Raw genomic sequence first — 57,671 nt, 5'->3', positions numbered from 1 at the left:
TTTAAGTATCAAAGTGCCTTATAACCAAGAAGGTGAACTCCCCGCGATTATTGGCTTTTCATCAGACGTTACGGAATTATATCAACTAAAAGAACAATTTAAAAAACAAGCCAATACGGACCCTTTAACTGAACTGTATAATCGTCGATTTTTTATAGAACAAGCTGAAAAAGAATTTAACCGTACAAGAAGGCACAACAATTCACTTTCATTAATCTCTTTTGATATCGATCATTTTAAAAATATTAATGACCAATTTGGCCACCCTGCAGGTGATCAAGTACTGATAAAACTAGCTAAAGCTTTACAGCCAGTAATTAGAAACGAAGATACTTTAGCGCGTATTGGTGGTGAGGAGTTTAGTTTATTATTGCCTGAAACCCCGGTAGATGTTGCGAATCAAGTTGCAGAACGTATTAGACAAACACTGGCTAAACTGATTATTAAAGGTGATTTCCAAGGTGAAATTACTATGACGGTGAGTTTAGGAGTAACCAGCTTAAAAGCAGAAGATGATTCTTTTGAACAGTTATTTAAACGCGCAGACAAAGCACTTTATAACGCTAAAAATAATGGCCGAGATCAAGTCTCACAATTCATCTAATTAAATTGAACAATACATCACATGTATAAAAAAACCCACAGAATGCGGGTTTGTATTGAATCAATAAAAATAATTAGCTTATCAACTCTGTTTCGGCTTCCTTAACATTTTTACTGCTTTGGTAGCGTCGCCAAGATAACATAACGCCAGTATAAACCAATAAACAAGCTAGTAATGAGGCGATACCTGCAATCGTTTGGCCTAATATGCCAAACACTTCACCTGTATGACCAAATCTAATATAGCTACGTAGTTTGCTATAAGTTGATTTTTGTTCAAATTTCATTTCTTCGATTAACTCACCATTAAAGCCATCTATTAATACAGAAACACGCTTTTGTGGCTCACCACCATTGCCATTATCAACATTATAAATTTTACTACTGGTTTGCACATTACCTAACGAAAATTGAATATTTTGCCATTGTGGATAATGCGTTTTGACCGTGACCAACTGCTTATCAATAGGTAATAAAAGTGACTTTTGTTCCATTGCAAGCGCTACTGGTTTAGTCATCTCAGTTGATTGTGTTGATACATATTGTTTGAGTGTTTGACCTGGCCATTTAAATGAAAAGAATATCGCTGTAAAAGCCAAAATAAATAACACTGGTGCCATATAAAAACCAAAAACATTATGCCATTGGTAATTTCTTGCACTTTTATTTTTATAGTTTCCGCTTAAAGTCAGTCTTTGTTTTAGTGCGCGAGATTTAAGTTTTTTAGGTAGCCATAAATAAAGACCAGATAAAATCAAACCAATAAAAATGACATTAGAGATGCCATTTACCCAGCGACCATTTTCACTGAATTTACCATCTAAAGTTAACCAACGATGAAACGCACGTAATTTACGAAGAAAAGTTTTAGTGCCCTGCCCCGGAACTGCCATTTCTTTACCTGTATAAGGGTTTAAATAAGCCACTTTTATTCTACCATCTTTAATGATAACAGGTGCATTAGGCCGATTTTCTATGACGATTTGAGGCGTCTTTTTAGTTTCATAGCCTTGTGCGATCACTAAAATTTCTGACAAAGGCAAAGGCTGATTTATATTTTCAGGCTTACTTGGATAATCACTACGCTCTGCTGATTTAATCATTTGGCGCTCATAAGTTAACGCGACACCTGTAATTGACATTAAAAATATAAAAATTGCCACACTACAGCCAATAATCAAATGCAGCCAAAAAAAGGTCTTTCTGATAGTCATGTATTTACCTATTGCCAATACCTTAGGTAACGGCATTTATACATCCTTGTGCTTAAAATAAGACAAGCGCCCCGCAAGTCTAAATAATAATTATTGTGAATCACGTTATTAAAGTACGATTTATATCACCATGCAAGTAATTAAGACGAGATAAATAATTTAAGCTCGATATAGGAAAGTATTTCAAAAACAGGCTAGTAGAGTATTAATTACTGGAACTAAATGATTACAATGACGTTGATATAGTGATAGAAACACACGTGCCCTCTCCATGTTTACTCAACATTTCTACGTGCCAGTTTTGGCTTTCACTTAAGCGTTTTACAATTGATAAACCAACACCTGATTTTTTAAGAACATTAACTTGTTGAACTTGTTTTTCATTCTTATCAACACCATCACCGGTATCTTCAACAAAAATTTTATTACCATCTGCGTATACTAATACATAACCATCATTTGTATGTTGTAGTGCGTTGCGCACCAAGTTATCAATCACGATTGCTAAGTACTGCTCAGCCTCACGTATAATACAATTAGGTTCGATTTTATTAATGCATTGGATATGAGATGTTCGTTTCAAGTAAGCATGTTTAGTAAAAGAGCGATTAACTAACTCATGTAAATTAAACTCAATAGTACTTAAATTTGATGATTCTTCTCGGCCTAATAACAAAAAAGTTTCAATTAAATGTGTCATATCCTTATTTGCACGAAACATACGTTGCAAAAATTTATTCATCACACCTTGTTGACCTTCATCAGTAGACATAGCTAACTCAAGTGCTGCTTGGCTACTTGCAAGAGGTGTTCTTAGTTCATGACTGACATCACGTGAAAATGCTTTTTCTCTTTTAATAAAGTCATTTGTTCTAACGACAAAAGAATCAATTCTGTTGGCTAGAAAGCCAATTTCATCATTAAAATAGGTTTCTTTAGATTTTTTCAGTTGTCTATAATCAATTGAATCTACCGACTTTGCCAACCGTGTCAGTGGTGACACCACCATCTTTGCCAAAGCAAATCCAATGATCAAACCCAATAACATAATTCCTATCAGTACTTTTAAAAATACACTTACGATATATTTTCTGGAATTATTCTCGTAACTACCAAACTTAGTCACATCAACAATATAATAAAAGTATTTATTTTTTAGCTTTGGTAATGTCGATTTTAAAATATGAACTGTAATATTATCATCACTAAATTCATATATGGTATATCCTTGCTCTGTAATAAATGTCGGGCCTGGTAGTCTAATTTGATCTAAAGAGTTAGCTTTTTCAAATTGAGTTTGACTTCTTTTGCCTTCAAAATGTTGTGCTAGTAATTTAATGACATTGCGCTCATCTGAAATCAATACTTTAGCCGTTGTACTTTTGTTCAGTTCTTTACTCGGATCTTGATTATATTCAGCGATTATCAAATCAGCTTCTTGTGATATATACCAATTAAATAGTTCATCAGAATTAACACTCGCGCCATAAAACGTAAGCCATCCATAACAAGCAGTTACAATAATTGAAAAGAAAATACAGGCAACTACAATTCTAAAACGAATACTTTGAAATAGTTTCATGAAATACTAAACCCTCTGCCCTTTGCTGTTTTTATTAATGGAATATCAAAAGGTTTATCAATTTTACTGCGTAGTTTATAAATATGGCTTCTTAACGAGTCACTGTCAGGTAGCTCCTCACCCCAAACTAAATGCTCAAGTTCATGCCTTAAAACGACTTCAGGCGTACGATGCATTAAAATTACTAATAATTTATAGGTATTTGGCGAAAGCGATATTTTTGAATTTGCTCTAGATACTTCTTCGGTTTTTAAATTCACCTGTAAATCGGCTACTTGTAGCTGGGTTTTCACACCTGTATAGCGTTTATATATTGCTTCTAAGCGCATAATTAATTCACTTAAAGCAAATGGCTTAATTAAATAGTCATCCGCTCCCGCTGCAAAACCAGCTATTTTGTCTTCAAGCGTATCTCGGGCAGTTAAAAATAAAATAGGTGTATAATCATAGTATTGCGTTCTTATAACATTACACAGTTCTAAGCCATCCATTTTAGGCATCGCAATATCAAAAATATACATATCGTAAGTATTTGAGATTGCGGCGTTTAGACCCGCTTCACCATTAAAAGCTAAATCACAACTATGTCCTTTCATTTCTAAGTAATCAACTAAACTAGCAGCTAAATCAGTATTATCTTCAACAAGTAAGATGCGCATATATCTTCCTAAATAGTCTCATGTTTATTATAAGCGAATCTAATGTGATAGGAACGTGAACATCCAATCTCTTCACCTTAATTAGCATGTTTAAATGTTTCAGGTTCATTTCTCTGACTCTAAATGAGAACTGTTTTCACGTTCCGTTCACGCTGCGTTTGATAAATTGCATAATATTAATTCAATTTATCAAAATTTATTTAAGGTTATATATGCGTAATATTGTTTATATTCAGCTTTTTTTGCTGTTTACATCATTAGGTCTAAAGGCTCAAGCTGAACCACTTAACGTTGAGGTTGTATATTCAAAACAAGAAATTAAGAATTATGAAATATCACTTAGCGGAAATGTAGAAGCTTTAAATAACGCTCAACTCACCATACTTGAAGAAGGCATTGTAAAATCAATCAAAGTAGATGCTGGTGATGCAGTTGTTAAAGGGCAAACTTTAATAGAACTCGATGATACATTAGCTAAAATTCAGTTAGCGCAAGCCAAATCGACGTTAGATTCAGCAAAAATACAATATCAAGAAAATGTACGTTTATTAAATGAAATACAAGCGCTGGCCCAAAAGCAAGTAATCGCAGAAACGCTTTTATCGGAGCGTAAAGCAAACCTGGCATTAAGCAAAGCTTTAATGACTCAAGAGCAAGCTAAGGTAGATTTACAAAAAGAAATCCTAAAAAGACACGCATTAACAGCCCCTTTTTCAGGCGTAATTGCGCAAAGAAATATAGATGTGGGTGAATGGATAGCGCAACAAGACCCGACATTTCAGTTAGTATCTAATGATTCTTTACGTATCTTTATCAATATTCCTCAAGAGTATTTTAATAAAATTAAAACAAGTACTGCTGTAAACGCATCTGTGATCCCAGATACCTCTCCTACAGACATCATACAACTAAATTTATCTCAATTTGTAACTGTTTCAAACCCAATCAGTCGCACATTTCAAGCACGTATTGATCTACCTAAAAATACGCAACTTGTACCAGGAATGTCGGCGAAAGTGAAACTGTCTCTGTCTGGCCAACAAGCAACACAAGTCACTTTGCCGAAAACCGCTTTAAAGCGTCACCCTGATGATAGCTATAGTGTTTACTCAGTGATAGATAACAAAATAAAAAGATTAGCAGTGCAATTAGTACAAACTAACTTTGACCAAGTCACCCTATTAGGCGTACCTGATCACGCAGCTATTATTGTTTCTGGCAGTGAATTGTTAGTCGATGGTACTTCTGTATCAATCAAAGATAATAAAGGGGTACTCTAGTGTTTAAAGCTGTCATACATAAAGGCACTTTAGTTGCTGTAATTGTATCTATTATTTGTATATTAGGCATAGTAGGTGCGTTAAAAATCCCAGTACAGATGATCCCCGACTTAGAAGTAAGAACAATTTCTGTACAAACGGGTTGGGCAGGAGCAACACCACAAGATGTAGAAAAAGACATTTTAATTGAGCAAGAGCGATATTTACGTAGCTTACCTAATTTAAAACGCATGACATCTATTGCTCGCATGGGACAAGCTACAATTGAGCTAGAGTTTCCATTTGGGGTTGAAGTCAATGATGCCATGATAAACGTAAATAATGCTTTAAGCCAAGTTTCTTCTTATCCTGAAAATGTTGATCAACCTAGACTTGTTTCAAGTTCTTTTTCGAGTAATGCATTTATGCATTTTTCATTAAAGCCAAATAAAGGTAACCCACTTGGTTTAGATATGGACTTGATCCGAGATTATGCCGAAGATTATATACGCCCAAGAATGGAAAGTGTGCAAGGTGTATCTGAGGTCAGAGTCGGAGGTGGTGCAGCAAAACAAATCCAAATAAAGGTCAATCCTTCAAGACTTGCTCAGCGAGGTATTAGTTTAAACACTGTTAGAAATGCCATTCGAAATCGTAATAAAGATGCCTCTGCTGGTGATATAGAAACACAAAAACAGCGATATTTAATTCGTGTAATTGGTCGATTTGAAAATGTAGCTCAATTAGAAAATGTAATAATCGAACGCAAAAACAACATTAATATTCGCCTTAAAGATGTCGCTGAAGTGGTACTTGATCATTATGAAACTCGAAGCCTTTCTTATTTAGATGGTGAACGCACTATCAGTTTGTCTGTTCGAAGAGAAAGTGGTTCCAATGTTATCCAAATCAAAGAAGATATGCGCTCTGTCGTCGAAAAAATCAATGCTGATCTATTAAAGCATAATGGTCTTGAATTACTATTAATAAGCGATGATGTTGAATACGTGCAGAGCTCACTTTCAAATGTGTGGTTTAATTTAATTCTAGGCGCATTGTTAGCCACATTAGTTATGTATTATTTTTTACGCTCGGCTAAAGTGACTATGATTGGCATACTTGGGATCCCAATGTGTACCATAGCTGCATTTTTAGGACTCATGCTATTTAATCGTACAATCAATGTTATTTCACTTGCTGGTGTCGCCTTTGCTATTGGTATGACGGTAGATAATACCATTGTTGTTTTAGAAAGCATTATGCAAGCAAAAAAGCGAGGCTTAGAAAGGTTTGATGCTGCAATTGCTGGTGTTAAAGATGTATGGCCTGCGGTATTGGCATCCACTGCAACAACAATATTAGTATTTGCACCTATATTATTTGTTCAACAAGAAGCCGGCCAACTTTATTCTGATATTGCCATAGCTATTTCAGGCGCCATCATTGCATCTATGTTAGTTGCAATTTTTGTAGTGCCAGTTGCAATTGCTAACTTTGATAAAAATAAATCTGATACGCAAAAAAATCACTTACAGCTCTCAACTAAATGGATTAAATTTGTAAGCTTCTTTATTAAAACTAAATCAAGAGCCATTGGTACGGTCGCCTCATTTTCAGTTGCGATCCTGATGCTCGCTTATGTTTTAATGCCTGCTACAGAGTATTTACCTGAAGGTGAAGAACCTAAAGCTTTTTCAATCATGATTGCCCCACCTAGCTACAATTTAAGTGAAATGCAACGCATTGGATTAGAACTAAGAGATTATTTTGATCTACATACTAACGCAGCGCATAATGATTTTGACAATGGTAAAACTGATATGCCACCGCTAAGTTATTACTCAATGAGTGTATCGGCAGGCCGTATTTGGATGTTAAGTAGACCGAGCGATCCGAGTAATATCCAATCGATGATGGATGCTGTTACTGCTAAATTTAAAAGTTATGAGTACATGCGTGCATTTTCTTCTCGTGGTTCAATTATCTCAAGTAATGATGGCGGAACTCGCGCTGTCGCGGTAGATATCTCAGGCCCAAATTTAATCGAACTGTATCAAGCAGCACAAGCAGTTTATGACCAGGCAGAAGTGGTTTTTGACAACCCTCAAATCAACTCTAACCCGAGTTCTTTAAGTTTAAACCAACCACTCATTGAAGTTAAGCCAAGATGGGACCGACTCGCTGAGCTAGGTTTAACCAACAGTGAATTAGGTTATGCGATTTCTGCTTTTAGTGATGGCGCTTATGTTGATGAGTTTATTTTAGAAGACAGTAAAGTTGATGTATTTATATTTAGTAGTGCCGGCAATAAACAAAGCCTAGAGCAATTATCTAGCTCATCTATTATGACACCAGCAGGCCAAGTTATGCCATTGAGTGCACTCGCTGATATGAAAGAAAACTATAGCAGTGATAGTTTACGCAGGGTTGATGGTAAACGTACTGTTTCTGTTTATATTATCCCTCCAAAAAATATCGCATTAGAAAATGCTGAAGAAATGGTAAGAACGCAGCTAATTACCAACTTACTTCAAAATGGCAAAATTGCCCAAGGGATCAATCTAACTATCAGTGGTGCTGCAGATCAACTTGAAGAAACAAAGGCGTCATTATCTTCAAACTTTATTATTTCTATTGTTTTAAGTTATTTATTATTGGTGGCAATTTTCACCCACTGGCGCTATCCGCTATTTATTTTAGCAACAATACCTTTAGGCATGGCAGGCGGACTATTGGGTTTAGTATCAGTAAATGGCGTTAACTCCCTATTAGCTCAAATGGGGCTCGCATCATTTCATCAACCTTTAGATATGATCACTATGTTAGGGTTCTTAATTCTTTTAGGAACAGTTGTAAATAACCCGATATTAATTGTAGATCAAACACTTAAAAATATGTCAAAAGCAGGTAGTAAAGTGATTGATGCCGTAAAAGCTGCGGTAGAAAAACGTTTAATGCCAATTCTGATGTCAACAGCTACAACAGTCTTCGGTTTAGCGCCTTTAGTGTTAATACCAGGTGATGGTACTGAGTTATATCGCGGTGTCGGGATTATCGTTTTATGCGGTATTATTTTTTCTACAGTTTTAACTCTGAGTTTTTTACCTGCGCTTTTAGTGAGTATATTAAAAAGTAATAAAACTTAATTATTTTATTAATTTTTACTTAATTAATAAACATAAAAAACCCGCTAACAAGCGGGTTTTTTATAAAGTAAAATAAACAAATTAATGTGTATTAATACCTTTATCTACTAAATCAATTGTTGCAGAAACGACATTTGGTAAACTTTGTAACTGCTCAACAAGCGGTAATAAATTTGTTTTATCACCAGATTTTAAGATATAAAAGTTTTTATAAGCCTGCTTAATCGTCAGGTTATTATCTTTACTAAAAGTATCTAAATCTACATCACCAGCTAGTTTAACAATTATCTCGCCAGTTACATCATATGCTGTAAAGCTATCTGTACTATTAACAACTTCACCAATGACTAAACTTGGGATCTCACCGTGATTAGAAAGAGCACGTTTATTTAAATTTGGCTGTGCTTCTTGTTGATATACAACACCATTAATAGTCACATTTTTTTTAACTAACTTTAATGCTTCTACTGGTGTAATAGAAAGCTTAGATAAATCAGCAACGCTTGGTTGTGATGCTAAAACAGATGTACTTAAAAGGCTACTTACTAAAATTAATAATTTCATGGTTACAACTCCTAATTAATGACCAAATATACGAATAGACCAGTCTTTTAAAACACCAGCAATTTCATTATTTCGGCTATTAAAACCAATTAAGCCAACTTGTTGATTGTATCCTAATGTGTAGCTAGTGCCTTTATCAGTATCTAGTACTTTGATAGTCCAATCACCTTTCGCTTGCTCACCATAAAAATGTGTATTCAGCATAACTGCGTCAGTGTAACCACCTTCATTACCACCTAAGAAACCAGTACGCGCACTCATAAGTATACTACGTGTGCCAGCAGGTGAAATAAGTTCGATAGATAAATCACGTAAACGGCTATGATCTATATTCAGTTTAACTTGAACAGATTCAACAGTCAGATCTGACTCACTAGAAATAACACTTTGTGCACCCACTAAAGAAGCATCAGGGATCTGAGCATCAGCAGTTGTTGTCTGCCAAGGTGTAATTTGTTGTTCAGGTAATGAAACACCTGTGAATAATGCTTTATAAACTGCGGCATCAACATCAACAGCACCTAAACCATAATAGTGATGGAAATTATAACCTGCAGCATTTGTTTGCCATGCTGGTACTGCGTCATAACTAACCACTTCACCAGTTGTATCTTCAAAAGAAAGTGCGACACCAGTATTATCAGCATCTGTTTTACGTGCTGTTGTTGCAAGTAAATGTCGTACTGTACGTGCATCTAAAGCATGGTTTGCTGACATAACTGTTGCAATAGCACCTGATGTGTTTGGCGCTGCAGACGAAGTACCATTCATAGTACCTGTATAATCACAGTTTGGATCAAGTTCTGAGCCGCCATGTAATGCGTTTGCGTGCTCACCTGTAACATTTGAACCACTGTCACATCCCATTAAATCAACAGTTACCATAGCAGGTGCATTTTGACCAAATTCACCACCTGGAGCAGTTAAAAATACACTTGAACCAACTGATGAGTAGGAAGATAACTTACCTTGTGCATTCGTTGCTGAAACAACTAAGTTCCAATAGTTATTGTTATCTGCACTTATATTTGAGCTGTGGAATGGTAAACCATTATTATTAAAAAACTCACGGTTTTCATAAGGTAATACTAAAATAGGCAAACCTTGATAATACGCATTATATGAACCAAAAGAGTTACCAGCAGATTTTACATAAACAGAACCGCGACCCCAGTGGCTATTTTCTGTAATATCTTGCATTACTAAGTTTTGCACTTCTGAAAATGGGTTTGCTACATAATCTAGTTTTTGAGGCGTAGCTGGTGTGCTACCGTAACTTTGGTTAAATACACGAGGATCTGTAAAACGGTCTAACTGACGGAAGTCCTCTGATAAACCATGTGATACAAACCAAGCTGAAACCGTTTGGTTTGATAAGAAATTAAAACCGATTAAATTTGCTAAAGGTGCAACACCACGTCCTCCAATACCATTACCTTCTGTTGCTGCGATTAAACCCGCTACAGAAGTACCATGACCATGTGTATCAGTAGGTGAATCCGTACCATCATCCAAATTAACTGAGCCTGGCACAACATTAGCAACTAAATCTGGATGTGCAATTTCAACACCGGTATCGATAACTGATACTGTTACACCACGACCTTTAATGCCCATCAAATGTGCAAAATCAATATCTAAGTCATTTCCAGCAATACCTGAAGATTGTGAAAAACCACTTTGCCCTGTATTTTGTAGATGCCATTGCTGAGGAGTAAGTGGATCACCTGCTGCTAACACAAAAGTAGAATTCGTTATATCAGCAAAAGCAGTTGCACTGCACAGCGCAATTGTTGTTGCTAGTAACGTTTTTTTAAAAGCCATAATTTCCCCTGAAATTCTTTTTTATTGTTTAGTTCCGCTACAGGAACAAACTCATTAAATCGTGTTAATAATCAGATGTAAATATTACCATTTTGTTAACAGGTATTTTTCTTTGTAAACAATTCAATACACAAAGTACCTTAAACAGAAAAAGAAAATTCTTTAAGCATCTGAATTTATTGAATTAAAAACACAATAAAAAAAACAGCGCTGTCATTTTTATTGTGTAAAGTTTAAAAAACCATTTATTTTGCGGGATTTTACTATCTTACTGTTTTATTTAAAATTATTAGTATAAGTTCATTTTTTATAACTAATTAATATATAAAATTTCAACTTCAGTATAAAAGCAGCTTTTTGTAAGCCCTAGTTATATTTATTGCTAATTCACTAATAAAGCGCTATCTCTAGCGTTTGGGCTAGCAAAAACTTAATTTTAAAATAAAACAAACAAATATTAGTTTTACTTGTTAATTCATCATAAATAACAATTAATTTACCTTATCCAGATTCAAAATCTTGAAACAAGTGATAAAGTGAAACGACAAAAAACACTCTTTAAAGGAACGTAGGCACAAAAATGAAATCATTAATAAAAACAATTTGCCTAAGCGCACTTGCTACAAGTAGCTTAGTTTCTACTTGTGCATTATCTAAAACACAAGTAATTCATGCAGGATCACTTCTAGCCATTCCTGGCCAAGCCCCTTTAAAAAACCAAACTTTAGTGATCACAGATGGTATTATCACAGCGGTTAAAAAAGGCTTTGTTAAGCCAAAAGAAATTTCAAAAAATGCGACTTTAATTGATTTATCATCTAGCTTTGTTTTACCCGGTTTAATGGATATGCATGTACATTTACAAGGTGAGTTCAGCCCTAAAAATGATAGTGAAAAGCTGAGAATGTCAGACGCAGACAAGCTTGTTAAAAGTGCTTATTTTGCTAAAAAAACTTTAATGGCAGGATTTACAACAGTACGTGATTTAGGCGGTAGCCCTGAACAAAGTTTTGCATTAAGAGACGGCATTAAAAAAGGTTACCTTGATGGACCAAGAATTATAGCGGCGGGTAGCAATGTTGCTGTAACGGGTGGTCATGGCGATGTTGATGGTATGAGCCCTGATTTATTAGATATGCATACAGCACAAACTATATGTGATGGACCTTATGATTGTCGCCGTGCAACACGTCGCGCAATAAAATACGGCGCTGATGTCATTAAAATCACATCTACAGGCGGTGTATTGTCAGATACCAATACTGGCACAGGACAACAAATGGCAGATGATGAATTAACCGAAGTTGTCAATGCCGCCCATGCATTAGGTCGAAAAGTAGCAAGTCATGCTCATGCAGCAACAGGCATAAATGCAGCATTGCGCGCTGGGGTAGACAGCATAGAACATGGCAGTTATGCCAATGAAGAAAGCATAAAACTATTCAAACAAACTGGCGCCTATTTAGTGCCAACATTAATGGCTGGCGATACTGTTGTTGGCATGGCAAAAAATAGTGATTTTATGTCGCCAGTGATTGCAGCCAAGGCAATCAGAGTTGGCGGCGATATGATTACTAACTTTAAACGCTCAGTTAACGCCGGGGTAAAAATCGCTTATGGTACCGATAGTGGTGTATCTCGCCACGGCAACAATGCGCGTGAAGCAGTATTAATGTATCAAACAGGCATGAAACCAAATGAAATAATCAAATCAGCAACAATCAATGCTGCTGATTTAATAGGTAAAAGTGACTCACTAGGCACCTTAGAAATAGGAAAAATTGCAGATATTATTGCGGTAGATAATAGCCCGCTTAAAAATATTGAAGCATTATTAGATGTTGATTTTGTAATGAAGTCAGGTCGTATCGTTAAACATAAATAATTTTATTTATTTTCCATACTATGTAAATTCAACTCTAGTACAATCGCACAATTATTGTTGGGCGATTAATCATGAAAAATAAAAACATCATTATGAAACATCGAATAAGAGCTGCAGGTATTATAGTTGTTGATGACAAAATTATGTTACTAAAGCATAAACATGCAAATTATAAATATTGGGCTCCTCCAGGTGGAGGGTTAGAAGAAATTGATACTTCAACAAAAGCAACTGTAAAACGCGAAGTATTTGAAGAGTCGGGCTTAACCGCTGAAGTTGGACCTTTAATGTTTATTCAAGAGTTTTTTGAAAAAAGTAGCAACATTTACCATGTCGAACAATATTATTTAATTAATTCTATTCAAGGTGAAGTAAGCTTAAAAAATATAGCCAACACTCAAAATACAGAACACTTAATCACAGAAATAAAATGGTTTACAAGAGCTGAGTTGCAATCAATAAAAGTATTTCCTGAACAGCTTAAAAACTTACTTTGGGATAAACTAAAAGAGCAACAAATCATCCCTGTCCACTTAGGTGTTGAAGTCGCTGATTAGCAAAAGTGATATCTCAATGAGCAATTTAATCATTCAACTTTGTAATATGCCAAAGCTCTCCTGAAGGTCCCCATAAATAAATGACTTTCCCCCAAGGCTCAGACTTTATTGGTTCATATTTAATATCAAATCCTTCAATATTAGATATTTGATTAAATACATCATTTATATCCAATACGATTAGCTGCACCATTGGATTATTTGCAAGTTCAGCATTGTAAAACCTCTGAAGAAAAAAACTGCACTCGCCATTTTCCAGTAAAGATAAATCATCCGTTATAAAGGTAAGCGTAAACCCAAGTTTTTGATAAAATCATTGAGAAACATCATAATTTTTACATGGTAAAAATACTCTTATATCATCTACTTTCATTAAACATTACTCCTTATTGCTCTGTTAATGTGTCTTAAATACGACAGCGTTCTTCCGCCAAATGACCTTCTAATTATATTAAAACTGTTTATAATATTATAACGGCAAGCATGTCTTCATCATCTTCATCCATGCCTGTTTCATTAAAGCCAAAACTGGAATAAAAAGACTTAGCAACTGGGTTTTTAGGGTTATAACAAATCTCTATTTCTGTTAATCCTGAGACTTGTTTAATTTCATTTAGAGCCAAATTAAGTGCTTTTCGTCCTATGCCCTTTTGTTGATATTTATGATCGATCATAAATCGCCAAATCGATATTTTTTCTGAGGTTTCAAGTACCCACATAAAAAAACCAACCGCTTTATCATCTAAATAAATGGCGCGAGTTTCATATCCATCATTAAATTGAGCCTCAACTAACGACCACATATTACAGGCCACGTAATCGTTTTGCTCTTCTAATACATCAAGCTCGCAAACCGCTTCATAATTTTCTTTTGTGACAGTACTAAGCTTTATACTCACACTTATTCCTTTAAATTTAAAATATAATAGGTACTAGCCATATATGTTATCTATCCATCAATTTTTCAATAGATTTTTTAATTAAACTTTAAACTACATAACTCACGTAAACCTATGTTGTGGCGAGACATCAATAATTATTTAACGCGCCTTACAAATTACCTTATTCTATAAATTTCCTACTAGCTAAAATTAAAACAAAATCAGTTTAAAATAGCATCGCGGTAAATTTAATCACTTTTAAAGTGTGTTATTGCAAAAAATAAATTAATTAAAATAGTTAAATACAGATTATTAATTTCTTCAAAGTATTTTGAATACTAACTAGTCAGCTTGGCTATATAAAGTTAAAAATAGACTCTAGCCAATTTAAAATGCAGTAATAGGCAACAATATTTATTGCCACAAGTTGTTCTCTATTAAAAACTTATGCACAGATTCAGTGGGTAACTTTTGTATAACTCGTTTAAAACAATGTTACAAAGCCCATTTATAAAGAACTTTATACTTTATAATTTCAGAGCTAAATAATAACGATTTTATTAAAAGTTTCATTATTAGATGAATTTTCGTCAATAACATATGAAATGAGACGATCTAATTGCTGTCTAAATTTTCAACTCTGCTAAATTATTCTTAGACTCATCCAGTTTTAGCCACGATGTGACATTTTGATATAACTTCCTAACATTAATTAGTTTTTTTTACCTAAGTGGTATTAAGTTCATTATCAGTTTCTAACCGCCAACCTGTTTATGTATGCTTAACAAATTAAAATGTATTCAAAAATTCAACATTATTTTTAAGGAAGTATTTTCCATTTAAAATTCGACCTAGCTATTAATGTCATATAGGTCGAAAATAACATAAATTAAGACTAGTTAAGTGAGTTAAATAATGTGCGGTAGGCTAAATGCCATTTTTGATAGTGAAGTTCGCGGACTATATACCAGCTTACAAATCAATAAAATTATTGATAGGCCGATTGATAGCCGCTTTCAATCAGCTGCAAAAGAAGTGTCTATTGTGAGAAATATTGGGCAACAGCGCCGAGTGGAAAACGCTACTTGGTGGCTATTATTAGATCAAACCGATACAGGGTTTAAACCATCCAAATTTACATCATTTAATACCAGATACGACAAGTTAAACACACCAAACAGTGCAGGGTTTCAAGCATACAAAAATTCTCGTTGTATATTAACTGTTAAGGGATTTGGTGAAACAGAATTTGAAAATAAAAAGCCGATTCACTATTACGACATGCAAGCAGAAAAAGGCGGTTTATTATTAGGAGGGCTTTATAAAGAGTGGCGCCATAATATTACTGGCGAAACTAAATTAAGTTGTTCAGTGATCACTTTACCACCTCACTCAAAATTGAAACATATTCACAGTAAAGCCATGCCGCTTATTTTACCTCAAGATCAAAACCTTATTAATGCTTGGTTAAATCCTGAATTTAATGATACTTCACAATTTGAGCCTTTGTTATCCCCTCATATACCAACTAATTTAATTGCGCAACAAATAGATAAACCAGCGCGTTACAATGCATTTGGCTCACCACAACTCATAATAAAAGACGAGAATTTATTTTAAAAATTCCCGTTTTTAAACTTAAAGCACAATATATTAGAGTTTAACAGCAACTGTGCCGGCATCAGGCCTGCGAGGATCTGATACGCCATAAAACAAACCATTATCAAACATAATAGATTGCACACTACCCATCGTTTTACCTTGCTTAATATTTTGTCCTTTACCTTGTAATAATTTTAAAGTGTCAGGGCTAAACCCAGGTTCTAGCTCTAATCTATCAGGTAACCATTGATGATGCACTCTAGGCGCATGAACTGCAGTAGCAATGTTCATATCATGATCCATGACATTAATTAAAACCTGTAAAACAGTTGTAATAATGCGGCTACCACCTGGACTACCTGTAACTACATAAGGTTTATCATCTTTAAAAATCATAGTCGGTGTCATTGAGCTAAGTGGACGTTTATATGGCGCAATTGAATTCGCTTCGCCGCCAATTAAGCCAAAACCATTTGGCACACCAGGTTTTGAAGAAAAGTCATCCATTTCGTTATTCATCAATATGCCAGTGCCAGGGATCACAATGCCAGAGCCATATGAAAAATTAAGCGTATAAGTGTTTGATACCGCATTGCCATATTTATCCATTACAGAGAAATGTGTTGTATCTGGGCTCTCATAAGGTGCTGGATTACCTGGTTTTATCTCACTTGAAGGTTTAGCTTTTGAAAGTGAAATTTTATTTGCTAACTCTTTTGCGTAAAGCTTACTAGTGATACCTTTAATTGGCACATCAAAGTGATCGGGATCTCCCAAATACTCACTTCTATCTGCGTAAGCGAGCTTCATTACTTCAGATAATAAATGTGTTGCATCAGCACTGCCATACCCCATTTCCTTTATAGGAAAATGTTCCAGAATATTAAGCATTTGAGCTACGTGTACACCACCTGAGCTTGTTGGTGGCATAGAAGCAACTTGGTAACCATTATAAGTTGTTGTGATCGCTTCTCTTTGAGCTACTTTGTAGCTTTTCATGTCATCAAGCGTGATTAAACCACCGTTTTTAGCCATATCTTTTACAATACGTTTGGCAATTTCACCCTGATAAAACTCTGATGGCCCTTTTTCAGCAAGGCGTTTCAAAGTCCAAGCAAGGTCTGATTGCACTAAGGTTTCACCTACTTGGTAAGCATCGCCACCCGCTTTAAAATATGCCTCGGCAGTTGCTTTGTTTGAAGTAAGCCAAGCTTTACGGCTTTTCAGGTTTTCGGATAGATCATATGATACCAAAATACCTTGTTCAGCGAGTTTTATTGCAGGTGTGACTACTTGCTTCCAGCTCATAGTGCCATACTTTTCTAAAGCATATGACAAACCTGCAACAGTACCTGGTACACCCGATGATAAATGACTAAAACGTGCTTTTTTATTATCTACATCGCCGTCTTTATCTAAAAACATATCTCTATGTGCTTTTTTAGGTGCCATTTCGCGATAATCGATTGCTATCGTTTTATCTTCTTCAGCAATATACGCAAGCATAAAGCCACCACCACCTAAGTTCCCCGCTCTTGGTAATGCCACAGCCAAAGCAATACCTGTTGCAACTGCAGCATCAATTGCATTTCCACCTTGCGCTAATATCTGTGCACCAATTTCACTTGCGAGCATACGTTGGCTTGAAACCATGCCATCTTCCCCGATAACAGGATGATGTATAGTGTCATATCGAATAATTGCTGCGCTATCATCAATATGACTTTTTGTTGCTGCACTTAACTGACTTGCACTCATTACTAATAGCGCACTTAATGCTATTTTTTTAACTAAGAGGCGTTTTTGTTGTACCATTTATACTTATCCTACTTGAAACACATATTTATAATTTTTTTTAAGCCCAATTTTTAAACATTTAAACCACTGAATACTTTGCACTTAAAATTCGTATTTGATTAATAAATTTACATTGCAATAAGAACAATGCCAGTTAAACAAATTAACTTACCGGCATATAAAATCTATTTCAAATTTATAAGACAATCATAACCTAAGTGTATAGGTTACATTGGGAAACAGAGCTAAATGCGTTTATAACATTTTAGTTAAATACTGAGATGCGTGCCCTTTTGGTCTATCAGGCAAAGTGGCTACATGTTCATAACCAGCCTTTTCATAAAAAGGTTTTGCTTGCCAGCTTGTAGTTTCTACAAATGCTTTTTCACAGCCGTTTTCGATGGCAAACAGCTCTGCTTGTTTTACAAGTTTATTAACTATGCCTTGCCCTCTGCAGGATTTTGAAAGCCATAATACTTCTATATGCAATGTATTCCAGTAACAGGTACAACGTACTCCACCTATTACTTCATTCATATCATTTCGAGCAAATACTGAAAAGTTAACTTCAGCTTGATTTGGCTCAAGATCTGCAATTGCTTTTTTATTAAACTCAATAATACCTTGCTTATAGTTTTTGCGTCTTCTTTTGAAGCCGATGTGGTTAATTCTATTTTCATTTTTTACTTCTCAAATAATTTTTAAAAATGATTATAAAAAGAATTAAAAATCAAAATAGATACAGAAATATAAAATAAAAACCAATACAGATTGATTTTTTCACACCTTGATTAAACAAAGTCTATGTAAGCTACTTTGCAAGAATGGCATTCCCTTTTAATAAGTTGGAACGCAGAGAGTAAGTTCCTGTGAAATGCCTAAAAGGTTGGTTTAAAAATGATTTATGCTGCGTTATTGATTTTAAGAAGGGAGATACCATTATCTGCAATCAAAGCCTTGCCCTGCTCCATTGCAGCTTCAAAATAGCTATCTAACCTAGTTGTTTTAAGCTTAACGGTTTTTGTATTGAGTTTTACATGCCATGTATGTGATTCATCTTGACCAAATACCTAATGCAAATGTGCAGCTAAACCAATTAAAGGATGACCAGCAAAGTAATAAAAGATGGTTAATCCATTTCCTGAAAGCTTTTCTTTGGCAAAAACATCTACTAACTTGCACTTCATTTGAATGTCCTTTTCTAAATAGAGATTAAAATTTAAAGTTCGAGAGAGAATTTAATACTCGGTGTATCGTAACCAGCTAACTTACTTTCACCTAATTCACTAAAGCCAAGTTTTTTTAATACATTCATAGAATCTGTATTATCTAAAGTGGTATAACCAAGAATATGAGTCAGTTTTATTTCATTTTTTGCAAATGCCAGCACTGCCTTTGCAGCTTCAAGCACATACCCTTGCTTATGATAATCACTCATAAGTGCATAGCCTAAATCGATGTCATCAGTATTGTCTCGCTTCATTAGTCCACAAGAACCAATAGGCGTATTAGAGTCTTTCAATACGATTAAAAACATGCCAAAGCCATTTTCTTGATAGCTTTTTATTGGCCCATTAATAAGGAATTGCTTGGCATCTTCTAGAGTATAAATTTTCTTATCCGCGATATTTTTTATAAATAATGGTTCGTTATAATGTTGTAAAATAAACTCACTATCTTCTATAGCTTTCTCTCTGATTATTAACCTGTCTGATGTGGTAATTATTTTACTCATCAAATATTCCTTTTTTATAGATATTATTATTTTGCCACTGGGGTTCACCATATAACATGGTGAACCAAACAAATAATGAAATATATTGATTTTATATGAATTGAATTAATACGAATAAGGATATTTAAAATTGTATTGATAAGAACAAAATTTAAATTATAGAGTTGGCGCGATTTTTATATGCCAACCCTATTAAAGAGAGGATCAAAATTTAAGACTGACAGCATTGATCGCCATAATAATTGTTAGGGTAATTACATTGGCTTACTTGTTGTTTTTCAGTCTTTTCTGTAAAGATTGATTTAATGTTATTTAATAGTGTTTTCATATTATTTACCTAGGATATTTAAGACAAAACCAGTGTGCTGTATTTTTCTGATTTATTAAATCAAGTTAATTTGAAGATAGCATTCTAAAAAACTGAACCTACAAATTTCAGTTTTTTAAACCACACTTTTCAGATAGTTGTTCCGTAAAAATACTTTGTAATAACGTTAATTCTTTCGTTCTCACATAATTTGGCCTGATCACTAAAGCGATTGTTCTATGTGGTCCTGGTTCATTTAAGTGTATCGCTCGCAGTTCTGATTCATTATAAGTAAGTTGATCTAATGCCATTTGTGGCACTAAGGTAGTACCTAATTTACCTGCAACCATTTGAATTAAAGTATGTAAACTGGCGGAATCAAAATCAGACTCTTGATTTTTATTTTGTAAACTACATGCGGCTAATGCGTGCTCTTTTAAGCAGTGCCCGTCTTTTAATAACATTAATTTATCAATTTCTAACTCTTCATTGGTGATCTCTTGCACTTTACTTGGGCATTCATCTTTGTGACACACCCAATAAAAATCTTCTCGCCAAAAGTCAAAGCTCATCAAACCCTCAATTGGATAAGGCAATGCTAAAATAGCCGCATCAAGCTCGCCATTGCGAACCATATCCACCAGCACATGAGATTGTTCTTCAATTATTTTAAGTTTAAATTCAGGGTATTTAGCACGTACTTCAGGCAAAACTTTTGGTAGTAAATATGGCCCTATTGTTGGGATCACGCCGATACTCATAGGCGCAGAAAATGCTTTTTTGCTGATCTGAGGGATTTGCAATAATTCATCTAATTCTATTTTTACTTTTCGTGCTTTATCTAGAATCAACTTGCCTTCATTGGTGATTAAAACTTGCTTGTTATTTCGCTCAAAAATGGTGATATCTAACTGTTTTTCCAGTTCATTGATTGCTGTACTTAAAGCCGATTGCGATACGTTGCACGCTTCTGCCGCTTTTTTAAAGTGCAGCGTTTTTTCAATCGCTAATGCATAGTGTAATTGTTTTAATGAAATCATAATTTTATGGTGTTTCTTAATACCGTTTCAAAGAGTTTAATCAGTAAGTCATCATAGTGCACTATTAAAAAATCGAACGTTATCTTCTATTTTATCAATTATAAAAGCGACACCTTTACTTCTAAGATTTATATCAATCAAAATTAATGATGTATCTGAGGTAAAACAATGTTAAAAAAATCACTCCCTATCGCAGCTGCTATCTCTGTTGCCCTCTCATCTATGATGATTTCTCCAGCAGCAGTAGCGACTACTGAAGCAAAAACCAATCAATTTTGGTGGCCTGAGCAACTAAACTTAAGCCCGCTTCGCCAACACAGTGTCGAATCAAATCCTTATGGCGAACAATTCAATTATGCTAAAGAGTTTGCAACGCTTGATTTAAAACAATTAAAAAAAGACATTCAGACAACACTGACAGATTCAAAAACCTGGTGGCCCGCTGATTGGGGGCATTATGGCCCATTAATGATCCGAATGGCCTGGCATAGTGCTGGGGTTTATCGTGTTCATGATGGTCGTGGTGGCGCATCTGGTGGACAACAAAGGTTTGACCCGCTTAATAGCTGGCCAGATAATGCCAATTTAGATAAGGCACGTCGATTATTATGGCCTGTAAAACAAAAGTACGGTCGTAAAATATCTTGGGCCGATTTAATGGTACTGTCAGGCAATGTCGCCCTTGAATCTATGGGTTTTAAAACCTTTGGTTTTGCCGGTGGCAGAGCCGATGATTGGGAGCCAGATCTAGTTTACTGGGGCCCTGAAACAAAAATGCTATCAGATAAACGCCGCGATAAAAAAGGCAAATTAAAAGGCCCACTTGCAGCCGTTGAAATGGGTTTAATTTATGTTAATCCTGAAGGCCCACATGGCAAACCAGACCCATTATTAGCAGCAAATGACATTAGAATGTCATTTGCTCGCATGGCGATGAATGATGAAGAAATAGTCGCTTTAATTGCTGGCGGTCATACTTTAGGTAAAGCACATGGCGCTAAAAAGCCAAATAAGTGTGTTGGTGCCGAGCCCGCTGCAGCCAATATTGAATCGCAAGGTTTAGGTTGGAAAAATAAATGTGGTACAGGTGTTGGTGCTGATACCATAACAAGCGGTTTAGAAGGCGCTTGGACAGTCACACCAACACAATGGTCATCTAATTATTTAGATAACCTAATGAACTTTAATTGGGTATTAACTAAAAGCCCAGCAGGCGCTAAACAGTGGTTCCCAGATAACAAAGCTGCCGCCAACTTAGTACCTGATGCGCATATTCCAAATAAGCGTAATGCACCTATTATGTTTACTACCGATATCGCATTAAAAGAAGACCCCGAATTTAGAAAAATCGTTTTACGTTTTCAAAAAGACCCTTCTGAATTTGATAAAGCATTTGCCAAAGCATGGTTTAAATTAACCCACCGTGATATGGGCCCTCGTGCTAGATATGTTGGCACAGAAGTACCAAGTGAAGTTTTATCTTGGCAAGATCCTATTCCAAGCATTGATCATAAACTTATCACCAAAAAAGATATTAATAGTCTTAAAAAGCAAATTTTAAGCTCTGGCATAGATAATTCAGAACTGGTAAAAATAGCATGGGCTGCCGCTTCTAGCCATCGAATAACCGATATGCGAGGTGGTGCAAATGGTGCGCGTATAAATCTTGCTCCACAAAATACTTGGGCTGTAAATAACCCTAAGCAGTTAAAAACAGTACTAACAAAACTCAAATCAATCCAAGCTAAGTTCAATAAAAGATCGTCAAATAAACAGATTTCACTTGCTGATTTAATTGTTTTAAGTGGTGCTTCTGCAATTGAAAATGCAGCCAAACAGGCTGGCCATAACATTACAGTACCATTTACACCGGGACGTGCTGATGCGACACAAGCTCAAACTGATGTTAAATCATTTAACTATTTAAAACCGACAGCCGATGGTTTTAGAAATTACTATTCTGATGAAAGTTACATGTCACCAGCAGAAATGTTAATTGATAAAGCAAATACGCTTGGTTTAAACGTGCCAGAAATGACAGTGCTGGTTGGTGGTATGCGCGTGTTAAATGCAAACTATGATGGTTCGGCATTAGGTGTATTTACTAACAAACCGGGTGTGTTAACCAATGATTTTTTTGTAAACTTATTAGACATGTCTACCATATGGACAAAAGATAATATACCTGGCATTTATTTAGGGCGTGATCGTGCTTCGGGTAAACTTAAGTTTCAAGCAACGCCAGTTGATCTCATATTTGGTTCAAACACTGAACTCAGAGCAATAGCTGAAGTATATGCATCAGATGACGCTAATAAAAAGTTTGTAAATGACTTTGTAGCCGCTTGGGTTAAAGTCATGCAACTAGATAGATTTGATTTAAAGTAAATTCAGTTAGCCTTTTTCTCCCCTCGAAAATAGCGAAAAAAGATTCAATAGACTCGATTGCCTTGAATATTCGAGTCTATTGAATCTTTATAACCTTCTATTATTCCCAAGTAGCATGTAAGTTAACTCCTGATGCACTGCTACCATATGCAAATATACCAATATACCAAACTCCCGCTGAAGGTGTTGATATATTGCAATTTTCAGTATTATCACTTCCGTTAGAACGGCAAATATTTTGAGTGTAAGTTGGTTTATTCTCTTTTCTCAAATAAAGATCTGCATTACCTGTTCCATCAGATGTTCGCACTGAAAAATAACTCATATCTTCTGGTATATTAACTGCGTAATACTGCCACCGACCAACTAAAATTGAAATGTTATTTTTCATAAGTGATCCACTTGTATTATTCATTGATGTGGTATACTTAGCTTGAAGATTTAAATCACTAAAACGACTGTATGCTTTTAACATTATGAACCAAACGCCAACACTTGGATTATCAACAACACAAGTTTCAGAATTACCATCACTATTGGAACGGCATTTGTAATTTGTAATTGTTGGATTACTAGCATGTTTAATATATAGATCTGCATCGCCCGAGCCACCAAATGTACTAATAGTTAGATTTTTAGCATCGATAGGTACTTCAATTGTATAATACGATAACTTTGCAGTATCTAAAGAGATCCCACTCTTTATTTCATTGTTGCTGAGTTTAGAGTCAGTCGTTTCACTATGAGGCGAATATGATGCTTGTAAAGTCACATTTTTATATGCGTTATACGCATGAAGTAAAATGTACCAATCCCCTTCGCTTGGCTTTGATATTAAACATTGCTCTTGACTGCCTGTACCATAACTGCATTCTGTAGTTTTAATACTGCTTGTTGCAATCATATTTTTAGCTAAATATATATCGACATCACCAGAACTACCAATAGTATTGACTGTAAAATTAGTCGCTCCAATTGGAATGTTGATTTTAAAGTGTTTAGATTCATTTTTACTTGCAGATAAATCTGAGATAACCTGTCCTTTACTCAAAGGGACAACAACTTGTTCAGCCTCCTTTTCAATATAATTTACCTCTATAGAAACGCCGTTATAAGCTTTATAAGCTAGCAATAAAATATACCACGTGTCAGAAGTAGGTTCGGAAATCAAACAGTTTTCTGTATTTGCATTATTATATGAACGGCAATCATATAACTTTTCTGTGGGTGTAACTGCCTTTCGAAGATATAAATCAACATCACCACTACCACCAAATAATTTGACACTTAAATTACGCGCATTTTCAGGTATTGCAATTTTAAATAGTCTAGATTCATTTTTATCGGCAGTTAAGTTGTTTAATAATTGATTGTTTATCAAATTCGTTACAATGGGTTCCACTACTTCGTTATAACTGATCTGTAAACTCACATTCTCATATTTAGTTGTCGCGGATAAAGTAACATACCAACTAGCTTGTTCTGGGGTGGTAATAGTACATTCATCATTATTATTGATATTTTTTGCTTTGCAATTATGGTGCTGTTCTGAGGCTATAGCCCCTTTATTAACAAAGATATCAACATTACCAGTACCACCTGATGTTTTGACTTTAAATGATTTAATATTGGTAGGTAAATCTATTTTGTAATATTTTAATTGTCCTTTTGTTGCGATTAAATTATTTGTAATTTGGTTATTAATTAGCGTAATCACCTCAATAGGCTCAACTGAACCCACACCTGGATTAGTAAACCACGCAGAGCAAAATTTTTGGCCATTCTTTTCTAGCCAGTAATTATTACAATTTGTATCATAATCACTGTTACCAGCATGTACTTTATAACCTGAGAGTGTGACACCATTTAAGCTAAAAGGCGTACCATTTTTTTTCAAGGTAACATGGGCGTGAGGGCCTCCAGACCAACCTCCTTGACATAAAGCTTGTGCTGAATTATTAGCATAATTCGCAATCGCTTGATTACGCTCAACACGATCATGATTTTGATTTCTTATATTATCAACATGATAATAACTCGTTGACCAACCACCGTCATGAATCACTTCTATTGAGCATGATGAATGAATAATAACAGTGCCTGGCGCTGATGCTGAAACCCATAAATGTGAAACATCAGAGCCCCAACCACCACCATTGCTATAATCAATTGCGGCTTCATAACTATGAGTACCACCCACGTGCCAAGACTCGCCAACAGGAAATGGAAACTGCAATAAATCTACGGGTGGTAAGTTTGGCACATCAGTGCTTACAACGTCACTAACAGCCATAATTGGAAATGCATTTTTATATGATGAAAACAATACACTTTTAATTTCTATTATTCTTTTCGCATCTAGCGATTCAGGAGACAAAGATAATAAACTTTGTATTGCAATTTTTGCATGTGCATCGGTTATTTTATTTTGTCGGCTTGTACTTACTGTACTTGAAAATAAAAGAGTATTTAATTTTGTAGTTATGTCTTCTACTTGCTGTGAAAAACCAACTTTATTAGAAAGTAATCCAAAAGGTTTATCAATATATTTTCCAGAATTAAAGCTTGAAATTAGCTGTGTTTTAAATTCAATTAAAGACATTATCAATTGGGGGCTAATTGAAGTGCGGCCAGCATGATGTGAGATTATTTCAGCATACTGATTTAAATGAGGTGCATTTGAATTCAGATAATTTTTAATATTGAAATTCAGCATTTCATCATGGTTATAAATAATATCTCTTTTAGTTAGGGGTGGTATTTCAACTTTTATTAATTCACTGATATTAGCATGCACATTATAAGAAAGTGCGCATGCTAATATCATTAAACTAAGCTTTAAAAATACTGCTTTAAAACTTGTTATTATTGTATTTTTTATATTCATTAATTGTACCTCTTGTATTTTTCACCTCAACTGAAGTTCCAGCCTCTATATTTAAATTAATATAAAATTAACCATTAACTTAATCACAATGACAGTCATTAGCATTAGCTAACTTGTAATGAAAATGTAACCATCTGGTACAAAAGGTATTTAACAAATCTGAACAAATCAAATCATGCACTTTGCAAATTTAAAAGTTGGATACTATTCCTGCAATTCAACAAAAAAATTCAAATTAGTAATTGGAAAATATTCTTAAAATAAATAGTTTTTTATTTTTTATAACAGAATTTAAGAGTTCATAACTAAGCCGCATATTGCACTTTTAACTTTGTCATATAGATTTTAAGCTAGAATCAATGACCCAAATAGCGATCAAATTTATAGTATTTCTACTGTTTTTATTGGCTATAAAGAAAGGCATAAACAATCAAGTTAATCATGGCATTATTAATATAAGAGTATTAAACAAGCCTCATTTTACATTTCAGTATCTTATTCCCATAAAATATTTTAGCCATCATATTCTCCCTTACATTCAAGATTTACATTTAGGATTTATAACCCCACTGGAGCCTCACATTATAAACAAACACTTGACTTTTACACTTATGAGAACAAAAATAACCACATTCGAACGGCGTTCGAATAGAATTCAAATGCCGTTATAATTACTAAAAGAGTAAAATTAATGGCTCCAGCACCTAAATATAGTCCTCAAGAACAAGAAGAAATTATTTTAAATGCAGCAGCAGAATGTATTGCTGAAACTTCACTTTTAGATTTTACAATGTCGTCTATATCAAAAGCGGCTAAGTTATCTATGGGTTCAATTTACAAACATGTGCAATGTAAAGAAGATATTATTTTCGCCTTAGCAACAAGAGTTTTTCACTACCAAAGTAATATTTTCAAACAAATTTTAGCTATGGATCTAACAACGCCAGAAAAAATTGCCGCCATCGCTTTGCTCAACCCAACAAAAATTCAGGTATACCCTTTTGATAGTCAATTAGAGTCATTTGCAGCCAACGATCTTGTGATCAGTCGTGCCTCATCACTTTGGACTGACAAAATGATCAAGGCAAATGAAGAATGTGAAAAAGTATTTAATAAATGCATGCACCAGGCAGCTTACTCTGGAGAATTAACATTAAATGGCAATACTGATCAAATGATTGAGGAAATCAATCTGGGTTGTTGGGCACTACTAATGGGTTACCAATATGTCGGCCGCATTGTTCAAATTCGACATATATCAGACGGGACTGACTCATTAAATGAGCCACTAGCAATTGATGCCCCTGCGATAAGAAGCTTACAAAGACTCATTAATTCATACCAATGGAAAGCACTACTTGATTCAAATGGTATCTCTAAAGTTGCCAATCTATTAATTGAACAAAATTTAAGATAAATACCCTATTCGGAGAAATATATGAAATTATCTCGTTGGTTAACCACCATTTTTATTATTGCAGTTACAGTTGCTGGTTTAGGGTTTGTTAAATTTCAACAAATTCAGGCTGCAATCGCTATGGGTGAATCCTTCCCAGAACCCTCAGCAACAGTTAATAGCATAACCACATCAACAACAGCTTACCAAGTTAGTGAAAAAGCAACTGGCCAGGTTTCTGCAACTCAAGTTGTTCAATTGCAAAACGAACTGTCTGGCATAATCACAACCGTTAACTTTACTGCAGGCCAAAAAGTAAAAAAAGGACAATTACTTTTAGCTTTAAATACAGTTGAAGAAAAAGCACAGCTAGACGCAGCGAATGCTAATTTAGCACTAGCTGGTAATAATTTCGATCGAATGAAAAAACTATTTTCGCAAAACAAAGTCAGCCAACAAGAGTTTGATACTGCAAACGCGCAATTAAAAGTTAATAAAGCAAACGCAGAGAATCTTAAAGCGATTATTAACAAAAAACATATTATCGCACCATTTGATGGTGTTGTTGGCTTAGATACATATCAAGTCGGTCAATTTATAGCAACAAATTCAATTATTACAACATTAATAGGCAGTGAAACCACTATTTGGATTGATTTCCAGTTAGCCCAAACTAAAGCAAAACTCGCAATTAACGATCAAATAATGATTAAAGCAATCAATGATCCCCTTGAAAATTATAAATTAGCAAAAGTCATTGCCAAAAATAGTCAGATCAATAACAAATCAAGACATATGAAGTACAGAGCCGAACTGATCGATGGTCGTCAATGGTACGAGCATAATGAAATAGTCGACATTAAAATTCTAAGCACAAATAAACAACTTATGTTAGTGCCAAATTCAGCTGTGAGTCGTAATCAAAATGGCGACTATCTTTTCACTTTAGAAAAAGACAACAACCAAGCGTATCGCGCGCATCGTGTACAGGTAGAATTAGGCAAACGGTTAAAGGATCAACAAATAATCAAATCTGGTATTGAGGTAGGTAAAAAGATAGCAACAGAAGGTGCATTTAAATTACGTGAAGGCCTATTAGTTTACCCCAAAGAAGAGATAGCCCTTAAATCCAATGTTAGTACTGGAGCATGAAAATGAGTGAGTTTAATGACAATAAACCTTCAGTGATGGATATTTTTGTTCGTCGCCCAGCATTAGCCATTGTTTTATCATTATTAATTGTTCTTGCAGGTCTTTATTCTGCAAATAACATTTCTGTTCAACAATACCCTAAAATTGAAAGTGCCTCTCTCGAAATTACAACAACATACACAGGTGCGTCCGCCGAAGTTGTTAAAGGCTTTGTGACCGAACCAATAGAACGAGTTGCCTCAACTGTGCCTGGTGTTGATTACGTCGATTCAATAACAACCTCAGGTAATAGTAAAGTCACCGCTTGGCTTAATTTAAATCACAATACCAACGATGCGCTCACTCAAATGACAACAAAGTTAGGTCAAATAAAGTTTGAATTACCTGCAGGCGCTGAAGACCCATCAGTGAATGTACGACGTACTGATAGCCCTAATGCACTGTTTTATCTAGATGTGAAAGCCACGGGGAAAAAACGCAGCCAAATCACAGATTATCTTTCTCGTAATGTTACACCAATGTTGAGTGATATATCTGGGGTACAAAAAATAACATTAGAAGGTGGCCGTAATCCTGCTATGCGTATTTGGTTAAATCCCGATAAATTAGCCGTTTTTAACTTAAGTGCAGATCAAGTATTCGCAGCCCTTAGCAACAATAATACAATCGCTACTTTAGGTCATAGTAAAAATAATCAACAACGCGTTGATGTGATGGCAAATACAACATTAAAAACAGTAGAAGACTTTGAGCAACTCGTTATTACTGATATAGAAGGCGCCCAAGTACGTATTTCAGATGTTGCTAAAGTGGAAATTGGAGAAGAAGAAGGTTTTGTTAATGCTAGGCTCGATCATGAAACAACGATATTTTTGGCTGTATGGGCTCTTCCTGGCGCCAACGAAATTACCATAGGTGATGCGCTTTATAAAAAATTAGAGAGTATTAATCAATCCTTACCACAAGGAATGAAAATCAGTATTGGTTATGATGGTACCTTGTATATGCGCGATGCTATCAATGAAATATTCACAACATTAATCGAAACTGTGTTACTTGTTGGTATTGTCGTACTCGCTATGATGGGATCTTTTAGAGCTGCATTAGTGCCACTGATCACTATCCCTATTTCAATATTAGGTGCAATTGCAATCATGTCTCTAATGGGGTTTTCATTAAATTTATTGACTATATTAGCCGTAGTTTTATCCGTAGGTTTAGTAGTTGATGATGCCATCGTTGTTGTTGAAAACGTAGCGCGACATATGCGTGAAGGCAAAGGACGATTTGAATCAGCATTATTAAGTTCAAGACAACTTTTAGTACCTGTGATTGCCATGACTTTAACGCTTGCTGCTGTATATGCTCCTATTGGTTTTTTGTCTGGTTTAACTGGGTTTTTGTTTAGAGAATTTGCATTTACTTTAGCTGTTGCCGTACTAATTTCAGGTGTTGTGGCTATTACATTATCTCCAATAATGAGTGCTTATGTTTCACCTGAGGGCGGAAAAGAAGGCAAATTAACGGTTAAAATAAATTCAGGGTTTGAACATATAAAAAATTATTACCTTCGTATACTAGTTCATATATTTAACTGGCGTGCTCAAGTATTAGTAATGGCAATTATCTTTAGTTTGCTTGTTATTCCATTTTACATGTTTTCACAAAAGGAATTAGCACCGGTAGAAGATCAAAGCAGTATACAGGTAGTAGTTGAAGCCCCTCCTGAGTCTTCTTTAATGTACACTTCTAATAATATGAACCAAGTTGTTGATACATTTAAAACAACTGACGGCAGTAAGTTTGTTTGGCAAATCTTAACAGCTGCAGCAGGATTTGGCGGCGTAGAGCTTGAGCCTTACAATGAAAGAGAAAACAGTGTTCAAGAAAGTCTACCTGAGCTTTACGGCAAACTAGGTAGTATAAGTGAATTAACCTTATTACCTATTTTACCTGCGGCACTTCCTACAGCGGGTCAATTTGACGTTGAAATGGTTGTACGTGCTAACGATGATGTTGAACAAATGCGTAATTATGCTGAACAGATTATTGGTAAAGCATATCAAACAGGTAACTTTATGTTTGTTGATACGGATCTAAAAATTGACTTGCCTCAAACTGAGTTGTTAATTAATAGAGAATTAATAGCTGATTTAGGATTAACGCTTTCAGAGGTTAATAACCAACTTAGCGTTTTAATGTCTAACAATTACGTTAATCAATACAATGACAATGGGAAAGCTTATCGCGTAATACCTGTTGTAGATAAAACAAATAAATACAACCCAGAAAATGTATTAGATATGCAAGTGAAAACACCATTAGGTGATTTAATCAAAGTATCAAGTTTTGCAACAATAAAAGCTGTAACAAGTCCTCGTATTTTGGGTTCGTTTAACCAACAAAAATCATTTAGGATATTTGCTGGTGTCTTACCCCATATTTCTAAAGAACAAGCACTATCTTCTGTTGAAGAAATAGCGGCAGATTTGCTTCCAGCAAGTTATTCGATTGATTATGCAGGTGAATCACGTCAAATTAGAAAAGAAGGTAATACAATGGTAAATGTATTATTAGTGTCTTTGATAATCGTTTACTTTGTTTTAACCATTCAATTTAATAGCTTTAGAGATCCTTTAGTAGTGTTATTAGGCTGTGCCCCATTAGCGTTAAGCGGCGCATTATCAATTGCATTTTTAGGCTTTACTTCAATCAACATATATTCTCAAATCGGTTTGATCACCCTAATAGGACTCATCGCCAAAAATGGTATTCTTATAGTTGAGTTTGCAAATCATATGCAACTACAAGGTTTGAGTAAGTTAGACGCCGTTAAGTCTGCAGCAGCCACGAGATTACGCCCTATATTAATGACTACCGCTGCAACAGTATTAGGGCACTTTCCTTTAGTATTAGTAACTGGAGCAGGTGCTGAAGCACGAAATAGCATAGGTGTTATATTAGTTGCAGGTATGTTAATTGGCACATTTTTCACTCTCATAGTCCTACCTTTACTTTACAATTGGTTAGCGACTGACCACAGAGTAAAACTCAAATCTATCAAAGCAGAGCAAAACAATGCAAAGGAGTTAGCTGCGGCATAATTTCCATCTATTTAAAGTGAGATTAACTAAATCATCACTCACTTAAAACATAACCCTGCCACAGTGCAGGGTTTTTACTATTAGTAACAAAAATGAATCACATATTAATTTTATACTTCATGAAAATTTAAAATATAGAATCAATTCACAGCACTATGCACATGTTAAAAGTGATAAAAAATAATGATATACAGTTAATTGAGGCGCCGAAAAACTATAAAGTTATTTGGATCACAAATGAAGAATCACTTTATAGTAAAGTAAAGTCACTCTCATGGTTAGATGGTATAGTGTCAATTTGGAGCGCATGTGAATTTGACGCTATGCACCAACTTAGAAGCTACTATAAAAATGAAAAGCAATATGCTACACAAAACAATAGTTGATTTTAAATAAACCTCACATAAATGCTATTGTGCGGTATTGTTAATTTTTGCACTTCTATATCACTTAACAATTGCTCAATTATTTACAAAAACTGGTCAAACACCAAATCATAAAATGACCTAAAGATCGATTTTAAATCGATCTGTTAAAGCCTATTTTACGTATCTATGGTCAAATAACCAGTACACAGTGAATACCATTATCAAATTTAAATCTTTTAACCAAAATGACCTTCATAATATGGACAGTCGTGATCGCGCACTTTTTATCAATAGTCTCTCAGGATTTAAAAGTGCTAATTTAATCGGCAGTCAAAATAGTAAAGGACAAACTAACTTAGCAATGTTTAGTTCTGTTGTGCATCTTGGAGCCTCACCCGCATTAGTTGCTTTTATTATGCGACCTGACAACGGTAAAAGGCATACGCTAGATAACATAAAACAAACAAAGGAATATACAATTAATCAAGTCAGTGAAGCTTTTTATGACAAAGCGCATCAAACATCTGCGGCCTACTCACAAAATCAAAGTGAATTTGAATCATGTGGATTAACAACCGAATTTATCGATACGATTAATGCGCCTTTTGTGGGTCAAAGCCGTTTAAAGTATGCCGTTTCATTAAAGCAAATTATTCCAATTGAGCTTAACAGTACTTTGATGATCATTGGCGAAATCACACATATCATTTGCGACCAACAAGCGATTCAAAGTGACGGGTTTATTGATATTGAATCAATAAACACTGTGGCAGTATCTTCCCTTGATAGCTACCATAAAACAAAGAAAATTAATCGATTACACTATGCAAAGCCTGACAAGCCCGTGCAACCGCTAGTAAATATAATTCACGAGATAAAGGACTGATAAAATGCGTGTATGGCAATTACTTGGTTATTTAGGTTTATTACCTTTTATTGGGTTGATTTTAATGTCTCTGACCAATGTAAGTTTAAATTCAATTACACCAGAGCAAGGATTTATTTTTTATAGTGTCTGTATATTAAGCTTTTTGTCAGGCACATTATGGCGCAAAGATAGACTTGTTAAAAATAATACAACATTAGTTTTAAGTAATTTATTTTGCTTGTACAGTTTTGCTTGTTTATTTTTTTCTTCCAAAATTGCTTTGAGTTTATTAGTTTTTGGCTACATCGGATTATTAGCTGTGGAGTATTATTTGAGCAGAAAAAATTCAAATACCCTTAATCTTAGCTATTTTCAAATGCGGGCGATTTTAACCTTAACGGTATGCGCACTTCATGGCTGGGCATTTATTTTATGATTATGAAGCATTGCTTCATAACACTCCCAATTAATAACTTATAAATACATTAACGTCTGTTTCACTTCGAGTCATCCTATTAAGCTTACCCAATAACTTTTACATTTAATAATTCTATTTTTTAGAACATTAATATCAGTTTAATCAAATTTATTAATCTCTCGGGTAATTCTATTATACATCCATCGAAAGCAAACATGCTTTTAAACAAAACGAAATACACAAATTTCAAATTAAAATTAAGAGGAATTACTCATGGCTCAAATAGGCAAAACTATCCCAGAATTTAAAGCACAAGCATTTCACAATGGCGAGTTTGTTGAAGTAACAACTGATAGCGTGAAAGGTAAATGGTCAATCTTTTTATTCTACCCAGCTGATTTCACATTTGTATGTCCAACTGAATTAGAAGACATGGCAAACCAATATAAAGAATTACAAGAATTAGGTGTTGAAGTTTACTCGGTATCAACAGATACACATTTTTCACACAAAGCATGGCACGACTCGTCAGATGCCATAGGTAAAATTAAATTCCCTATGATTGGCGACCAAACAGGGCATATTACTCGCGGTTTTGATGTGATGATTGAAGAAGACCATATGGCACATCGCGGTACATTTTTAGCAGACCCTGATGGCGTTATTCAAGTAGCACATATCCATGCCGGTGGCATTGGTCGAAGTGCAAAAGACATGGTTCGTAACGTAAAAGCAGCACAATATGTGCGTGATAACGATGGTGAAGTATGTCCTGCTGCATGGGAGCAAGGCGAGGCAACATTAACACCTAGTTTAGATTTAGTTGGCAAAATCTAACAATAGCTAAATAACACCTAAATAAAATGGCGGAACACATTAACACTTCCGCTTTTATTTCTCATTCAAATTCACCAGTTAAATTCACCAGTTAAATTCACTCAATTTTAAAATAAAAGCCTGTGAATTCAGTTATAAGGTTGCCCCTATGTTAAGTAACGATATTTTAAAAGCATTAAAAAATTACACCCAAAATATGACTAACAAGGTGTCACTAGTTTTACAAACTGGTGAACACAGTAAACGACAAGAATTAAAAGAATTCTTGTCACAAATAACATCTGTATCAGATAATTTAGAATTAGTAGAACGTAACGATTATTTACGTAGCCCAATCACCTTTTATTTAGAAGTTGAAGGTAAAAATAACGGCATTCATTTTTCAGGTATACCCAGCGGACACGAATTTAATTCACTGATTTTAGCCATTTTGCAATCATCTGGCACTGAGCTAAAGCTAGATAAAACCTTAACAAATATGGTTGAAAATATTTCCGATAAGCTGCACTTTGAAGTGTTTATATCATTAAGCTGCCATAACTGTCCTGATGTTGTGCAATCACTCAATCAGTTTGCTTTATTAAATGATTCAATTAGTAGTGAAATGATAGACGGCGGGTTATTTAAAGACTTAATAGATGAACGTAATATTCAAGGTGTACCTAGCGTTTATTTAAACGGTGAGTTATTTGCAAACGGCAAAATAGATACCGCTCAGTTAATTGATAAACTGATCAAACGCTTTCCAAATATAGTAGAAAATAAAAAAACAGAACAATTACCACTGCAAGATGTTACGGTGATAGGCGCAGGCCCAGCTGGTGTTGCGGCTGCAATTTATGCCGCACGTAAAGGCCTAAATGTCACTATGATCGCCGATCGTATTGGTGGCCAAGTAAAAGATACCGTGGGCATTGAAAACCTGATCTCAGTACCAAAAACCACAGGCTCTGAACTCACAGGTAATATGCAAGCACATTTAAGCGATTACGATATCACTATTAAAGAGTTTTTACGTGTTGATAAAATTGAAAAAGATGCCTCAAATACAAAATCACCTAAAAAACTTCACCTTTCAAGTGGTGAAATAATAGAAAGCAAAACAGTGATTATAGCCACAGGTGCAAAATGGCGTGAGCTCGGCGTTCCAGGCGAAAAAGAAAATATTGGTTCTGGGGTCGCTTTTTGCCCTCATTGTGATGGTCCATTTTTTAAAGGTAAAGATGTCGCAGTTGTTGGTGGTGGTAACTCAGGAATAGAAGCTGCGCTTGACTTAGCGGGTATGGTAAATCACGTAACCGTATTTGAATTTTTACCTGAGTTAAAAGCTGATCAAGTACTGGTAGATAAAGCCATGAAACATGACAAAATCACCATTATAAAAAATGCAGCTGTAAAAGAAGTAATAGCAGTAAACGGTAAAGTTGCAGCCCTTGATTATCAAGATAGAGAAACCGGTGAGCTTAAACGACAAGAGCTAGCTGGTATATTTGTTCAAATAGGTTTAATACCAAATAGTGAATTTTTAAATGGGGTTGTTGAGCGCACGCAACATGGCGAAGTGATTATTGACGAGAAGTGTCACACTACAGAGCCGGGTATATTTGCCGCAGGCGATGTTTCAACTGTACCCTATAAACAAATTGTAATTGCAATGGGTGAAGGCGCCAAAGCATCACTTTCAGCATTTGATTATATTATTAGAGAGAGCTAAATCTTAAAATACATCAAAGCTAATGAGTTTTCATTAGCTTTGATTGATCATATAGCTATTTGGATTAAGGTTACTACGACATGCCAATTAGCCAAGGCATACCAGCGCCTAAACTGACAGAAAATACCCCGAGTATAAATTTTAAATGGTTCATTGAACTACATTTTGAGTACATATAAACACCTGTAAAAAATGCAAGTACAGACCAGGTAACTGAAGCCATAAAATATATGTAGATAATATCTTGATTTACTGGATCGGTATAACCAGATCCTGTCATAAAATTTAAAATAAATGTTAAAAGTAAGCCTAAAACAGGCAAGCAACTTAACATTATTATTCTTTTATAAATCAGACAATTAACCATAGTTCATCTTTTTTATAGTAGCATCATATCCATTTTATTTATGAAGCAGTGTTACACCGTTTTACTGCCTTTGTAAAACAGTACCATAAAGCGACTAATTGCACTTAAAACTGCTGTATTCAACGGATACAATGGTTTTAAACCCACCAAATATCATTCTCTTACCATCAAATGGCATTTTATTAATATCCCAATCTTTTAATCTAGGATCTGTCATTGCAGCTTTATTTCCTGCATCGCGAGCTTCTTTTGATGGTCATACAATCCATGAAAAAACAACCACCTCTTCTGACTCACATTTAACTGCCATAGGAAGAGATGTTAATGTACCATCAGGCACATCGTCAGCCCAGTTTTCTGCCACTGACAGAGCACCATGATCCTTAAATACAGCAGCCGATACCTCAGCAAGCTTTATATAATCGGACTTATCTTTCTTAGCAACAGCAAGTACGTATCCATCAATATAAGACATAGATTTAATCTCCATATTTTAGTATTTGGTGAAAGCCCGATCATCATTAAAATGAACAGAGCCTTTTAATAATAATTCTAATCAGGTTTGAATTTTTTACTTTTCTTAAATAAAACAACTGTAAACCTCTGTTATTCTTAATTATACAAGGTGAGTACCCAGTTTTTAAAGACAGTTATTAGCACTTTGCTACCATCACCAGCCCTCTAGATAATTTGTAACAACAAAAATGCGCTACCAATTATATTTTCATTATATGATAGCACCCTGTAATAAAGTTTAAGATTAACTGCTTCTTAGGGAAAATAATGCAAAATAAAAAAGTCGCTATTATCACAGGTGGTAGTAGAGGCATAGGTGCAGCAACAGCTAAATTGTTTGCAAAAAAGGATATGCAATTTGTATTAATTACAAAACTCAGTCAGCACCAGGACAAAAACTTGTTAAAGAACTCTCAGAAAAAGGCATACATTGCATTGCTATACAAGCTGATGTTTCTATTGAAGAAGATGTAAATCATTTATTTTAAACAGTAGATGAAAAATGTTCTGCGCAACTAAATCAGGACACTTTTCTTAAATAATTTTTATAACTAATTTCATATTCAATTGGCGACATGTCCTTGTTTGCCGTATGAAGCCTTTTTACATTGTAATATCGCATATATTCAATCACATCACTTTTCATGTGCCCTCTTGTTAGTTGGGGAGTTTTAAATAACCAATCATGTTTTAAGCTTCCAAAAAAACGTTCAACTACAGCATTATCCCAACAGGCACCAACATCCCCCATACTAGCTCGAACACTATAACTTGTTAGCAAATTACGATAACTTTTACTGGTATATTGTGAACCTCTGTCACTGTGGAATACCAGGCCTTTGTGCGGTTGCCGTAGGTTATACGCTTTAATCATAGCCTTGCTTACCAAGCAAGGTAGTCATGCGCTACCTATATGACAACCAACAATGCGACGAGAATACAAATCCATTACAATGGCTAGATACATCCAACCTTCACCAGTTTTTAGATAGGTAATGTCACCTGCCCACACTTGATTTGATGCCATAGGGTTGAAGTTTTGGTTAAGTAAATTATCTGCAACAGCATCACTATGCTTACGCTTGGTTGTTACTTTATAAGCAATACGCTTCGTTACAACCAAATTAAGCTGAGTTATTAGTTTTTGACGCCATATTAGCTAATTTGAAAGCCCTCCTTGCATAATCGCTTTCGTAACTCTCTATAACCTAAGCTGTTACGACTCTCTCTAAAGATAGCCTTAGCGCTTCGGTATAAATGTAATTGCTCTGCCGTAATTATTTTTGCTGGACGATTGAGCCAAGCATAATAAGCTGAACGGCTGATCTTCATCATTTTACAAAGTTTCGATACGGGAAACATCGAAGAAAGCTGCTTTATGGTTTGAAATGTTACTTTACTTAGAAGAAGGGCACTGGCTTTTTTTAGGATCTCTTTTTCCATCCTTAGCTCTTTGACTTCTTGACGAAGTTTTAATAAATCAGTTTTTTCATCAACATTTAAGCTAACTCCTGATTGTTCTACTTCAAACTTAGCTTTCCAGTTATAAAGTAGCTTATCAGTTATTCCTAATGATTCTGGGGCTTTAGATACGCTATAGCCTTGCTCAGTGACTAGTGCGACAGCTTCTTTTTGAATTTCAACTGTATGGCTTGTAATTTTTCTTTTTGTCATTTTACACCTCAATAATTGGATTATATTCCATTATTAAAGCATCCGGTTTAATTAAAGCAGAACATTATGAGATATGCGAAAAAACAGAACTCGTTAAAGCGCAAGTACATACCTGTTTATTTGAGTATATAAACGAGCGCCCAACCTTAGATGAGATTTATCAAAAAGGGGTCGGAGTTAATAAATTTGGGGGCAAATAAATGTACCTAAATTAATTAACTCCGACCCCTTTATTTTATTAACAATAATTACAAAAATCATTGACTAAATTTAAACAAACAATTACCTTGTGTATATTACATATAAAAATCACATGTATTTATCTTAAATGGAGCAAGTTAATTACAATAAGTGATATACAAATACTATTGAGGTAAAAATGACAACAGCAATCGATAGTTCAAGTGACAACATCAACAAACCACTTGCAACCAAAACACCAATTTTAGCAAAAGAATATATCTTGCCCTTTATTCTGGTAGCTGCACTCTTTCCTTTATGGGGATTCGCAAATGATGTGACTAACCCTTTAGTTAAAGCCTTTAAAGATATCTTTTTGATCAGCAATGCACAAAGCTCTATGGTGCAGTTTGCCTTTTATCTTGGTTATGGGATCATGGCTATTCCTGCAGCGATATTTATCCGTCGCTATTCATATAAAGCAGGTATCTTATTAGGTTTAGCCCTTTATGCTTTAGGTGCCTTACTGTTTTTACCAGCAAGTATGACAGCCCAGTTTAATTATTTTTTATTAGCACTTTGTGTGATCACCTGCGGTTTAGCACTGCTTGAAACAACAGCTAACCCTTATGTTTTATCTATGGGATCACCCGAAACCTCAACTCAAAGGTTAAATTTAGCCCAGGCCTTTAACCCTATCGGTTCATTAGGAGGTATGTTTGTCGCGTCTAATTTCATTTTAAGTGAACTTAAAGTTGAAGAATTTCGTGCAGCAGAGAAACTAGCTCACCCTGAATATAACGATATGCTACCAAGTGTTGTAGATGGTAAATTAACGCAAGCACTGAGTGATTTTTCCGTTGCGGATCCTGTTGCGCATCAAGCAATGCAAGCAGCCGATTTAGTAACTGTACGTGGCCCTTATATCGTAATCGCGGCTGTTGTCGCCGTACTTTTTATTATCTTTTTAGTTAGAAAACTACCAGATACCATTAGCCACGACGAACCATTAACGACTCGAGTATTAAAAAATACATTCAAACGTTTACTTTCGAATGCGCGCTATCGCGAAGGTGTGATTGCACAAGCTTTTTATGTAGGCGCTCAAATTATGTGTTGGACCTTTATTATCCATTACGGTATGACATCTGTAGGTTTAACTGCTGCTCAAGCACAAGAATATAATATGCTTGCTATGGGTATATTTTTAGCTAGCCGTTTTATCTGTACATTTATGTTAAGTAAAATTCGCCCAGGCCAATTATTACTGATATTAGCAGCAGGTGGCATACTATTAACACTAGGTACTATTTTCATAGGCGGAATGATTGGTTTATATTGTTTAGTAGCAACCTCAGCATGTATGTCATTAATGTTTCCTACTATCTATGGTGTCGCACTTAAAGATACAGGTAATGATGCAAGTTTAGCGTCTGCAGGTTTAGTTATGGCAATTGTTGGTGGTGCCTTAATGCCGCCACTTCAAGGTAGCATGATAGATGCCAGCTCAATAATTAGTAATATTCCAACAATACAAACATCATTTGTGTTACCTTTTGTTTGTTTTATTGTGATTGCAATTTACGGTTACCGCGCTCACTTTACTCATAAAGCATAAAAATAAAGCTTACCTTGCAACAAAAACGGAGTTGTTTCATTTCAACTCCGTTTTTTATTCCTATTATAAATAGATATAAACAAAATATTTACACACCTTTGCACTTTTTCCATTGCTTGTTTGTGTCTTTTATTTATAATAAACCAAAACATATGGAGTTTATTATGAGCAATTACAAAAAAATTCTTTCCACAATAAAGTGCCTTCATAAATTTATGCTTGTCGCTTTTACATTAACAAGTGCAATGCTAACAACAGCTTGTGCCAGTGAAGATTCAAAACCTAACTTTCTATTGATCATTACAGATGATCAATCTATAGATACAATTAATGCCTTAGGCAATAAAGACATTCAAACACCTAATATTGATAAGCTAGCTCATTCAGGAATGGCTTTTACTCACGTATTTAATCAGGGTTCATGGTCAGGAGCGGTTTGTGCGCCTAGTCGACAAATGATCAATACTGGCCGTAATCTTCACTTTACTGGTTTTTCTCCTAAATCAAATAAAACTACTTATCCACTGATGGGTGAAACATTTAAAAAAGCGGGATACGAAACTTTTATAACGGGTAAATGGCATGTAGGCTCAGATGCTTTAAAACGCTCATTTGATATTGGTCGAGCTGTTCACGAAGGTGGTATGGCACCGATCAGTAAAGGTGGACAATGGAAACCTTGGTTAACTGATTTCAGCGAGTCGATTAAGTGGAAAAAAGAGCAAAAAGAGCAGCACACCAGTGAAGCTTTTGCTGATGCGGCAATTAAATATCTAGATAATAAAGATAAAAGAAACCAAAACCCATTTTTAATGTATGTTGCTTTTACAGCACCACATGATCCTCGCCAATCTCCTCAGTCTTATGTTGATAAATATCCAGCTGAAAGCATGAAACTGCCACCGAATTTTGTGCCAATGCCAGAAATTGACGCTGGTGATTATAATATTCGCGATGAAGCACTGATGACATTTCCAAGAACTGAAGCTCAAACTAAAAAATTCATTGGTGAATATTACGCAATGATAGAGCATTTAGATCATCAAGTAGGCCGAATATTAGATAAGCTTGAGTCATCTAAATATGCAAAAAATACATATATTATTTTCACATCAGATCATGGCCTAGCTGTCGGAAAACACGGTTTAGCAGGTAAACAAAGTGTCTATGACCATTCAATCCGTGCACCCTTTATAATGATTGGTAAGGGTATTCCTGCCAATACGCAATCTAAAGGCATGTTTTACTTAAATAGTATTTTCGCCACTACAGCTGAACTTGCGGGTATTGAAGTACCAAGAAGTGTTCAAGCGCCAAGTATTATACCGCTTATTAACGGCGAGAAAAAAATAATGAACGAATACATATACGGTAGTTACCGTCACTTCCAAAGAATGGTACGAAGTGATCGCTATAAACTTGTTTATTACCCTATGCTAAAAAGAAATGTATTATTTGATTTAAAAAATGACCCTTGGGAAATGCATGATATTTCTCAAAAACCGGGTAGTGATAAAATCATTAGGCATCTAACAACTAAGCTTGAAGAACTAAAAGTTCAAGTAGGTGATCCACTTAAAAATGATGATCCAGAAAATAGCTACCAACCTTTCACTGGTAAAATCAGACCTGGATTTCAAAAAGATCATATTGGTATTAAACAAACAGTCTTTACAGAACACTAATCTTTCTTACTAGCAAGTTGTAATTCAAACTCGCTAAATACCACTTTTCTTACAAAACATTAATAATAGCCCTTTAACTAGGGCTAATACTTCCGCTTATTTAAATTTTATTGGATTTCACTATGACAGATATGCGCCAACACGCTCTAGATTATCACGCAAACCCTACTCCGGGTAAAATTGCAGTCTCAATTACAACACCGGCAGAAACAAGCCTTGACCTATCACTTGCTTATAGCCCAGGTGTAGCAGAGCCAGTAAGAGAAATTGCTAAAAACCCTTCAGATGTATACAAATATACCAACAAAGGTAATACCGTCGCTGTGATCACCAATGGCACTGCCATTTTAGGTTTAGGTAATTTAGGCAATATGGCATCTAAACCTGTAATGGAAGGTAAAGCGTTATTATTTAAACGTTTTGCAAATATCGATTCATTTGATATACAAGTCGATCACAACACAGCTGAAGAATTTATTGACACAGTAGCTAATATTGCCAATAGTTTTGGCGGCATAAACCTAGAAGATATTAAAGCACCTGAATGTTTTGAGATAGAAAAGGCACTGATAGAGCGTTGCGATATACCGGTATTTCATGATGATCAACACGGTACAGCCATTGTTACAGCAGCAGGTATGATCAATGCGATCGAAATTCAAAATAAAGATATAAAACAAGCCATTTTTGTATGTTTAGGAGCTGGCTCTGCCGCGATTGCATGCATGACCTTGCTAATAAAGTGCGGCGTGCAACGTGAAAACATTTATATGCTAGATACTAAAGGTGTTATTCATACAAAGCGCCAAGATTTAAGTGAATACAAACAGTTATTTGCTAACAATACTGATAAACGCACACTTGCTGATGTAATTGAAGATGCAGATGTATTTATTGGCGTATCTGGCCCAAACCTTTTAACGCCTAAATTATTAAGAAAAATGGCACCTAACCCCATAGTTTTTGCTTGCTCCAATCCAGATCCAGAAATAAAACCAGAACTTGCATTACAAACCAGAGATGACCTGATCATGGCAACGGGTCGTTCAGATCACCCAAATCAAGTCAATAATGTGCTTTGCTTTCCATTTATATTTAGAGGCGCATTAGATGTAAGAGCAAGTTGTATCAATGATGAAATGAAAATTGCAGCGGTATATGCAATTAGTGAATTAGCTAAAGAACCTGTCCCTGATGAAGTGCTCGAAGCATCCGGTGAAAAAAGCCTTACTTTTGGAAAAAGCTATATTATACCTAAACCTATGGATCCTAGGTTATGTGCACGCGTTTCTTCTGCAGTATCAAATGCAGCGGTCAACTCAGGTGTCGATAATATGCATTGGTAATATCTTCATTCAAAGAGCCATAATTTGGCTCTTCATACTAAATATTTATACTAATTGTATTATTATAAATAGTGTAAATTATCTATAATAATCACCTATTAAAACTTGCATTATTCCACCTTAACCACGCTTAAACCTGCAATTAATAGCTAATTATACCCAATAACATAAAGTTTTAATTATATAGTTAAAATATAACGCTCATACTTAAAATGTTTTATATATAAAAAAACAAAAATACACTTTCATAAAAAACAATAAAAGTGTACATTATAGTGAAAGAACACTAATTAGTTTTATACTAAATAATGAACGTCACTTATGGCGTGAACTGGAAGATAAATTATGATGAAATCGATCGTCTGCCAACAACCTGGTGAGTTAAATCTTTTAACAACAAAAAAACCACAACCTAAACCGGGCGAAGTATTATTAAAAATCCGAGCAATTGGTGTATGTGGAACCGACATTCATGCATATGGCGGTAACCAGCCATTCTTTACTTATCCTCGCGTACTGGGTCATGAATTATCAGGTGAGATTGAAGCTGTTGGCGAAGGTGTCGATTTACCTATTGGAAAACCAGCTTACGTTATCCCTTATTTAGAATGTGGTAAATGTGTTGCTTGTCGCGCAGGTAAAACAAATTGCTGTACTGATATCGAAGTAATAGGTGTACACCGTGATGGCGGTATGTGTGAATATTTATGTTTACCGGCTACCCATGTTGTGATCACTGAAGGCGTCGGTTTTGATGAATTAGCTGTTGTTGAATGTTTAGCAATTGGTGCTCATGCAGTTCGTCGTGGTGAAGTATCTGAAAAAGATACCGTAATGGTATTAGGTGCAGGTCCGATAGGATTAGGAGCAGCGCAATTTGCTAAAGTGGCTGGTGCTAAAACTTTTATTGCTGATGTAAATGCTGATCGCTTAGGCTTTGCAAAACGTGAATTAAACCTAGATGCAACAGTTGATTGTACAGGTGATGTAAAAGCACAATTAGCGTCACTTACTAGCGGTGATTTCCCTACTGTGATCATAGACTGTACGGGTAATCCAGGTGCGATGCAATCTACCTTTGGTTGGTTAGCACATGGCGGTACTTTAGTATTTGTAAGTGTCGTTAAAGCAGATATTTGTTTTAATGATCCCGAATTTCATAAGCGCGAAACTACATTAAAAGGCAGTCGTAATGCCACTAAAGAAGACTTTGAACATGTTGTCGCTTGTTTAAGTAATGGGAGTGCCAAATCTACGTGTATGGTCACTCACAAAACGCAGTTCGATAACTTCCCTGAGGTTTTCCCAGAGTGGGTTAAACCAGAAACAGGCGTTGTTAAAGCTGTTATCGAAATTAACGAGTAGGCCGCAACATGCGTATTGATTCACATCATCACATGTGGGCGTTTGATCCAGTCGAATACGACTGGATTGATAACTCTATGGGTGTTTTAAAACAAGATTATCTTTTAAAAGAGCTGGAACAAACCCTAAGTAAAAATGGTTTTGAAGGCAGTATTGCGGTGCAAGCAAGGCAGTCTATTGAAGAAACTTTATGGTTATCAGAGATTGCAGAGTCGACAGATGTTATAAAAGGCGTTGTTGGTTGGATCGATATCAGAAGTGACTCACTTTCAGATGTGCTTAATCAACTGAAAAATCATCAAAAAATTGTTGGATTTAGACATGTGATACAAGGGGAAACAGATCCTACTTTTATGAGAAACCCTGACTTTATTCGAGGGTTAAAGATACTTGCTGAACATAATTACAGTTATGATTTACTGATTTTTGCACATCAATTACCTGCGGCTGCCAAAATGTTAGCCCAAGTTCCCAATCTAAACGTGGTCATTGACCATATTGCAAAACCAAAAATTAAAACCAAAGCAGAATTTGAACAATGGCAAATGGGCATGGCTGAGCTTGCCAAAAACCCAAATTGTTATTGCAAACTTTCAGGCATGGTCACAGAAGCAGACTGGGATAATTGGACTCAAAATGATTTTAAATCATATCTAGATACTGTATTTCAACTATTTGGCAGTGAAAGGCTGATGTTTGGCTCAGACTGGCCTGTTTGTTTAGTTGCCGGGGAATATGAAGCAATCAAAAACATTGTCTTAGCATATATCCAGGACCGTCATCCTAATTCTATTGATAATATTTTTGGTAATAACGCCAGTCGCTTTTATCAGATATAACTAGTTTAAGAGAACCCGTATTATGAGCTCACAAGCAAGTTTCAGAACATATATTCAGGTACATAACAGCGATAATGTTGTGGTTGCATTACAAGATCTGACAAAAGGCACATCAATCACAGTTAAGGATCTTAATTTTGTTTTAACACAAGATATTGGACGAGGGCATAAAATTGCACTTGAGGCATTTAGTAAAGGCCAAGAAATCATAAAATATGGCTACTCTATTGGCTATACAACATCTGATATTCAAGCGGGTGAATGGGTGCATACGCATAATTTAAAAACTTTACTGAGTGATGAAGATACTTTTTCGTATAACCCCAATGCATCACATCACATCAAAAAGAATAGCGATATGCCTACTTTCATGGGTTATCCAAGAACCAATGGCTTGGTAGGTATACGTAATGAATTATGGATCATCAACAGCGTTGGTTGTGTAAATCATTTAGCTAAATCACTGGTTAGCCAATGTAAATCTCTTTATCAAGACCGCGCAGATGATTTTCTTGCAGTCACACACCCATTTGGCTGCTCTCAATTGGGAGATGATTTAGCACAAACCAAACAATTACTAGCTTCGTTAGCGTCTAATCCCAATGCAGGTGCTGTGTTATTTTTAGGCTTAGGTTGTGAAAACAATCAATTATCAGCATTAGTTAAAGACTTGCCAGACTCTTTGTCGGATCGCATTGCTTACTTTAACGCGCAAGAAGTAGATGATGAAGAAGCGCAAGGCATGAAATATATTGAGCAACTGCTTACAAAAATGGATCAAGATAAACGAGTTCCCTGCCCTGTATCTAAACTGACTGTCGGCATGAAATGCGGTGGTTCAGATGGTTTAAGTGGTCTCACTGCAAACCCTTTATTGGGTCGTATAACAGAAAAAATGGTAAATTATGGTGCAACCGTTATTTTAACAGAAACACCTGAAATGTTTGGTGCCGAACAAGTATTAATGAACAACGCAGCCAATGAAAATGTGTATCAAGATATCGTAGATTTAGTAGATGACTTTAAAAGCTATTTTGTTAAAAACAATCAACCTGTTTACGAAAATCCCTCACCAGGTAATAAAGCCGGCGGTTTAACAACCCTTGAAGATAAATCTCTAGGCGCAATTCAAAAAGGTGGCAATGCACCTGTACAAGCAGTAATAAAATATGGTCAAAAAGCAGTAGCCAAAAATGGCATCACTTTACTTCAAGGGCCCGGAAATGATGCGGTTTCTTCAACAGCTTTAGCTGCCAGTGGTGCCAATATGGTGTTATTTACTACAGGTCGAGGCACACCGCTTGGCGTACCTGTCCCAACTTTAAAAATTGCATCAAATAGTAATTTAGCAAATCGTAAAAAGCACTGGATTGACTATGATGCGGGTGAATTATTACGTTTAGATAAAACCCAAGATGAGTGCACAGAAGAGTTTTTTCAACTTCTATTAGATGTTGCATCCGGTAAGTCAACTAAGAATGAAATTAACCAGTTTAAAGAAATTTCAATTTGGAAAGGCGGCGTCACACTTTAAAAGGTGCGCTGAAATAAATTATGAATCTAACAAATAAAACCCTTAATCTTGTTGGTAACAATCAAAGTATTGCAGTGCCAAATTACGATAGAGACAATACAAAAATTGGTATTGTTCACTTAGGACCTGGTGCTTTTCATCGTGCACATCAAGCAGCTTATACTGAAAATGCAATGAACTTAACGGGTGGTAACTGGGGTATTTGTGGTGTATCGCTTCGCAGCCCAACAGCCAGAAACGTATTAGCAAAACAAGATAACTTATATACTTTGGCAATTCTTGATAAAGCAATCAATTATCAAGTAATTGGCGCTGTAAAAGAAGTATTAGTTGCCAGTGAGCAATCAGATCTGGTTTTACAAAGAATGAGCGCACCTGATACCAAAATAGTCTCTTTAACAATCACAGAAAAAGGGTATTGTTTAGGATCAGATGGTAACCTAGATTTTGAACATAAAGACATTAAACACGACCTAAGCAACCCACATATGCCAGTGAGTGCGATTGGTTTTATTGTTGAAGCTTTATGTAATAGAAAAGCGAATAATATAACAGCATTTAATGTACTCAGTTGTGACAATGTTTCAGGTAATGGTGATAAGTTACGCAGTGCCGTACTTGATTATGCTCATACACTTAGCCCAGAATTAAAGATTTGGATAGAAAACCAAGTTAGCTTTCCAAATTCTATGGTAGATAGCATTACACCAAAAACCGAAGCCTATACCGTAGAGTCTGTATCTAAAGCCATAGGTGCCCAAGATGAATGGCCAATTCAAAGGGAACAATTCACCCAATGGGTGATAGAAGATACCTTTAAAGGCCCTCGTCCTGATTGGCACAAAGTAGGTGTTGTATTTACCAACGATGTAGACGGCTTTGAAAAAGCAAAACTGCGTTTATTAAACTGTTTGCATTCAACTCTTGCTTACGCAGGTTCTCTTGCCGGTTTTGAAACTGTTTATGATGTAACAAGTGATAAGGCTTTTTACAAATTTATTTGTGACTTAGCCAATGAAGAAGTCATTGGCTCTTTTGATGCACCAAAAGAGCTCGACGTGCAAAGCTATAGTAAAGAGATCATCGAACGATTCTTAAATCCAGAGATCCGCCATTTATTAGCGCAGATTGCTTGGGATGGCTCGCAAAAATTACAAATGCGTTTATTACCTATAATTCAAGACAATTTAAAGTTAAATAGAAGTATAGATAAACTCTGTTTTTCACTTGCTTGTTGGATGCAATTTATCCGAGCAGCATTAATTGAAAAACGTGACATAGTTGATCCACTTGCTGAGGAATTCGCCAGCACCAAAGGCATTACATCATCTAAACCTCTTGATGTTATTAATGCCTTTTTTGGAATCGAGTCTATTTTTGGTAAAGACTTTATCAACAATGACAAAGTGATAGCGAACCTAGATAAACATTTATCAGCGCTGTTATCTGGCTGCACGGTTTTAGATCAACTAAAACAATTGGATAGATTATGAATCAAATCACTTTAATGGGTGAGTGCATGGTTGAGTTTGGCTCATCCACACAACCTAAGCTTTACAAACAAGGCTTTGCGGGTGATGTGTTTAATACGGCTATTTATATTAAAAGGTGTATGGGAGATAACTCAGCAGTACATTTTTTATCAGCGATTGGCCAAGATAGTTTAAGTGATGAAATGCTACAGTTAATGTATGAAGAGTCACTTGATACACATTTAGTATACCGCTCAAGCACTGCGCAAATGGGCTTATATCTAATAAACGTAGACGATGAAGGTGAACGTAGCTTTACATATTGGCGTGATACATCAGCGGCTAAACAAACTATAAAATTATTAGCTGATGATGGTGGTTATGCCCGTATATCAAGTTCTAATATGTTCTTTTTATCCGGTATCTCAATCGCTATATTATCACAAGCTGATCGTGTTCTTTTATGGCATTATTTAGCTGAACTTAAAGCCAATGGCACCTTGATTATTTTTGACCCAAATTACCGGCCAGCACTGTGGTCGTCTGTTGAAGAAACAAAACAAGCCTATAATTTAGCATTTGAGCTTGCTGATATTGCCCTACCCGGAGTTGATGATCACATGGTTTTATATGGTGCAAAAACAAGCTCTGATGTCGCTAACTTTTTAAATCAATACGATATCAAAGAATATGTGATAAAAAATGGTTCACAAGGCATGCATACATCTTTTAATGGTATTAAAACCCAAGTGGCAGTTGACCCAGTTCAAAACGTGGTTGATACAACCTCTGCTGGGGACGCATTTAATGGCGGCTACCTCAGTGCCAGAATGATGGGTAGAACTGTAGTTGAATCAGCGGAGTTTGGCGCTAAATTATCAGCCTGTGTGATTGGCCATAAAGGTGCCATAGTTGATAAAGATTCACTTAACGCGCATTTAAAGTGCTACCCAATTTAACATTTACCTAAATAGAGAAAAAGATGAAAACAACACGTTACTGTTTAGCTGTAGATCTAAAAGATGATCCTGAACTGATTGAACAATATAAAGAATATCACAAACCAGGTAATGGATTACCTGAAGTTTCTAAAGGCATTAGAGATGCAGGTATTGTTGAAATGGAAATCTACTTAATCGTAAATCGTTTATTTATGATCATGGAAGTAGACGATACCTTTGATGCAGATAAAAAAGCCATATCAGACGCTAACGACCCACAAATTCAAAAGTGGGAAACTTTAATGTGGCAATTTCAACAAGCCTTACCTTGGGCAAAAGAAGGTGAGAAATGGCTGCCTACAGAGCAAATTTTTAAACTGACAGATCAACCTTAACAACCACATACAATTTAAGAATTAACAAAGCAAAACTAATAAACCTCAAAAAAGAGGTCGAGTTAATTTATTTAGGGACAAAGGTTGTACCCGAATTAATTAACTCCGACCCCTTTATTTCCTTTATTTAAGTATTACACCATTACAATTTTACTGTATTTGGTATTCCTGAATAAATGGGTGGAATTATTGGTGGTGTAAGAACAATAGCTTGATGATAAGTTTGACCTGGTGCGACACGTCTTAACATGGCTTTTTACCTTAGGGCCTGATGCACTTTGTTGTTCAACTACCATATCACTAGCCATGCTTTCGATTTTTATTTCTTTGACTTCTGTAATTTAAATTTTTTCTATCTGCTGATTATCCGTTTGTGCTTTGGAAGTTTCTTGTTCTTCATTATTTTTTGTTTGCGGGCTACAGGCACTCATCAAAGATAGTGTAATAATCGATAGCAAAATTGATTTTGTTAAAGCAATGTTCATAGTCATAACCTTTAAAATTTAATTGTGTTTTTGCTATAAACTTTAGCTTTTTAAAAAGGGGTTTAATAATTTTATATTTTTTAAGAGAATTGAGTTTAAACTAAATTTTATGAGGAATTGTATGAAGATTTAAATGTTTACGATTCCCGAAATGTTTTATCGGGAATGTTTTTAATTTAATTAACTTGAGGTTTGAATAAGAGTTTTATAACCACTTGAAGAAAAAGGGTTACTGTTTGTTTCACTATCCCATGACGTAATTTTAGTAGATATCAAGGCCTTTTAACTAACCAATAGCGGGCTATTGGCAGTTAGAACAACGCTAATAGGCTTTAAAATAGCGTTATTGGCTAATTTGATTATCGCAGCTCAGGTTAATTTCTTGTAATGCTATTCTAAACCATGTGCAGAACGTAATAACGTTTTTTTAGCTGTACTTAAGTGAACTTCCATTGCACTGATCACCCCAGAGGTATTATGGGCGAGTAATTGAGTGATAATTTCAACATGCTCTTGTAACGCAACTTTATTTCGATCAAGTTCATCACTTTTATCCCACTGATAATGGTAATGACAAATTAAAGAAACCACATCAAAGAATTGCATAAAGAAACGATTACTGGATGCGCGTTGCACTATATAGTGAAATTTACGATCTAATTCACTTAGCTCAGTATATCTATTATCAACATCAGCTAATACTTCGATATGTTTATCTAATAATACAGAAAGCTCTTTCCATACAGGATCATCTGTTGGCGTTGCTAAAAGTTTGGTAATTGAGCTCATTTCTAAAATACGTCTAAACTCAACTAACTCGAGAGCAAATTTTTCTGTAAATTCAACCATTTGCCATTTAGCTCTGGGTTTCTTTTCGATTAGGCCAAATCGAGAAAATTTAATTAAAAACTCTCTTACAGTGATGGTATTACAACCCGATGATTTAGCTAATTCTAATTCTGAAAACTTATCACCAGGTAGCAATTTACCGTGATTAATTAAATCTAAAAAATACTCTTCAATAATTTCTTCTTTAGATGCAACACTATTACTGGTATCAAAATAATCCGTTTCAGTAGGTTTTCTATTTACCGTTTTTTTAGAACCATCAATTACGATAATGCCTAAATTTTCTAGTTCTGATAATGCTGTACGGATCGTGGTTCTACTAACATTCAATTTTTTTGCAAGCGTATTATCTTTTAATACAACAGGAGAGCTTGCATCAAAGTCAGATAAACTTTCTAAAATTCCGTTTACGGTTTCTTGGATCAAGTGACTGTGAACATTCACGATAATAGTTCCTTTTAAAACAACAATATCGAATAGTATACTTGTTGTTTATTAATAGTAATAGCCTAAAAAAGCATATACTCAGCTATAAATTGTATTTATTACCTTTTAGACATATAAACGATAGCTTTTAATAATTATTGACCTTATCTTAGCACCTTTAATTTCATTTCTAATTTCAAAATACTACAAATCTAACAATTAAATATAATAAACACTTTTATCTTTTTAGATAATAATAAGTGAATTCTTCATAAACCTAAATAAAACACAACAAAACTAACATCAACACATACTTAACAAATATTCACACTATTTTTACAAAACTATTGACCCTAGCATAAAAAACAAATAAAGTGTTTATGAACTATAAAAAACATTAACGAAAAGGATTTTTGTTATTCCATAAATGCGTTTCAAATTATTTGTGAGACATAATAATGAAAAATTTCAAATTAAGTTTAATTGCTAGTTGTACTTTAGCTGCAAGCGTTACAAGCCTACCAACCTTAGCTTCAAGTTCAGTAAACCATCATATTTTTGTAGATCCGATCAACGGACTAGATACAAGAGCATTAAAACGAAATGGCTCAATATCTCAGCCATTTAAAACAATAAAATTTGCATTAAACTATGGTGAAAAAGAATTTAACAGTGGTGTTGCACTCGACAATCGTGAAGCTTATACAGTCAAATTACGTGGCGGTACTTATAATGAAGTGCTCACTAGAAGTGGCTTAAAAGGAACACAAGATCGCCCTATCACTATAGAAGCATACGATAATGAACAAGTTACATTTGATGGCACAATAGATATCTCAAACTCTTGGGTGTCTGAAGGCGGTAATATATACAGTAAGTATATTGGCGAAGACATTTGGCAGTTATTTATTAAAGAAGGTGAAAATTGGCAAGAAAAAATGAATGCTCGTTGGCCAAATGCCCGCTTCGGTGACAAAAAAGGAGATGTCGCATCTGTTTATAGCCGTGATAGTTGGGCTCATGCAAATACCAGTGGTAATGACTTTGGCTTAATGATGGATGACTCACTTACTGATGATAAAACTATAAATACAGTAGATTTAAGTGATGCTGTTGTTGTGGCTAATGTAGGCAGTTTTGATACTTGGACCCGAAAAATTTCATCACATACACCTGGCAGTAATAACTTCACATACGGTAAAACACCACGAATTTGGAAAAACCAAAAACACTTTTATTACTTTGTTGAAGGTAAAAAAGCACTATTAGATAATGATGATGAATGGTTTTTTGATACTAAAACAAAAACTGCTTACTTATATTCTTCTAGTGGTACGCCCACTCAAACTATCAGAGCAAAAAAGCAGCCTTATGGTATCAAAGTGGGAGGCTGGGAGCATGTAACAGTTAAAAATGTAGATTTTTTTGGTGAAACTTTACGTTGTGGTAATTGTGAAAACTTTACTTTAGAAGACGCTAACTTTAAATTTGGTGGTTCTTCACGTCGTGCACTTGGCGAAGTAGGTCAAAAGTCTGAAATACTTTTTGTAAGCTCTAATAATCGTGATTTATCTCACAAAAGTAACAATACCTTACGAAACATCACTATGAGAAATGTTGATGGCCAAGGGTTTTTAATGCGTGGCAATTCAACACTAGTAGAAAACTCCTCTTTTGAATATTTTGACTGGGCTGCGTCTGAAAGTTATGCGCCAAGTTCTTCATTAGTCTTAGATGGTAATTTCTCAGCCTTCAGGTACAACACAGTATCCAATGCAGGTAGTTCAGAAACGTTGGCAACTTCAGGTGCTTCTCCTGGCGGCCATGGTAAATATACGGGTCCTTTAGGAGGCCGTTTTACCGCAGAATACAATGATATTTCCAATTCTGGTTTTGCACAAAGTGATGGCGCTATGATCCAAGTACGTATCGCAGCACAAAATGGCACAATAGTGCGTTATAACTGGTTACATGATTCAGTTAAATATGGTGTACGTTTCGATGCCCCTATTCCTGCAAAGTTTTATGGTAGCGATGCGATTGCGCATCATAATGTTGTTTGGAATGCTAATGGTATTATGGTCAAAGGTGAAAATCAGCGTGTGTATCACAACACGGTATTTGATACTTTAGAAAACAAACGTACCGACCTAATTATTTTAGATGACGCCGATGTTGGCGGTATTTTAGGGGGCGCAAATAGAGGCAGTATCGTAACGAATAATGCAGCCGATTTAATTTCAAGCCAAAGAGCCTCTAATGAACCTATGCTGTCGTGGGTTGATTACGGTCATAACTTTAATGGCGTAAATGAAGGTAACTCACTTAAAAGTCAATTTAAAGATGTGACAAATAGAGACTTTAGACCAAATCAATCATCACCTTTAAAGCACGGTGATGTGATAAACGATAGTTATTTAACAAGTTTACAAGGTGGTACTTTGGGTTATACCGGTAGTTATAGAGCAGATCAAAACAGTTACTGGATCCCTGGTAGACGTGATACAAAAACAACACACCCGATCCCTGCAATGCGAAGTGAAGATGTATCGATTGATTCAGACTTAATATGGCGTCCAGCCTATCAAGCAACATCTTATAAAGTATATACAGGTACATCTGAAAATAACCTATCACTTGTTAGCGTATTAACTCAAAACATGTTTGATCCAGGTAATCTAAAACCAAACAAACAATACTTTTGGCGAGTAGATGCTGTAATGCCTTCTGGTGATATTGTAAAAGGAGATGTATGGCAATTTAGTACACCATTTAAATGATATCTCAGTGATAGGTTATGCTTTGTAAAATATGAATTAACAACTACTGACAAAACAAAGGAACCTAAGTGTTCCTTTTAATTAAGTCTTAAAACGATTAAAACACACGCTAACTTTGTTTCGCTCAAAGTATTCTGCTCATCGTTGGGATGCAACAGCCACATATCTCAGCATTTTTAGCCTTTATAAATCTTAAATAACTATATTATTGATATATAAAATAAAAGTGAATATCTTTTCAATTGTATATATTCACCTTGATTTCGAGAATCACAAAAAATAATGACCTACTTTTTTCTATCCTTTAAATCACTGTGAGTTCATTTTTAAGTAAGACTGAGAACTAATTATTTTTCATTACTTATTATCCAAATTCATATTTTATCCTTATTTTTCAGTTATCTTCCCTTTCAATATAAAGGTAATAAGTAAGCAATTATGAGTACTTTTACAAAATTTTTATTGGGTCCTTTACTAAGCTATTAAGAGTGGCGGCTCCCGACGTAGCAGTAAAGTATGCTAAAAAGAAGTTATTTACACCTATCATCTGTAAATCTAAATGGCCGAGCCATGTTGTAATAGCAACATCACTTTTGCTTCAATTTTTTCTGCGCTATAAGCATTTAAATATTCTGCGCCACTTAATAAGCTGAGTATATCTAGCATAGTCACCATATTAAAAAGAGAGATTGGCACACTAGAAGCTGCGACTACCACCATAAAAACAGCAACATTTCTGTTTACCTCTTTAAATAAATCAAACAAAATAAAAGGCAATATTAAAAAAAGACATAACAAATAACACCTGCAGCTACACCTGTACGAAACAAAAGTTCATTACCTGTTATATTGCTAATTGTTGCTGCTGCATCGTTAAAAGCAATCAATTGTTTTGGCACATACATTAAGTTAAAAATTCCAGTTAATACTACAAATAAATATACTAAACCTGCTGCTCTGGCTGTGGTTTACTTTGTCATGCTTTCACCTGTTAATTAAACTCCATTTCATTTTATATTTAGGAGTTAATAATAACTTTCTATAGCAGCCACCATGCCAAACATATAGTATCTTGATTTAATTAACTAAATTTGGTTTTTATTGATTTTAAAAGATAAGTATCCCATTCATGGGAAAACGTAATTCTGATTTTTCCCATGAATGAAACAATTTGAATTCTTGGTATAAATAAATTAGGCTAAGAGATATTTAACCTAATGAAATTTAAAATATTTATTAAATGGTTAAATACATTGCAGCTCTCGATAAGCTTGTAAAATCCTACTTATCATTGAAGTTTCGGCTGCGTGTATCCACTGCCTTGGATCATAATATTTTTTATTTGGTTTATCGGCACCTTCAGGGTTTCCTATTTGGCTATCTAAACAGCCAATATGTGACGCCTTATATTGATTGACCCCCTGCCAGTAAGCCCATTGAGTATCTGTATCTATATTCATTTTTACTACGCCATAGCTGATAGCTTCACTAATTTCTTCAGCTGAAGAGCCTGAACCACCATGAAATACAAAGTTCAAACTGTTATTTTTTAGCTTATATTTTGTCGATATAAATTCTTGAGAGTGTTTTAATATTTTAGGTGTTAAATGCACATTTCCAGGTTGATACACACCATGAACATTGCCAAATGATGCTGCAATCGTAAAGCCATCACTGATTGCTGTTAATGCCTCATAAGCAAATGCCACATCTTCTGGTTGTGTATATAAAGCACTGTTGTCTAAATGTGTATTATCAACGCCATCTTCTTCACCACCTGTACATCCTAATTCTATTTCTAAAGACATATCAATTAATGTCATACGTTTTAGATAATTAGCGCATGTCTTAATATTTTCTACTATGGGTTCTTCCGATAAATCTATCATATGCGAGCTAAATAATGGTTTACCTGTTTGCTTGTAAAATTGCTCACCTTCAGCTAATAACCCATCAATCCACGGTAGTAATTTTCGACTCGCATGATCTGTATGTAAAATAACATGCACGTCATAAGCTTTAGCTACTTGGTGCACGTATTTTGCACCTGTAATGGCACCTAAAATAGATGCATCTATTCTAGGTAAACCCGAGTTTTCACCTAAAAAAAATGCAGCCCCACCTTGAGAAAACTGAATAATAATCGGCATCTGTGCTGTTTTCGCTGCTGCCAAAGCGCTATTTAATGTTGAGCTACTACTCACATTAACAGCAGGAAATGCACAGTTGTTTTCTTTTGCAATCGCGTATATCTGGTTAAGATCACTACCAGTAACAACGCCTTTATCAATTGCATTAAATAAGTCGATTTTAGACATAGCATTCTGCCTTACTGAAATTGTGTTCATAAGTTACTAATTTTAGAATATAAAATGATGACAATACTGATTAAATGATTAGGTTAAATGGTAAATTAATTACCATGTTTAATAGTATTAGTTGTAAATTTACTTAAATTATTAAAAATTCAGGTATTTTGAAATTAAACCACTGTTCTGCATTGCTTGCCAAAATGCTTTAGGAACGTGCGCTTCAACTAAAGAAACATTGCCTTTGACACGCTTCGGTGAGCTTGAGTTTAATGCCACCGACTCAATGCCTTCAAATAAGAATGAAAACTGTACACATGCTTCAGCCGGTTTTATTTTAAATTCAGTACATAACTCATGAAACTTATCACGCCAAATAAACTCATCTGGATTTGAGTCTCTAGAAATTGTTTTATAATCTAAATTATCACTGCCAATTAAAAACCCTGCATTAAACACAGCTGAATTAATCACTTTAACGCCTTGGTTATTTAATTTTTTTAATAAGTTTATTGTTGATGGTTCATGGGTAAAAGGTGTTATTGAGCACGCAAACATCGCCCAATCTAATTGTATATGATCACTAATAAAATCTATCACACTCACTTCTTTAGCGCCTACACCAACAGATTCAACTTTGCCGGCATCACGTAATTCGAGTAATGCTTTGTACGCATCTAAAATATCTTGTTGTCGCTTTTCTAGCTCTTTTTGATCTTTGGCTGCTGCTAAGTATTCATCAGGATCATGTAATGACACTATTTTAGCTTCATAATCACCTAATAATTCATTACCTTGATGATAACACTCTAAGATCCCTTGATATGAGATATCTTGCACAGCATCATGTTTTAAATTAACCCAAGCACCCGGCTCAAAAGTAGGTTCATCTGATGTTAACGGCACCCGTTTCCAGCCTAACTTATTGCTGATTTTTACATTTTTGGGTGCAATATCTAATGCTTTTAACCCTAGCGCTAAAGATTCAAGTGCTAAACCTGCACCATATTTACCTGCACTATCAAATAAAGGCATTTGTGGGGTATTTTCTACTGCAGTTTTAACAAGTTCATTTTTTGTAGCAATATCCAGTTCTACAAATA

At 35.1% G+C, this 57,671-nt stretch carries 43 protein-coding genes and 3 pseudogenes (2 of these 46 only partly in view); 26 read left to right on the top strand and 20 right to left on the bottom strand.

Going from position 1 to position 57,671, the window contains the following annotated elements; all coding sequences use genetic code 11:
- Window positions 1-604, top strand: the end of a protein-coding gene (locus PSA_RS21125) for a diguanylate cyclase (protein ID WP_052379859.1). 692 nt of this gene lie to the left of the window's left edge; only the last 604 of its 1,296 coding nucleotides appear in the window; the start codon falls outside the window, past its left edge; it ends in the stop codon at window positions 602-604.
- 73 nt (window positions 605-677) lie between these two features.
- Here PSA_RS21125 and PSA_RS21120 read toward each other — a convergent pair whose 3' ends face one another.
- The 3 genes from PSA_RS21120 to PSA_RS21110 form a co-directional block, all read right to left on the bottom strand.
- Complete coding sequence (locus tag PSA_RS21120) at window positions 678-1,853, bottom strand: PepSY domain-containing protein (protein ID WP_231665466.1); 1,176 nt, start codon at window positions 1,851-1,853, stop codon at window positions 678-680.
- A gap of 190 nt (window positions 1,854-2,043) precedes the next feature.
- Window positions 2,044-3,399: a HAMP domain-containing sensor histidine kinase gene (locus PSA_RS21115; RefSeq protein ID WP_042143498.1), complete on the bottom strand. Its 1,356-nt coding sequence runs from the start codon at window positions 3,397-3,399 to the stop codon at window positions 2,044-2,046.
- Window positions 3,396-4,058, bottom strand: coding sequence for a response regulator transcription factor (locus tag PSA_RS21110; protein WP_042143500.1), 663 nt, complete (start codon window positions 4,056-4,058; stop codon window positions 3,396-3,398). The genes PSA_RS21115 and PSA_RS21110 overlap by 4 nt, the downstream gene beginning before the upstream one ends.
- A 212-nt stretch (window positions 4,059-4,270) precedes the next feature.
- Between PSA_RS21110 and PSA_RS21105 the strand changes: the two genes are divergently transcribed.
- Together PSA_RS21105 and PSA_RS21100 are read left to right on the top strand one after the other, a co-directional pair.
- Complete coding sequence (locus PSA_RS21105) at window positions 4,271-5,338, top strand: efflux RND transporter periplasmic adaptor subunit (RefSeq protein WP_042143501.1); 1,068 nt, start codon at window positions 4,271-4,273, stop codon at window positions 5,336-5,338.
- Window positions 5,338-8,463, top strand: coding sequence for an efflux RND transporter permease subunit (locus tag PSA_RS21100; protein ID WP_042143504.1), 3,126 nt, complete (start codon window positions 5,338-5,340; stop codon window positions 8,461-8,463). The genes PSA_RS21105 and PSA_RS21100 overlap by 1 nt, the downstream gene beginning before the upstream one ends.
- Before the next feature lie 81 nt (window positions 8,464-8,544).
- Here the strand turns inward: PSA_RS21100 and PSA_RS21095 are convergent, their stop codons facing one another.
- Both PSA_RS21095 and PSA_RS21090 read right to left on the bottom strand, forming a co-directional pair.
- Window positions 8,545-9,027 (bottom strand): hypothetical protein, encoded by a 483-nt coding sequence (locus tag PSA_RS21095; protein ID WP_052379860.1) that lies wholly within the window; start codon window positions 9,025-9,027, stop codon window positions 8,545-8,547.
- Between the two features lie 15 nt (window positions 9,028-9,042).
- Window positions 9,043-10,851 (bottom strand): S8 family serine peptidase, encoded by a 1,809-nt coding sequence (locus PSA_RS21090; protein ID WP_042143507.1) that lies wholly within the window; start codon window positions 10,849-10,851, stop codon window positions 9,043-9,045.
- Between the two features lie 580 nt (window positions 10,852-11,431).
- Between PSA_RS21090 and PSA_RS21085 the strand changes: the two genes are divergently transcribed.
- Both PSA_RS21085 and PSA_RS21080 read left to right on the top strand, forming a co-directional pair.
- Window positions 11,432-12,736: an amidohydrolase family protein gene (locus tag PSA_RS21085; RefSeq protein WP_042143510.1), complete on the top strand. Its 1,305-nt coding sequence runs from the start codon at window positions 11,432-11,434 to the stop codon at window positions 12,734-12,736.
- Between the two features lie 71 nt (window positions 12,737-12,807).
- Complete coding sequence (locus tag PSA_RS21080) at window positions 12,808-13,293, top strand: NUDIX domain-containing protein (protein ID WP_052379861.1); 486 nt, start codon at window positions 12,808-12,810, stop codon at window positions 13,291-13,293.
- Window positions 13,294-13,318: 25 nt separating this feature from the next.
- Here the strand turns inward: PSA_RS21080 and PSA_RS27365 are convergent, their stop codons facing one another.
- The gene (locus tag PSA_RS27365; protein WP_371257866.1) at window positions 13,319-13,486 is read right to left on the bottom strand and encodes a hypothetical protein; all 168 of its coding nucleotides are present in this window, start codon (window positions 13,484-13,486) and stop codon (window positions 13,319-13,321) included.
- 268 nt (window positions 13,487-13,754) lie between these two features.
- A complete protein-coding gene (locus tag PSA_RS21070) occupies window positions 13,755-14,192 on the bottom strand; it encodes an N-acetyltransferase (protein WP_042143513.1) in 438 nt (145 codons plus the stop codon).
- A gap of 897 nt (window positions 14,193-15,089) precedes the next feature.
- Here PSA_RS21070 and PSA_RS21065 point away from each other — a divergent pair.
- Window positions 15,090-15,794 carry an SOS response-associated peptidase family protein gene (locus PSA_RS21065; protein WP_042143516.1) on the top strand — a complete coding sequence of 235 codons (705 nt, stop codon included), beginning with the start codon at window positions 15,090-15,092 and terminating at the stop codon, window positions 15,792-15,794.
- Between the two features lie 33 nt (window positions 15,795-15,827).
- Here the strand turns inward: PSA_RS21065 and ggt are convergent, their stop codons facing one another.
- From ggt to PSA_RS21045, 4 genes are all read right to left on the bottom strand, one after another.
- On the bottom strand, window positions 15,828-17,591 hold the full coding sequence (ggt, locus tag PSA_RS21060) for a gamma-glutamyltransferase (protein ID WP_042143519.1): 1,764 nt from the start codon (window positions 17,589-17,591) through the stop codon (window positions 15,828-15,830).
- Window positions 17,592-17,828: 237 nt separating this feature from the next.
- Window positions 17,829-18,191 (bottom strand): GNAT family N-acetyltransferase, encoded by a 363-nt coding sequence (locus tag PSA_RS21055; RefSeq protein WP_269432882.1) that lies wholly within the window; start codon window positions 18,189-18,191, stop codon window positions 17,829-17,831.
- Between the two features lie 601 nt (window positions 18,192-18,792).
- On the bottom strand, window positions 18,793-19,308 hold the full coding sequence (locus PSA_RS21050; RefSeq protein ID WP_042143521.1) for a GNAT family N-acetyltransferase: 516 nt from the start codon (window positions 19,306-19,308) through the stop codon (window positions 18,793-18,795).
- Between the two features lie 435 nt (window positions 19,309-19,743).
- Window positions 19,744-20,655 (bottom strand): hydrogen peroxide-inducible genes activator, encoded by a 912-nt coding sequence (locus tag PSA_RS21045; protein ID WP_042143523.1) that lies wholly within the window; start codon window positions 20,653-20,655, stop codon window positions 19,744-19,746.
- A 168-nt stretch (window positions 20,656-20,823) separates the two neighbouring features.
- Between PSA_RS21045 and katG the strand changes: the two genes are divergently transcribed.
- On the top strand, window positions 20,824-23,043 hold the full coding sequence (gene katG, locus PSA_RS21040; protein WP_042143525.1) for a catalase/peroxidase HPI: 2,220 nt from the start codon (window positions 20,824-20,826) through the stop codon (window positions 23,041-23,043).
- Window positions 23,044-23,143: 100 nt separating this feature from the next.
- Here katG and PSA_RS21035 read toward each other — a convergent pair whose 3' ends face one another.
- On the bottom strand, window positions 23,144-25,930 hold the full coding sequence (locus PSA_RS21035; RefSeq protein WP_052379862.1) for a pre-peptidase C-terminal domain-containing protein: 2,787 nt from the start codon (window positions 25,928-25,930) through the stop codon (window positions 23,144-23,146).
- 691 nt (window positions 25,931-26,621) lie between these two features.
- Between PSA_RS21035 and PSA_RS21025 the strand changes: the two genes are divergently transcribed.
- From PSA_RS21025 to ahpF, 8 genes are all read left to right on the top strand, one after another.
- Complete coding sequence (locus PSA_RS21025; protein ID WP_042143531.1) at window positions 26,622-27,347, top strand: TetR/AcrR family transcriptional regulator; 726 nt, start codon at window positions 26,622-26,624, stop codon at window positions 27,345-27,347.
- Between the two features lie 21 nt (window positions 27,348-27,368).
- Entirely contained in the window at window positions 27,369-28,478 is a 1,110-nt protein-coding gene (locus tag PSA_RS21020; protein ID WP_042143533.1) for an efflux RND transporter periplasmic adaptor subunit, read from the top strand.
- A gap of 2 nt (window positions 28,479-28,480) precedes the next feature.
- Window positions 28,481-31,582, top strand: a complete 3,102-nt coding sequence (locus tag PSA_RS21015; RefSeq protein WP_042143535.1) for an efflux RND transporter permease subunit — start codon at window positions 28,481-28,483, stop codon at window positions 31,580-31,582.
- A gap of 161 nt (window positions 31,583-31,743) precedes the next feature.
- Entirely contained in the window at window positions 31,744-31,968 is a 225-nt protein-coding gene (locus tag PSA_RS21010) for an SIP domain-containing protein (protein ID WP_042143538.1), read from the top strand.
- A 241-nt stretch (window positions 31,969-32,209) separates the two neighbouring features.
- Window positions 32,210-32,836 (top strand): flavin reductase family protein, encoded by a 627-nt coding sequence (locus PSA_RS21005; RefSeq protein ID WP_042143594.1) that lies wholly within the window; start codon window positions 32,210-32,212, stop codon window positions 32,834-32,836.
- A gap of 4 nt (window positions 32,837-32,840) precedes the next feature.
- Window positions 32,841-33,254, top strand: coding sequence for a DUF3429 domain-containing protein (locus PSA_RS21000; protein WP_042143540.1), 414 nt, complete (start codon window positions 32,841-32,843; stop codon window positions 33,252-33,254).
- Window positions 33,255-33,509: 255 nt separating this feature from the next.
- Window positions 33,510-34,073: an alkyl hydroperoxide reductase subunit C gene (gene ahpC, locus PSA_RS20995; protein ID WP_042143543.1), complete on the top strand. Its 564-nt coding sequence runs from the start codon at window positions 33,510-33,512 to the stop codon at window positions 34,071-34,073.
- Between the two features lie 148 nt (window positions 34,074-34,221).
- Window positions 34,222-35,787 carry an alkyl hydroperoxide reductase subunit F gene (gene ahpF / locus PSA_RS20990; RefSeq protein ID WP_042143546.1) on the top strand — a complete coding sequence of 522 codons (1,566 nt, stop codon included), beginning with the start codon at window positions 34,222-34,224 and terminating at the stop codon, window positions 35,785-35,787.
- A 73-nt stretch (window positions 35,788-35,860) separates the two neighbouring features.
- On the opposite strand, the gene PSA_RS20985 is transcribed toward ahpF, so the two are convergent.
- Entirely contained in the window at window positions 35,861-36,121 is a 261-nt protein-coding gene (locus PSA_RS20985) for a hypothetical protein (protein WP_042143550.1), read from the bottom strand.
- Window positions 36,122-36,248: 127 nt separating this feature from the next.
- Window positions 36,249-36,629: pseudogene (locus PSA_RS20980) on the bottom strand (DUF1428 domain-containing protein).
- 308 nt (window positions 36,630-36,937) lie between these two features.
- Here PSA_RS20980 and PSA_RS20975 point away from each other — a divergent pair.
- Complete coding sequence (locus tag PSA_RS20975; RefSeq protein ID WP_042143551.1) at window positions 36,938-37,144, top strand: SDR family NAD(P)-dependent oxidoreductase; 207 nt, start codon at window positions 36,938-36,940, stop codon at window positions 37,142-37,144.
- Window positions 37,145-37,190: 46 nt separating this feature from the next.
- Here the strand turns inward: PSA_RS20975 and PSA_RS20970 are convergent.
- Window positions 37,191-38,344 (bottom strand): annotated as a pseudogene (locus PSA_RS20970) (IS3 family transposase).
- 379 nt (window positions 38,345-38,723) lie between these two features.
- Between PSA_RS20970 and fucP the strand changes: the two are divergent.
- From fucP to PSA_RS20920, 9 genes are all read left to right on the top strand, one after another.
- Complete coding sequence (gene fucP, locus PSA_RS20960; protein WP_082305857.1) at window positions 38,724-40,142, top strand: L-fucose:H+ symporter permease; 1,419 nt, start codon at window positions 38,724-38,726, stop codon at window positions 40,140-40,142.
- A gap of 164 nt (window positions 40,143-40,306) precedes the next feature.
- Window positions 40,307-41,827, top strand: coding sequence for a sulfatase-like hydrolase/transferase (locus PSA_RS20955; protein WP_042143614.1), 1,521 nt, complete (start codon window positions 40,307-40,309; stop codon window positions 41,825-41,827).
- Window positions 41,828-41,949: 122 nt separating this feature from the next.
- A complete protein-coding gene (locus PSA_RS20950) occupies window positions 41,950-43,173 on the top strand; it encodes a malic enzyme-like NAD(P)-binding protein (protein ID WP_042143616.1) in 1,224 nt (407 codons plus the stop codon).
- Window positions 43,174-43,518: 345 nt separating this feature from the next.
- The gene (locus PSA_RS20945) at window positions 43,519-44,538 is read left to right on the top strand and encodes a zinc-binding alcohol dehydrogenase family protein (protein WP_231665464.1); all 1,020 of its coding nucleotides are present in this window, start codon (window positions 43,519-43,521) and stop codon (window positions 44,536-44,538) included.
- 8 nt (window positions 44,539-44,546) lie between these two features.
- Window positions 44,547-45,377 carry an amidohydrolase gene (locus tag PSA_RS20940; RefSeq protein ID WP_042143617.1) on the top strand — a complete coding sequence of 277 codons (831 nt, stop codon included), beginning with the start codon at window positions 44,547-44,549 and terminating at the stop codon, window positions 45,375-45,377.
- A 22-nt stretch (window positions 45,378-45,399) separates the two neighbouring features.
- Entirely contained in the window at window positions 45,400-46,911 is a 1,512-nt protein-coding gene (locus PSA_RS20935; RefSeq protein WP_042143619.1) for a UxaA family hydrolase, read from the top strand.
- Window positions 46,912-46,931: 20 nt separating this feature from the next.
- Window positions 46,932-48,404 (top strand): mannitol dehydrogenase family protein, encoded by a 1,473-nt coding sequence (locus PSA_RS20930; RefSeq protein WP_052379864.1) that lies wholly within the window; start codon window positions 46,932-46,934, stop codon window positions 48,402-48,404.
- Window positions 48,401-49,342: a sugar kinase gene (locus PSA_RS20925; protein ID WP_042143621.1), complete on the top strand. Its 942-nt coding sequence runs from the start codon at window positions 48,401-48,403 to the stop codon at window positions 49,340-49,342. Before PSA_RS20930 ends, PSA_RS20925 begins: the two co-directional genes overlap by 4 nt.
- 23 nt (window positions 49,343-49,365) lie before the next feature.
- Window positions 49,366-49,719, top strand: coding sequence for an L-rhamnose mutarotase (locus tag PSA_RS20920; protein WP_042143624.1), 354 nt, complete (start codon window positions 49,366-49,368; stop codon window positions 49,717-49,719).
- A gap of 341 nt (window positions 49,720-50,060) precedes the next feature.
- Here the strand turns inward: PSA_RS20920 and PSA_RS25485 are convergent, their stop codons facing one another.
- Window positions 50,061-50,204, bottom strand: coding sequence for a hypothetical protein (locus PSA_RS25485; RefSeq protein ID WP_157575809.1), 144 nt, complete (start codon window positions 50,202-50,204; stop codon window positions 50,061-50,063).
- 390 nt (window positions 50,205-50,594) lie between these two features.
- Window positions 50,595-51,497, bottom strand: a complete 903-nt coding sequence (locus PSA_RS20915) for a GntR family transcriptional regulator (RefSeq protein ID WP_082305856.1) — start codon at window positions 51,495-51,497, stop codon at window positions 50,595-50,597.
- 440 nt (window positions 51,498-51,937) lie between these two features.
- Here PSA_RS20915 and PSA_RS20910 point away from each other — a divergent pair, with 440 nt between their 5' ends.
- On the top strand, window positions 51,938-54,259 hold the full coding sequence (locus tag PSA_RS20910) for a hypothetical protein (RefSeq protein ID WP_042143626.1): 2,322 nt from the start codon (window positions 51,938-51,940) through the stop codon (window positions 54,257-54,259).
- 555 nt (window positions 54,260-54,814) lie between these two features.
- On the opposite strand, the pseudogene PSA_RS26610 reads toward PSA_RS20910, so the two are convergent.
- The 3 genes and pseudogenes from PSA_RS26610 to PSA_RS20895 all read right to left on the bottom strand — a co-directional run.
- A pseudogene (locus tag PSA_RS26610) lies at window positions 54,815-55,164 on the bottom strand (DUF4386 family protein).
- A gap of 339 nt (window positions 55,165-55,503) precedes the next feature.
- Window positions 55,504-56,577 (bottom strand): class II fructose-bisphosphate aldolase, encoded by a 1,074-nt coding sequence (gene fbaA / locus PSA_RS20900; RefSeq protein ID WP_042143629.1) that lies wholly within the window; start codon window positions 56,575-56,577, stop codon window positions 55,504-55,506.
- Between the two features lie 141 nt (window positions 56,578-56,718).
- Window positions 56,719-57,671 carry the 3' portion of an aldo/keto reductase gene (locus PSA_RS20895; protein ID WP_231665462.1) on the bottom strand. The gene runs 61 nt beyond the window's last position, so the window shows 953 of its 1,014 coding nt (coding positions 62-1,014); its start codon lies off the right edge, out of view; the stop codon is at window positions 56,719-56,721.

Source organism: Pseudoalteromonas sp. '520P1 No. 423' (assembly GCF_001269985.1).
Classification (GTDB): Bacteria; Pseudomonadota; Gammaproteobacteria; order Enterobacterales; family Alteromonadaceae; genus Pseudoalteromonas.
The sequence above is the reverse complement of the archived record's forward strand: the minus strand, read 5'-3'. Positions and strand labels throughout refer to the sequence as shown.

Coding starts and splice junctions, on each gene's coding strand:
- PSA_RS25485 (WP_157575809.1), bottom strand. CDS start 50,204: ATGAACATTGCTTTAACAAAATCAATTTTGCTATCGATTATTACACTA.
- PSA_RS21085 (WP_042143510.1), top strand. CDS start 11,432: ATGAAATCATTAATAAAAACAATTTGCCTAAGCGCACTTGCTACAAGT.
- PSA_RS20955 (WP_042143614.1), top strand. CDS start 40,307: ATGAGCAATTACAAAAAAATTCTTTCCACAATAAAGTGCCTTCATAAA.
- PSA_RS20950 (WP_042143616.1), top strand. CDS start 41,950: ATGACAGATATGCGCCAACACGCTCTAGATTATCACGCAAACCCTACT.
- PSA_RS21065 (WP_042143516.1), top strand. CDS start 15,090: ATGTGCGGTAGGCTAAATGCCATTTTTGATAGTGAAGTTCGCGGACTA.
- PSA_RS20925 (WP_042143621.1), top strand. CDS start 48,401: ATGAATCAAATCACTTTAATGGGTGAGTGCATGGTTGAGTTTGGCTCA.
- katG (WP_042143525.1), top strand. CDS start 20,824: ATGTTAAAAAAATCACTCCCTATCGCAGCTGCTATCTCTGTTGCCCTC.
- PSA_RS20940 (WP_042143617.1), top strand. CDS start 44,547: ATGCGTATTGATTCACATCATCACATGTGGGCGTTTGATCCAGTCGAA.
- ahpC (WP_042143543.1), top strand. CDS start 33,510: ATGGCTCAAATAGGCAAAACTATCCCAGAATTTAAAGCACAAGCATTT.
- PSA_RS27365 (WP_371257866.1), bottom strand. CDS start 13,486: ATGGTGCAGCTAATCGTATTGGATATAAATGATGTATTTAATCAAATA.
- PSA_RS21025 (WP_042143531.1), top strand. CDS start 26,622: ATGGCTCCAGCACCTAAATATAGTCCTCAAGAACAAGAAGAAATTATT.
- PSA_RS21015 (WP_042143535.1), top strand. CDS start 28,481: ATGAGTGAGTTTAATGACAATAAACCTTCAGTGATGGATATTTTTGTT.
- PSA_RS21005 (WP_042143594.1), top strand. CDS start 32,210: ATGGACAGTCGTGATCGCGCACTTTTTATCAATAGTCTCTCAGGATTT.
- PSA_RS20945 (WP_231665464.1), top strand. CDS start 43,519: ATGATGAAATCGATCGTCTGCCAACAACCTGGTGAGTTAAATCTTTTA.
- PSA_RS20975 (WP_042143551.1), top strand. CDS start 36,938: ATGCAAAATAAAAAAGTCGCTATTATCACAGGTGGTAGTAGAGGCATA.
- ahpF (WP_042143546.1), top strand. CDS start 34,222: ATGTTAAGTAACGATATTTTAAAAGCATTAAAAAATTACACCCAAAAT.
- PSA_RS20920 (WP_042143624.1), top strand. CDS start 49,366: ATGAAAACAACACGTTACTGTTTAGCTGTAGATCTAAAAGATGATCCT.
- PSA_RS21035 (WP_052379862.1), bottom strand. CDS start 25,930: ATGAATATAAAAAATACAATAATAACAAGTTTTAAAGCAGTATTTTTA.
- PSA_RS21000 (WP_042143540.1), top strand. CDS start 32,841: ATGCGTGTATGGCAATTACTTGGTTATTTAGGTTTATTACCTTTTATT.
- PSA_RS21115 (WP_042143498.1), bottom strand. CDS start 3,399: ATGAAACTATTTCAAAGTATTCGTTTTAGAATTGTAGTTGCCTGTATT.
- ggt (WP_042143519.1), bottom strand. CDS start 17,591: ATGGTACAACAAAAACGCCTCTTAGTTAAAAAAATAGCATTAAGTGCG.
- PSA_RS21120 (WP_231665466.1), bottom strand. CDS start 1,853: ATGCCGTTACCTAAGGTATTGGCAATAGGTAAATACATGACTATCAGA.
- PSA_RS21045 (WP_042143523.1), bottom strand. CDS start 20,655: ATGATTTCATTAAAACAATTACACTATGCATTAGCGATTGAAAAAACG.
- PSA_RS21095 (WP_052379860.1), bottom strand. CDS start 9,027: ATGAAATTATTAATTTTAGTAAGTAGCCTTTTAAGTACATCTGTTTTA.
- PSA_RS21080 (WP_052379861.1), top strand. CDS start 12,808: ATGAAAAATAAAAACATCATTATGAAACATCGAATAAGAGCTGCAGGT.
- fucP (WP_082305857.1), top strand. CDS start 38,724: ATGACAACAGCAATCGATAGTTCAAGTGACAACATCAACAAACCACTT.
- PSA_RS20985 (WP_042143550.1), bottom strand. CDS start 36,121: ATGTTAAGTTGCTTGCCTGTTTTAGGCTTACTTTTAACATTTATTTTA.
- PSA_RS21110 (WP_042143500.1), bottom strand. CDS start 4,058: ATGCGCATCTTACTTGTTGAAGATAATACTGATTTAGCTGCTAGTTTA.
- PSA_RS21020 (WP_042143533.1), top strand. CDS start 27,369: ATGAAATTATCTCGTTGGTTAACCACCATTTTTATTATTGCAGTTACA.
- PSA_RS20930 (WP_052379864.1), top strand. CDS start 46,932: ATGAATCTAACAAATAAAACCCTTAATCTTGTTGGTAACAATCAAAGT.
- PSA_RS21050 (WP_042143521.1), bottom strand. CDS start 19,308: ATGAGTAAAATAATTACCACATCAGACAGGTTAATAATCAGAGAGAAA.
- PSA_RS20910 (WP_042143626.1), top strand. CDS start 51,938: ATGAAAAATTTCAAATTAAGTTTAATTGCTAGTTGTACTTTAGCTGCA.
- PSA_RS20935 (WP_042143619.1), top strand. CDS start 45,400: ATGAGCTCACAAGCAAGTTTCAGAACATATATTCAGGTACATAACAGC.
- fbaA (WP_042143629.1), bottom strand. CDS start 56,577: ATGTCTAAAATCGACTTATTTAATGCAATTGATAAAGGCGTTGTTACT.
- PSA_RS21090 (WP_042143507.1), bottom strand. CDS start 10,851: ATGGCTTTTAAAAAAACGTTACTAGCAACAACAATTGCGCTGTGCAGT.
- PSA_RS21105 (WP_042143501.1), top strand. CDS start 4,271: ATGCGTAATATTGTTTATATTCAGCTTTTTTTGCTGTTTACATCATTA.
- PSA_RS21010 (WP_042143538.1), top strand. CDS start 31,744: ATGTTAAAAGTGATAAAAAATAATGATATACAGTTAATTGAGGCGCCG.